We start from the raw sequence: 57,671 nt of genomic DNA, 5'->3' as shown, positions 1-57,671 counted from the left end.
TAGTTTGGTTGATTTGCGAAACGGTAGTGGTTTCTGCAAAAGTTGGACTTGCGGCTACTGCGCCAATAACACTTAGCAAGCCAAGGCTACCAGCCAAATTCAAAGATACTTTTTTCATATTCCACTCCTCACGAGAGTAAATTTCGGTTTGATGCATTTCTGATATGTATGTATTCCGTCGGGATGACATATGAACTGACTTCTAATGAAACATTAGGTCAATCTATGGGAGTAGATTTATTCAAATTACTCTTTCATGACTACGGATACTGATAAGTTAGCTACATACATAAAATCATACATGTATCATAGCATACACGTATTTGATGTTCAGTCACCCAGTTAGGTCATTTCGCATCCTGAAATTCTTTTAAATTAACAGCTAAAATACTTTTTATAATTGTTTTATGTCTTCTATCGATCAGAACCTAAATTTACCCAATATCGCCCAGCAATTAGAGAGTGAAAATTCTCGCGATCGCCTTCGTGCCTTAGTGTCTCTACGCGATTTATCTCCTGAGGATGCTGTGCCTTTAATCTTAAAAGTGATTGATGACGATAACTTACAAATTCGTTCAATGGCAATATTTGCTTTAGGACTAAAACATACAGAAGATTGTTTTCCTGTGTTATCAAAAATTCTTGAAACAGAAGATGATTACGGGATTCGTGCTGACGCGGCAGGAGCCTTGGGTTATTTACAAGATAATCGTGCAGTTGAACCATTACTAAGAGCCTTCTATGAAGATACGGAATGGCTAGTGCGCTTTAGTGCGGCAGTCTCTTTAGGGAATTTAGGTGATGTACGTGCTTACGATGCCTTGATTCAAGCCTTGGATAGTGAAGAAACGATGTTACATCAGGCAGCAATCTCGGCTTTGGGAGAGGTTGGTGATTTGCGCTGTGTAGATAAGATCTTAAAATTTGCCCAGTCTGATGATTGGTTAACCAGACAACGTTTAGCTGAGGCTTTAGGACATCTCAAGTGCGATAAGAGTTTGTCAGCTTTAAACTATCTCGTTAAAGATCCCCATCCTCAAGTGGTAACAGCCGCAAGATATGCGCTTGATGCATATGAGACCAATACGTAATATCAGGATCAAGATAATGACAATAGTTTTAGCTGGTGATATTGGCGGGACTAAGACACTTTTACGTCTAGCAAAATCTGATGGGACAGAATGGCGATCGCTCTATGAACAGCGCTTTGCTAGCGCTAACTATGCCAGTTTCTCAGATGTTTTACGCGAATTTCTTACTCAGGCAAAGCAGCATTTAGGTGATCTGCCAACTTTGTCGGCGGCTTGTTTTGGGATTGCGGGACCAGTGCGCGATCGCCAATCGCAATTAACTAATTTAGGCTGGTCGTTTGATAGTGATTGCCTTGCTGAGGAATTTAATATTCCCAAGGTCAGCTTGATTAATGATTTTGTTGCGGTTGGTTATGGAGTTTTAGGGTTGCAGCCCCATGATTTGCATACTTTACAAGATGGGAATGTGGTAGAACGATCTCCAATTGGAGTCATTGGGGCAGGCACGGGATTAGGTGAGGCATATTTAGGATGGAATGGAGATCGCTATGAGGTCTATGCCACTGAGGGTGGACATACTGATTTTGCGCCGAGAAACGAGTTAGAAATTGAATTATTAAAACATCTACAAAAGCGTCACGAACGCGTATCTGTAGAACGGGTAGTCTCAGGAATGGGGATTGTGGCAATTTATCAATTTCTGCGCGATCGCCAAGCTGCACCTGAGTCTTCAGATATTGCCGAAAAGGTGCGTCAATGGGAATCGGGAGATGTGGAGTCAGGAGCCGCCGCCGCGATCGCTAATGCTGCTTTAGCAAATTGTGGAATCAATAGTGAAACTAATGTCGATCATCTCGCCACAAAGACAATGCAAATGTTTGTGGAAGCCTATGCTGCCGAGGTTGGGAATTTAGCTTTAAAGTTAATTCCGAATGGCGGCTTATACATCGCAGGAGGCATTGCTCCCAAAATCTTACCCTTACTTCAGGATGGCACATTTCTGCGGATACTCAAAAGTAAGGGCAGAGTTAGTCCTGTATTAGAGGATATTCCCATTCACATTGTGCTGAATCCTGAAGTGGGGCTAATTGGCGCAATGCTTTATGGAGCTAGCCTGTGAATATCCCAAGTTTGATCATCCTTATGGGTATATAAAAAGCGATCGTGCAAGCGGTTAGTGCATCCTTGCCAAAATTCAAAGCTATTCGGAACTACGCGATATCCTCCCCAGAAATCAGGCAAGGGAATTTCCCCATCCATAAATTTCTGTTTAATCTGTTCAAATTGCATCAGTAGAAGTTGTCGAGAAGAAATAATAGAGCTTTGTTGAGAAGTCCATGCTCCTAGCTGGCTACCGCGAGGACGAGAGCTAAAGTATTGTAAGGATTCGGTAGTGCTTACCTTCTCAGCAGTTCCTGTGATATGAACTTGACGCTGTAGCGGTAGCCAAGTAAACAGAATTGAAACCTTGTGATTATTCTCAATCTGTTTCGCCTTACGACTTTCATAGTTAGTAAAAAATACTAATCCCTTCTCATCAAAATATTTTAGTAATACTGTCCGCATAAATGGTTGACCATCGGCATTAACAGTTGATAGCGTCATGGCATTAGGTTCTAGCAACTCAGCATTACATGCCTGCTGAAACCATTTTTCAAACTGCTTAAAGGGATCATCATGTAGATCTTTGCGTCTTAGTTCCCCCTTTTTATAATCTTCTCTTAGCGCATGGATATCCATTTTCTAAACTCTATAGGAACGACTGATTTTAATCTCAGTATATATTGCTTTTCAAGTAAGAGAGGTACAACTGGTCGTCTTTTCGCCGCAAGTGGCAGATTCACTAGGCTGAGAAATGCTACATAGCGATCGCTTCTTGAATTATTCCAAAAGATGAAATGAGATGGTATTTTGCTAGTCATTGAAATTGCTGATTCTTCTCTTAATCATGATCGCAATATTAAAAGCTCACTTTATGCAGAAGTGGGAATTGAGAACTAATGGCTATTTAATATAGTAGATAGACTTATCGTAATGCCCAAGGTAAGAGGGATTCAATTTAACAAGGAACCGATTTTTTGTAGTGTGGCTTCGCTGCACTACAAAAAATCGGTTCCTTGTTTTCAACTATATCCAAAGAAAATATGTTCTTGCCCATCAAGCGATCGCCTTGCCAGCATTTACTAATACGAGCATAGAATTGAGCAAGATTTTATCTATGGATATGTAAAAGTCAAGCTTAGTAAGGATTTTGAGTTTTCATTTTGCCGTAAGCAAAATGAAAATCTTTATATCTGTAGCTTTTTGTTAAGCAGTGTGAAAAACCACGATAAGATCTTAATTAGTTGAACCAAATTATTTAGCAATCCTGATCGCATGATTTTCCCTGAGTATTCTGACTTTATTAAGCTTGCTGAGCAGGGCAACTTTGTACCTGTATATATGGAACTGGTAGCGGATCTGGATACCCCTGTGTCGGCTTGGTATCGTGTCTGTCAAGGTCAACCCTATAGCTTTTTGTTAGAGTCAGTCGAAGGTGGCGAGAGAATTGGGCGTTATAGTTTATTAGGTTGCGATCCCCTATGGGTATTAGAAGCAAGGGGCGATCGCACAACGCAGACATTTCGTGATGGCAATGTCAAAGAATTTATTGGTAATCCCTTTCAGCATTTGAGTGAATGCCTTGCACCGATTCAGCCTGTGCATTTGCCACAGTTGCCACCGAGTCTGGGGGGACTATTTGGCTATTGGGGCTATGAATTAATTAATTGGATCGAACCGAAAGTACCTGTGTTTCCCTGTCAGGAGGGAGATACCCCTGATGGTGTATGGATGCAGGTGGATAGTCTGTTGGTATTTGATCAGGTCAAGCGCAAGATCTGGGCGATCGCCTATGCCGACTTGAGTAATGGCAATGATCCTGAAGCTGCCTATAAATCCGCTAGCGATCGCTTGACGATATTAGTGGATAAATTGCGATCGCCCCTAGATCGGCAGAAGACCGCGATCAAATGGACAAATCCTCGATTACAGCCGCCTGTGAACTTTACGAGCAATGTCACCCGTGAAAAATTCTGTAAGGGAGTTGAACAGGGTAAAGAGCATATCAAGGCTGGTGATATCTTCCAAGTAGTCCTCTCGCAACGTTTGACGACAGAATTTAAAGGTGAGCCATTCAGTCTGTATCGTTCCTTGCGCGTAGTTAATCCTTCGCCCTATATGGCATTCTTTAACTTTAAGGATTGGCAGCTCATTGGATCTAGCCCTGAAATCATGGTGAAGGCAGAAGTAATTAATGGGGTATCAAAGACTGTACTCCGCCCGATCGCAGGTACAAGACCTAGAGGCGCAAACTCCCTAGAGGATGCAGAACTTGCCAAGGATTTACTTGCCGATCCTAAGGAAGTTGCTGAGCATGTCATGCTTGTGGACTTAGGCAGAAATGATCTGGGTCGCGTTTGCAAAAGTGGTACGGTCAAAGTCGATGAGCTAATGTCCATTGAGCTTTATTCCCATGTCATGCATATCGTCAGCAATGTCGTCGGAGAAATTCGCCCCGAAAAAAATGCTTGGGACTTACTGCAAGCCTGTTTCCCTGCGGGTACGGTTAGCGGTGCGCCTAAGATTCGTGCGATGGATATTATCCATAACTTAGAAGGCGATCGCCGAGGTACTTATGCAGGAGCCTATGGTTACTATGATTTTGAAGGACAGTTAAATACTGCCATTACCATTCGCACGATGGTAGTCAAGGATGGCAAGGCAAGCGTACAGGCTGGTGCTGGTGTGGTTGCTGATTCCGATCCTGAGAAGGAATATCAAGAAACCTTAAACAAGGCAAAGGGAATGCTGGAGTCATTACGCTGCTTAGGTTAATGAAATCAGAGTTTTGCCTTGGCAAAACTCTGATTTCATTAATTTTTAGGATAATGTGAGTTTGGGATAGTTTGAAACGGTCTTGGATAGAGGGTTTGGTATACAAACCCTTTCTATCCAAGACCAAAAGTAAAAGACTTGCTACGCAAGTCTTTTACTTTTGGGATTTTAAAATTTGCCAGCTTAACCCAAACTAACGTTACTTCATATAGCAATGTAAGTTTTGCTTAGGATATAAACCCAAATAAGTGAAGGCGGCACGAAGTGCCGCCTTCACTTATTTGGGTTTTGACTGGACATTATGCATATTGCAACTATTGTGGGAGATATAAGGTTATAAATATCTTTTTCATAAGGATTAGGATTTATGGACTCCCACCAAATAGCCCTATATCAGAGAATTCAGGAGTTCTCCTTAGACGAACCTGAATCTCAATTATCTTTTAGCAAGCGCTTAGCCAGAGACAATGGCTGGTCATTGAGTTATGCCCAAAGGGTGATCGCTGAATATAAAAAGTTTGCGTTTCTCGCAGTTGTAGCGGGGCATCCCGTCACACCCTCTGACCAAGTTGATCAAGTTTGGCATTTGCATCTGAGCTATACGCGATCGTACTGGCAGGAGTTTTGTCCCCATATTTTACAAACCCCTCTCCATCACAATCCAACCCGTGGCGGCTTAGCAGAAGGCGTAAAATTTGAGGATTGGTATAGCAAGACCTTAGCTAGCTATCAACAATTTTTTGGGATACCACCCCGTGATATCTGGTCTACCCCAAAAGATCGATTTAGCAAAGATCTGCATTTTGTCCGCATTAATACACAACAGAATTGGGTGATCCCCAAGTTGTCTCTACCCCATTTCCCAAAATTACAGCCAAAACAGCTAATTACCTTCTCTCTTTTATGCATTACCTCGATCGCTGTTGTCAGTTGTCAATCAGGCTCTAACAATGCCAATCCATTAAATTACAATGGTTCGGAATTTTTATCTTTCTACTTTCAACTATCAATATTGGTAATTCTCTTAGCCTGTGGTCTTCGCTATTATCTACGGCTACCTAGTGAGAGTCCTATGCAACCACCTAAAAATCTTGATGCTTATGAAGTCGCCTATCTGGTTGATGGCAATAAACGGGTTTTTGATACTGCGATCGCTAGTCTTTTTCAGAAAGGCTATATCACCATAGAATCCAAACTCCGTAGGATATATTGGACAGGCTCAATCGAGAAATTATCCCATCCAATCGAAAAGGCAGTTGCAGAAATGCTGCAATCCTATACCTACATTGACAGCATTCCTAAATCAAAGTTATCTGCAACCCAAGCAATTCGCGATCGCCTACAAAATTGGGATCTGCTCGTCAAGCCACAACAAGCATTTATCGCCAAAATCTACCCAGCAATTTTAATCGCTTGCTTATTAGGATTGGGAATTGCTAAGATTTTAGTAGGACTCTCCCGTGGTAAGCCTGTTGGTATTTTGATTGCAATGTGTGTGATTGTTGCAATCATTGGGCTAATTTTTAGTCAGAAAGCAGTTCATCGTAGTCGTTATGGCGATCGCTTTCTCAGTAATCTGCGTAACCGTATACCTAATAAGGTCTTTAGCCTTAATGATGTTCAACTCCCTCTCATCGTTGCACTTTTGAGTATCGTAATTTTGCCAAATGATGCATTTGCTGACTTAAAAAGCCTGCTGACACCAGTATCTAGTAGTAGTAGTGGTGATGGTAGTAGTGACGGCGGCGGTGGCGATGGAGGAGGTGGCGGCTGTGGCGGCGGCGGTTGTGGTGGTTGTGGCGGCTGTGGTGGTTAGCCCAATCAATAATTTTAGTAACTTACAGATAATGTTCTGACGATGGAAAAAATTTGGGCACAAATAGAAAATTGGTTCAGAGCTAATGCTCCGCAGGTTCTTGAATCATTGCAGATAGGTGCTTCTGATACTGAAATAGCAGAATTAGAAGAATTCCTTGCCATTCAGCTACCTGAAGATGTCAAGGCTTTGTATCGGATTCATAATGGGCAATCCGATTATACTTACAGTTTCTTTGATGGAAGAGAGTTTCTCTCTCTTCATAGAATTAAAGATGAATGGCAAATCTGGAAAGAGCTTCTAGATAATGGCACTTTTCAAGATAGCAATGGACAGGATCAAGGCTGCGATCCCGACTTAGGCATTCGTAATCTCTGGTGGAGTGACAAGTGGATTCCACTAACCTATGATGGTTGCGGTAATCATGATTGCCTAGATTTAGCTCCTGACGCATCAGGGACTTTAGGGCAGATCATCACAATGTGGCATGATGATAGCGAAAGAAAGATCGTTGCACCTAGTTTTCGGGCATGGCTACAAAATTACGCCGAAGGTTTAGCCTCAGGAAAGTTTATTTTTTCAGAGGAATATGGAGGGGTTATCGAAGCTGCCACTATCCAATCATCACCCAATACATCCCATCTGGCGCAATGAAACCAACGGAAGGTTCCCCGAACTCGTTAGGGACTACAGCACTCACGTTATAAGCATTACTACTAAGAAGGCGATCGCGAAAAGCGTAAATGTCATCCACTTTATAGGTGAATAGACTGATACCTAAAGAACCAGGTTGAGAGAACTCGCGTTTGTCCACAGTAGGATAGAGCGGTGTATAGACCTGAAATACTCCTGCGATCGCCCCTGTTGCCGCGAAAGACGAATAGCAAAATTCTTGTCCATCTTCCAACATCAAAATTTGGCGAGTTGCCGTATTTTGGTATCCCGATCTTTTACCATTTACCAATGTTTCTAAGCCAAATACTTCTCCATAGAAAGTAGCGATCGCATGATCGGAAGTAACAAAGCTAGAATGTGTGCCCTCACTAACTGCCAAGGGTGACTCTAGAGGAATTGTGCCATAGCCTGCACGGGTGTAGTTATAGCGCTGGAAAAAGGCTTGTCTGGTTTCTGCACCAATGACAAACATTTCTCGAACACCAGTAAACCGATTATAAAGTCCAGTCCCTTGATGACCAATGCCTTCAATGCCGCGAACAGGGTCAGTAAAAATCCAGTTACCTCCATTAGCATTTTCATCAACAAAAGCATCTGCGATCGTATAAATGTCTTGTACCAACGAAGCAAACCAACGACTACCAACAACCATTGGTAAGGTATTTGCTAGTCCTTGATTGCGGGGATTCTCCCAGCCCATTATCCGTAATAAACCATGCGTAGATGAGTTGCCATTTTGCAGTCGAATTGATTGGAGATTTGAAGCATGACCATAAAGTAGCTCGGTATGCTCTGCATTCAATTGACCTCGCTGCACTTCACGATAGCCAAACTCTGCCCAATACTTTAGGGTTCCTTCTAGATCTCTTGTCCCAATGCAATTTTCAAAAATTCCGCTAATCATGCTTGCATTCTTGCAGCGCCTTGTGCTGATATAGGTTAAGGATAGATTTTTCGCATTACCATAACAATATTTTAGTCTAGACTTTTGGGAGCATCTCACTTTGGTGCAGTCGCAATTTTACCAAGAGCCTAGAACAAGGGGCTTAAGCCCCTTGCCTGTATCCCATGTTCCAATCAAAAAAATTCAACTTAGAGTTTAAGATAGCAATGCAATATGTTTTAATCATTCACGAAGTCGCAGATTATCCAGCTTGGAAAAAAGTTTTTGATGCTGCTGCCAAAATTCGCAAGGAAGCTGGCGAACGCTCCTATCAAGTTCTCAAATATGAGCATGAACCTAACAAAATTGTCCATTTCTCAGCATGGACTGCGATCGCTGATGCAAAGAGATTTTTTGAATCACCTGAGTTAGTCAAGATCAGAGCAGAAGCAGGTGTCAAATCGCCTGATTTTATTTATCTAGAACAACTTGAATCTGGCATTCTCTAACTTCCTAAAAGGAACCAAATTTTTGATAGTACGGATTCACTGGACTACAAAAAATTTGTACCTAAGTATAAGTAACTTGAAACCCCAGATTACCATGCCGTTCGCTATGCGAACGGCATGGTAATCTGGGGTTGGTTTTACAACTATGCTGAGATACTTAGTTAACTTCTTGATTTATTTCTTGAAGGGCTAATTTAGGAAATAGAATCACGAAGAAGCCCATCCATGCAGATATAGGAATTGCCACGATAATTGTGAGCCAAACTATTTTAAACAATAGCCAACTACCAGTAATAATTGAAAACCCAGTTAAAATAATTGACCAAGGCTGACACCAGAAAGGCTTATGATTCCAAACACTATCAGTTTTTTCTAAAGTCATTTTTTGAGTTCCTATCTGTAAAGAGGTCGTGCTAGTTACGACCTCTTTACATTTTACATGCGTTCTAAAACACGAATACCAAGTAGATTTAAACCAAGCTTAAGGGTCTTGGCGGTAATGTCGCAGAGACTCAAGCGGGAGATACGTTCAGATTCTTCAGCTTGTAGCACAGGGCATTGCTCAAAGAATTGATTGAACTTTTGGCTGAGTTCAAAGAGATATTGGCAAAGACGATTAGGATAGAGTTCTTCCGCCACTGCATCGATCGCTTCCGCAAATTGCAACAAATGCTTAGCCAAGACAATCTCTGGCTCTTGCGTGAGCTTGACTGCGTCCACATTTAAACTAGCAAAATCGATCTCGCCTTTGCGTCCAATGCCCTGCACTCGCACATAGGCATAGAGCATATAGGGAGCCGTGTTGCCTTGCAGAGCCAACATCTTATCGAAGCTGAAAATATAGTTGCTGGTGCGATTTTGGGAGAGATCGGCATACTTGACTGCACCGAGCCCAACGGCTTCAGCGACATCCTGCTTAAACTCCTCTGAGGCATCAGGATTGCGGCTTTCGATGTCGGCACGGGCGCGAGTAATTGCTTCTTCGAGCAGACTCTTGAGGGCAACGGTATCTCCCGATCGCGTTTTAAACTTTTTGCCATCATCACCCATCACCAAACCAAAGGGAACATGGGTAGTCTGCACCGTTTCAGGAATCCAATTGGCACGTTTAGCGACTTGGAAGACTTGGGCAAAATGTCCCGATTGACCGATATCGGTAACGTAAATAATGCGCGTGGCTTTGTCCTCACGAATGCGATAACGCAGGGCTGCGAGGTCAGTAGTGGCGTAGTTATAGCCGCCATCGGATTTCTGGACGATCAGGGGTAAAGGCTGACCATCTTTATTGGTAAATCCTTCTAAGAACACACATAATGCACCTTGATCTTCTTGCAATAATCCAGTTTCACGCAGATCAGTAATTACATCTGAGAGAAAGGGATTGTAAAAAGATTCGCCACGTTCAGTAACTTGGATATTCAGGGCATCATAAATCTTTTGGAACTCGCGGCGAGACTGCTCGCAAAGTAATTGCCATGCCAGTTTTGCCGATGGTTCACCTGCTTGTAACTCCACAACGGCATTCCGCGAAGTTTCCTTGAAGGCTTCATCTTCATCAAAGCGTTTTTTGGCGGCGCGATAGAGTTCTACTAAGTCACCGATCGCGATCGCATCAGCTTTCGTCAACGCATCGGGATAGACCTCACGCAGGTATGTAATCAACATCCCAAATTGGGTTCCCCAATCACCGACATGGTTAAGACGGAGAACTTCATGCCCCTGAAATTCTAAAATCCGCGCAATACTGTCACCGATAATCGTCGATCGCAAATGTCCGACATGCATTTCCTTAGCAATATTTGGGCTAGAGAAATCGACAATTACACGCTCAGGTTGATCAACTTTAGCGATCGCTAAGCGATCGCTTTTTTGCATTTTTGCTAATTGGTTTTCTAAGTAACTAAGTTTTAGCTTTAGGTTAATAAAGCCTGCCCCCGCGATCGTAGGTGGTTCAAATATTTCATTTATCGATGTGTCGGCTAGTAAATTTTCAATAATTTTTGCAGCTACATCTTGCGGCTTTTGTTTTAGCTTCTTGGTCAATCCCAGAGCCGCATTACATTGATAATCCCCAAATTTTGCATCCTTAGAAGGGGCAACAGCAGGATCATGGTTGGTATATTCTTCACCAAAGGCAGAGGCGATCGCCTTAGAGAAGCGAATTTTCAGATCGGATAAAACAGAAGTGGTCATGGGTTAATAATTGCTTTGAGCATAGGTCGATCAATATAACGTTTTTCCAGTACCTGATGTAATACCAACGTTAAAAATGGCTTAGCCATTTTTAGGGAACCATCAATCTACTTTGGGGTTCTGAGTTAATAGATAAGTAATAAGGATGAAATGTAGGATGCCGTTAGTGCAACGTAACGCATCTATTACGCAGCAATGATGGGTTACGCGATCGCTAACCCATCCTACGTTTAATTACCTAATGCCAACGAGCAAGCGCAGAAATTATATGAAAAGTTTTAGGTTTCCAACGGTCAAGAAAAATTTGCCGCAGCTATGTTTAGGATTTGGGGCGGCGGCGATCACGCAACTATCGCTATTTGCCAATCCGAGTTTTGCCAATCCTCGTCAAATTACTTTTAGCGTTTATCCCTCCGATTCAGGCGCAGCATTCCCCATCTGCCCCAGCGAATTTAGCCTCACCGAAACCCCACGGCCCTATTACGAAGGTGGCTATACCATCGATGGATCAGCCTCGCTGGGCTGGTTTGCGAAACAATTTAAGATTGAAACTAGCGATCGCTTTAGTGTGACTTGGGCAGCTAAGCTCCAGACTAAGTATCACAACTGCATTGCCACAGCCAAGATCACCAAAATCAATGCTGAACCATTTCGGGAGCATTCCTATTTACGAGCACGCTTTATGGACGGCAAGGTCTATCTGATTTTGGATATGACGGGGATGCGTGATGCCAATTCCCTAACAGCAGTAATTTTGAAAAAAGATGTTAAAAACGGCAATCCCATCTGGACTTGGGGCGGTACAGACTGATCAGAGAATTAGAAATTTGATCAGAAATAGGATTAGAAATTTGCCTAAGGCAAATTTCTAATCCTATAGCCCCGCTACCGCACGTTCGAGATTTGCCCGCGCTTGGTTATAACCAATAATTGCTTGCACACGGTTAACATCGGCACGGGTGAAGTCGGACTCAGCCGTAAGTACCTCAAGCTGTGTACCCACACCTGCATCCAGACGCAAACGTGCTAAGCGCAGGGCTTCTTCAGCCTGTTTGACAGCTTTTGTGGCGGTGTCAATTTGTTGGAAGCGCGATCGCTGGTTGATATATGCCGACTCCACATCAAAACGGGCTTGACGGGCTGCCTGCTCAAATTTACTTTCGGCAGTAGCTTGATCAGCTTTAAATTGGTCAACTTGGGCAGCCGTTTTGCCACCATCATAAAGATTCCAGTTTAAGGTTGCGCCGATCTGATAGCCAGTACCAAGCCCTCCACCAGCCGTAAATTCGGAAGCCGTATTGAAGTTAGCAAATACACCGACCTGCGGACCTAATTTGGCTAGGGCAGCATTGGCATTACTCCGAGCCACCTCTCTTTGTAATTTCTGGGTATCTAGTTCAGCACGATTTCTTACTGCGAGTAGGATCGATTCTTCTAAAGGCATCTTCCACTCAGCTACGGGGGCGATTTTATCCGCAGCCGTAATTTCTACCGTAGGTGGGTAGTTAAGCTGACGCGCTAGCTCCCGTCTTGCCACTAGTTGAGATGCTTCAGCATTAAGCAAATCCTGCTTAGCATTCGCAAGGGATACTTCCGATTGGAGGACATCAAATTTTGTACCTACACCTGCACGTTCTCTGGCTTGAGTATCTTTTAAGCTTTTTTCAGCATTTTTAACAGCTTGACGCTGAATGCGGATCGTTTCATCGGCATTTTGGAGGTTGTAGTATGCCGTAACAATATTGAGGCGCACTGTTTGTCGAGCTTGATTAAGGTTTGACTCGGCAATGCGGAGGTTATTCTCGGCGGCGGCGATCGTCGCGTCATTTACACCAGAGTCAAATAGAGTGTAGTTAATTCCCACTGTACCCGTGAGGGGATTACTGATGGTATTACGTGGTGGTAATGGAGCTGGTAAGGGATTATTGATATTACTCAGCCGAGTTTGTGCCGAATCGTTATAACTATATTGAACTGTTCCTGATACTGTTGGCGATCGCCCTGCTTCAGCACCTTGTAATGCTGCGCGAGCCTTATCTACAGCAATTCTGGCTTGAATCCAATCCGAGTTAGTCTTTTCTGCTAAATCAAGGACTTCTTCGAGGGTAACGGGCTTAGTGATTTCTAGCTTGACTTGACTAGGCGTAGTGGGAACAACTAACGTTTGCTCTGGGTCTAGTTGTCCGGGGGTAGATACGGATGCACTAGGCAAAACTCTTGCAGGTTCTGTGGAACTGATGAGTTGAGGCTGCGATCGCTTAATATCTTCTACCACTGTTGGGGTGATGGGAGATTTGGTAGTCTCTGGGGTAGTGGCTTCAGAAGCGGCAGCCACTTTTACTTGTAATGGTGTAAATTCTTGAGCATTGGCTGTCCAAGCTGGAATCAGAAGCGATAAACTCGCACCAAGCGTCAACCAACTGGAAGAAATTCGCATAATCTTAGTTTACAACTCCTCAGATTTAAACAGCAGCCAAAATAACTTACTTAGGGCATATTCTGATAGTGCATGGATCACAATCATCATCCAATTGGGTTAAAGATCTGAAAGTATGCCCTTAATGTATTAGAAATTGTTAGAGATTGTAGTATAAGACCAGATATGCAGAATTGGTTAATGAATTTCCACTAAATTTTTAAATAAAAACTGTGGCGCACGCGAAGCGTGCGCCACAGTTTTTTGTTCAACTCTCGCTTCGTGTTGCTCCTGACAGTTGAGCGATATATTTAGGCGATATATTTAAATGTAATACAGCGCTTTTCAATCTTTTTTCCGCCTTCGGCGGAAAAAAGATTGAAAAGCGCTGTATAGCCAAAAAATTTATAGACTGCCCATACAATGAAAATTCTTACATCGGAAACTGCGACCCAATTTTGGCGAGGAGATGCCCTTGCGATCGCTGTTTTTGCAAAACCCAAAGATCCTAATGAGAAAACTGCTCAAGCAGAGGGGCAAGTAGTTAAAACCTTAGAACTATCCGAAACACTCAAACAGTTAGACATAAAGGTTTTAGCTTGTACCTTAACTGATTTGATTGCAGAGGGAGAGTTTACGGGAGAAAGTGGGACATCGGTTAGCGGTCGTGTAGGCATTGACTATGCGGTGCGTAAGGTAATTTTGATCGGCTTAGGTGATCCTGCGAAGGCAAATGCGGATGAATGGCGCAAAGCTGCTGCTACAGCCGTCAAATGGGCAAATAAGGAAAAAGCCCCCAGTTTAGCGATCGCTTTTCCTGAATATAACCAAGATGTCAGTGCGACAACTCAGGCGATCGCCGAAGGATTGTTACTGGCGGCGCACCAAGATAAGCGCTTTAAGTCCAAAAACAATCAACCTTGGCGCGTCGAACAGGTGGAGATTGTGGAAACGAAACCTGAAATCGCCGATCCTGCGATCGCCAAAGCACAGCAGATCGTTGATGGTGTAATATTGGCGCGGGAACTCGTATCGGCTCCTGCCAATATCGTGACCCCAATTACATTGGCGGAAACTGCCGTAGCGATCGCCTCTGAATCCGAGCATTTCACTGCCAAAATCCTCGAACAAGCTGAATGTGAAGCTCTGGGCATGGGCGCATTTCTCGGTGTGGCTAGAGCTTCGGATATTCCGCCCAAATTTATTCACCTCACCTACAGCAACGGTACACCGAAGCGCAAATTAGCGATCGTCGGTAAGGGCTTAACCTTTGACTCTGGTGGTTTGAATCTGAAAACGGGCATCGGTAGCAGCATTGAACTGATGAAAACCGATATGGGAGGTTCCGCCGCCGCATTAGGTGCAGCGAAAGTGATAGCCCATCTGCAACCCACCGATATCGAAGTCCATTTCATCGTCGCTACTTGCGAAAATATGGTCAATGGTAGCGCCATGCGTCCGGGGGATATCCTCACAGCTTCCAATGGCAAAACCATCGAGGTGAATAATACCGATGCGGAAGGTCGCTTGACCCTTGCCGATGCGCTGGTCTATGCCGATAAGTTAGGTGTTGATGCGATCGTCGATCTTGCCACACTCACAGGTGCTTGTGTGGTTGCCCTTGGGGAAGACATTGCAGGTATGTGGTCGATTGATGATGACTTTGCCGAGGCGATCGCTAAAGCTGCTAAGGATGCAGGTGAGAAGTTCTGGAGGATGCCCCTCGAAAATCCCTACTTCGATCAGTTGAAGTCGGTGGTGGCAGATTTCAAAAATACAGGTTCTCGCGCAGGTGGTGCGATTACGGGTGCTTTGTTCTTGAAGCAATTTGTGGAAAAGACTAAGGCATGGGCGCACCTTGATGTGGCGGGGCCAGTCTGGACTGAACGTGAGTCGGGTTATAACAATGCTGGTGGTACTGGTTTTGCAGTCCGCACTTTGGTGAATTTAATTATCAATTAATTGATTTGGTGAGGGCTTTGCCCACACCGAATCTAAAGCACAGCAAAGATTTTTTGTGGCGCGGCTTCGCCGCGCCACAAAAAATCTAGTTCTTTATTAAGTCGCAGAACTATTAAGTAAAAATTAGATTAAGTAAAAATAAAAAAAGGCTTGCTTAGCAAGCCTTTTTTGTTTAATTAGTGAATAATGTAGCAATCCAAAATCTAGGTCACAAGGCGATGAGCGATGATTCTAAGCTGACATCAGCAAATATTTCTCCAGAGAATGAGGATTTATTGCAAGAGCTTTCGATGACTCTAGATATGTACGAAGGTGAGTTTAAGCTCCTACTGGCGCGATGCAACTATCAGGATTTGCGCGATCGCCTAATTACTCGCCTCAAGGAAATTCATCCCCAACCGATTTATGAAATAAAGTTGCCGCGATCGCAAAAGGATTTATATAACTACATCATTGCTCAGGTGCGATCGGAGACTCCCAAAGTATTGACGATCATGGGGCTAGATGAACTAGAGGATTTGCACGCCGCACTTTTAGACATTAATCTCAATCGTGAGATGTTTCGCAATCATTGTCCCTATCCAATTGTCTGGTGGATTTCTGATAGTACCCATAAGCGGATTATTCGGACTGCACCAGACTTTGAGAGTTGGACGACAACACTGGAGTTTCCTATTGATACCGATGAGTTACTAACTTCTCTACATGATGGTAGTGAGGCTCTATTTAGTCACGTACTTGCGCCTAGTGAGATTCCTTTTTTCAAAAAGTTAGGACAAATTCATCAGCTCGGTTCGATTCAATGTGCGGAATTAGAAACGGCTCTTAAAGAAATTAGCGATCGCGGATTAAATCTTGAGCCAAGACTGCAAGCAAATCTTAACTTTATTCGCGGGTTAGACACACTGCCGCCTAATAATTCACCCGCTAAGGCTCTGGAATATTTGCAAGCGAGTTTTAACTATTGGCAAGAAGTTAAAGATATTGAGCGCTGTGGTCTATTAATCAATCAAATTGGTCAAGTAAATTACACAATTGCTGATGCTGAAAAATATCGTACTCCAAATTGGGAATTGGCGAGAGCAGGCTTTCAATCTGCCATTGAATTTTTTGAAAAGATAAACCGTTCCGATTTTGTAGCCAATATCATTATTCGCCTTTTCGTTACTGCCTATCGTATGTCTGATTGGGATGCTGTTGAGGCAATTGTCCAAAAAGCATTACCTTTACATCAAGAGTTTCACGAACCTTATCATCTCTCATTAGACTATCGATATTTAGCGGAGGTCGCACTTCAAAAACAAGAATGGAGAACTGCCAGAAATTACGGAAAAATGGCACTGTCTTTTTTGGATCAAGCTCCTCAAGATTATCAAAAATGGCGCAATTTATATCTATTTACTATTGCTCAAGCAGAAATCCAACTCAACCATAATCAAGAGGGATTAAAACTACTTCTGGAAGCAAAGGAGTTAGGAGATACTGGACATCCACATGTTTATATCCAGCTTTTAAATGAATTGCGATCGCTTTACACAAAACAAAAGCAATATCTCGAAGCCTATGTCACGAAGCAGGAACAGTATGCTGTTGAGCAGCAATATGGATATCGGGCGTTTATCGGTGCGGGGCGATTGCAGGGTAAGAAGTCGGTTGGTAAATCGCAAACCGATGTGGCGACAGAAATCGAGGCTTCGGGACGGAAGCATGATCTCGATGAGTTGATTACGCGCATTGCTAAGCCTAGTTATAAGCTGATTGTGCTTTATGGCAAGTCAGGTGTGGGTAAGAGTTCGCTGGTAAATGCGGGATTGATTCCACAGTTGCAGCATACATCGTTTGAGGGTAGGGATGTTTGTGCGATCGCCTTGCGGGTATATACGAATTGGGAAGAGGAGTTGGAGAAGGCTTTAAAGACCCGCACCCCCCAACCCTCTCTCCCATTGGAAAAAGCCCTCACCCCCCAGCCCCCTCTCCCAATGGGAGAGGGGGAGTCGGATTCTCTCTTGCTCCCCTCGCCTTCTGGGAGAGAGGCTGGGGGCTTAGGCTCAGCTCAGACGAACGGTGAGGGCATCATCTCAAAACTGCGGGAAAAAGAATCACAAAACCTACGAATAGTTTTGATTTTCGATCAGTTTGAGGAGTTCTTTTTTGTTTATTACAATCAACCGACTGAGCGGCGGCGCTTTTTTGAATTTATTGGAAGTTTGCTAAATGATTCGCAAAATCTATCTTCGTTGAAGGTGGTTTTGTCGTTGCGGGAGGACTATCTGCATTATTTATTGGAATGTAATCAGATTGAGAGCATGGCAGCGATCGACCAAGACATTCTCAGTAAGAATGTGCTGTATCGGGTAGGAAATCTCAAGGTAGAGGCGGCTAAGGCTTTGATTCAAACACTTACGGAGAAGTCACGTTTTTATTTGGAGCCTGAGTTGATTGGGGCGATCGCAGATGATCTCAAGGATGAGCTAGGTGAGGTGCGTCCAATTGAGCTTCAGGTGATCGGGGCGCAGTTGCAACAGGAGGGAATTAAGACTCTTGCTAACTATCGCCTGTTGGGTGCGAATCCAAAGGCGATCTTGGTAGAGCGTTATTTGAATGATGTGATTGTGGATTGTGGGGAAGAGAATGAGCGCTTGGCGAAGTTTTTGCTGTTTATGATGACGGATGAGCGCGGAACTCGTCCGTTAAAGACTCGCGTGGAGTTAGAGAAGGATTTGCATGATTTGCTGACGGAGATGCAAGGGGATACTTCAGCGTTGGATTTGGTGTTGGAGATTTTTGTGCGATCGGGTTTGGTGGTGTTAATCCCTGAGTCACCTTTGGATAGGTATCAGTTAGTGCATGACTATCTTGCGGAATTTATCCGTGCGTCGCAAGCGCCTGAGATGGCGAAGTTGCAGCAGGAGTTGGCAGAGACTAGGGAGACTTTGAGGGAAACTGTGGATCGGTTGAGTGTGGCGGTGAAGGAGGAAGAGGCGGCGAAGTTTAAGGCTAGGGGACGGAGTCGGCTGGCTTTTGGGGTGGGGATTGTGGCGAGTGTGATGGCAGTTGGCGCAGTACTGACGGGATTCTTTGCTTGGAAAAGTAGTGTTGATGCACAATTTGTTTCTGATAGTTACAAGATGATATCTCTGGTGAATAATGGGCTGCAACTTGAGGCTCTCATTGAGGCGGTAGATACAGCAGATCGGTTGCAAAAAAGTCAGATCGTCTCCTCTGATGTCAAAATGCGTGTCGCTGCCTCAATGCAAGAAGTTATCTATGCGACGCAAGAAAAGAATCGATTGATTGGGCATAGTAGTTATGTCTATAGTGTTGCCTTTTCTCCCGATGGTAAGCAACTAGCTACTGCTAGCGAGGACAATACTGTAAAGCTATGGAGCATTGATGGGAAAGAAATCCAAACCCTCAAGGGGTATAGCAGCCGTGTCTATAGTGTTGTATTCTCTCCCGACGGCAAGCAACTTGCCACTGCTAGCGAGGATACTACTGTAAAACTATGGAGCATTGATGGCAAGGAAATTCAAACTTTCAAAGGGCATAGTGATGGCATCAATAGCGTTGTCTTCTCTCCCGATGGTAAGCAACTTGCCACTGCTAGCGAGGATAAGACTGTAAAACTATGGAGCATTGATGGGAAAGAAATCCAAACCCTCAAGGGGCATAACAGTCCTGTCCGTAGCGTTGTCTTCTCTCCCGATGGTAAGCAACTTGCCACTGCTAGCGAGGATACTACTGTAAAACTATGGAGCATTGATGGGAAAGAAATCCAAACCCTCAAGGGGCATAGCAGCCCTGTCTTTAGCGTTGTCTTCTCTCCCGATAGTAAGCAACTTGCCACTGCTAGCTATGATAAGACTGTAAAACTATGGAGCATTGATGGGAAAGAAATCCAAACCCTCAAGGGGCATAGCAGCCCTGTCTTTAGCGTTGTCTTCTCTCCCAATGGAAAGCAACTTGCCACTGCTAGCGAGGACAATACTGTAAAGCTATGGAGCATTGATGGCAAGGAACTTCAAACTCTCAAAGGGCATGGTAGTGGTGTCTCTAGTACCGCCTTCTCTCCTGATGGTAAGCAACTTGCCACTGCTAGTTATGATAATACTGTAAAGCTATGGAACGTTGATGGCAAAGAAATTCCAACTCTCAAGGGGCATAGCATTGGTTTCAATAGTGGTGTCAATAGCGTCGCCTTCTCTCCCGATGGTAAGCAACTTGCCACTGCTAGCTTTGACAAAACTGTAAAACTATGGAGCATTGATGGCAAGGAACTTCAAACTCTCAAAGGGCATGGTGATAATGTCAATAGCGTCGCTTTCTCTCCCGATGGTAAGCAACTTGCCACTGCTAGCTTTGACAAAACTGTAAAACTATGGAGCATTGATGGCAAGGAACTTCAAACTCTCAAAGGACATAATAGTATCGTCAATAGCGTCGCTTTCTCTCCCGATGGTAAGCAACTTGCCACTGCTAGCTTTGACAAAACTGTAAAACTATGGAGCATTGATGGCAAGGAACTTCAAACTCTCAAAGGACATAATAGTATCGTCAATAGCGTCGCTTTCTCTCCCGATGGTAAGCAACTTGCTACTGCTAGCTTTGACAATACTGTAAAACTATGGAGCATTGATGGCAAGGAACTTCAAACTCTCAAAGGACATAATAGTATCGTCAATAGCGTCGCTTTCTCTCCCGATGGTAAGCAACTTGCTACTGCTAGCAATGACAAAACTGTAAAACTATGGAGCATTGATGGCAAGGAACTCCAAACGCTCAAGGGTCATGGTAGTGGTGTCTATAGCGTCGTTTTTTCTCCTGACAGTAAGTATTTAGCGACTTCTAGCGGAGATAATACCGTAAAGCTATGGAATATTGATGGCAAGGAACTCCAAACGCTCAAGGGGCATAGTGGTGGTGTGAATAGCGTCACCTTCTCTCCCGATGGTAAGCAACTTGCTACTGCTAGCGAGGATAATACTGTAAAGCTATGGAGTATTGATATTGATAGATTGAAGGGACTAGCTTGTAATTGGCTCCAAGAATATATCATCAATCAACCAGATCTAAAGCAAAAGCTAGCAACTTGCCGCGATCCCCAAACTCTCAAAGCTGCGACTCCTGCCCTAGTTGCTGAAGCCAGAACTAAAGGGATGAATGGTCAACCTGAAGTTGCTCTGTCATTATTTCAAGAATCTAAGAAGCTTGATAATAGTCTTGATTTCAATCCCGAACTAGAAGTTGCACCTTACTTTATTACCAAAGGGAAGAAGTTAGCGCAAAAGGGGGAAATCAAAGATGCTGTAGTTGCCTATAAACAAGCCCTGAAAAATGCTCCCATCCTCAAAATTTCAGCCGATTCATGGCTTACCCTTTGCTGGTATGGAGCTATATACAACTCTGCAAGTCAAGTAATATTTGCTTGCGATAACGCCATTAATCTTGAGCCAAACAATCTCAATATTCTTCGCAGTAGAGCCATAGCTAGAACAATTACCAACAATAAAAAAGGTGCGATTGAAGATTTAAGAAAATATATATATCAACAGCAAAGTGACCAACCTAAATCTTTCTTATTACTTTCTAAAATCTTCAAAAATGGAGACGAGCAAGTTTGGTTAGATGCTCTACAACAAGGCAAAAATCCATTTACTCCCGAAAAATTATCAGAATGGAGAAAGCAGGCGAAAGAACAATTAGAACAGGAAAACAAATCTGGATAGATGTATGTAAATGCCCAGATCCCCGACTTTTTTTTCGCCATCAAAAGTGACTTTCAGGTTCACCAAAAAAGTCGGAGATCTTCATCTCTACCAACAAGATTCAGTATCGCGATCAGCAGCATAGCTAAGAATAGCTAAGACAAGCAAAAATATCTTCTTGAGTAAGGTAAGGAAAATCTTCAAGAACCTCCTGATAGGTCATACCAGACGCAAGATAGGACAAAACATCATAAACAGTAATTCGCATTCCTCTAATACAAGGCTTGCCACTACGTTTACCAGATTCAATAGTAATGCGATCGCGATAATTCATTGATTTTAAATCGCAACTTCTGCTGATACAGAATTTTAGCTACTTGTATATTAACCTAAGCTCGATATTTTTGTAGCGATCGCTGCTCAATATCCATAAAAAAGCGATCGCTCTATTTCATTGGAGTTTAGACTATCATAAGCTCATATCAGCCTAGCTTCTTGGAAACATAGCAATGAGTCACAAAGCGATCGAGTTACCAGCATCCTGTTACTTCTCAGACTATTTCAAACTCAACTATTACCCCAAAGACCTTTTGGCATACTTTGGTTATAAATGGCAGGTTGCTAAGCTCACCTTACCTAAAACCTCACAAATAATTACTTCTCTAACTGATTTGCAACATCGGATAGAACGTAACTTACTGAGAATTGCCTTTGATAGTGAACTAGCTAGACGCGAATTTTTGATTGCTCCAGTCCTCATGGAAGTTATGGATTACATTGATACACAGCTATTTGTGTCCTATCCATTAATGGTTACTGAACAGTTAAAAGGCTCTCTAGACTACTACCTAGAAGCATCTCAACAATTATTGATTATCGAAGCAAAGGATGAGAACCTTGAGCGGGGATTTAAGCAGCTAGCAGTAGAACTAATTGCTGTGGATAAAGCAGAAGTCAGTGATTGCTCTACACTTTATGGGATTGTCTCAATCGGCAAAATCTGGCAATTTGCAAAATTAGATCGTCAATCTAAGCAGATGACTCAAGATGTCAGTTTGTATCGAGTACCTGAAGATCTCGCTGATTTAGTAACAAGCTTGATTGGAATTTTAGAGGAAAAAGAAATATAAAACGAAATCTTGTGTCAAGCCAAAGAGAATGAAGAGTTAGGAAAAGTTTTGCAATGATAGATGCTCAGCGATCGCCAAACTTTGCTTACTAAATGAGAGGCTAATAAGCGATCACGAACTTATGCTAGATGCAGATATATAAAATATGATCAAATTAAATAATTAGGTCAGGACAAGCAACCTAATAAATGCTCAGATCTCTGACTTTTTCTTTACCATCAAAAGTGGGTTTCAAGTCCACAAAAAAAGTCGGGGATCTTAATCTCTGAACTTCAGTTTGCGAGCTAATCTCTCTCATTTAATACTTGACTTTTCCCATTAAGTAACGCGAGTTCGGGATAATTTGAAACGGGCTTGAGAGAGGGAGTGCTACGCAAACTCTCTCTCTCAAGCCCCAAAACTAAAAGCCTTGCTACGCAAGGCTTTTAGTTTTGGGGCTTTAAAGTTTGCCAGCTTACTTCGATTCAGTGAAGTCAGCGTCAATCACATTGTCATCGCCACTTGCCGCATCACGGGTTCCATCTTCAGGAGCCGCACCAGTTGGAGCTTCCGCACCACCTTGTTGATAGACAGAAGAGCTAAGAGCATAGAGCGCTTGCTTCAACTCTTCAGCCTGAGCAGAGATCGCTTCGTGATCGTCTTTAGCAATTGATTCGCGGAGAGTCTTGACCAAACCTTCGATCTTAGTCTTGTCAGCATCAGGAACCTTATCGCCAAGATCCTTGATTTGCTTCTCAGCTTGGTAGGCAAGGGAGTCAGCTTGATTCTTCGCTTCAATGCGATCGCGCTTCTCTTTATCAGCCGCAGAGTTACGCTCAGCTTCGTTGACCATACGTTCCACTTCATCCTTAGGTAAGGTGGAAGCACCAGAGATCGAGATGGTTTGCACCTTACCAGTTCCCTTGTCCTTCGCAGTTACGGAGAGCAGACCGTTAGCATCGATATCGAAGGTAACTTCGATTTGAGGTACGCCACGAGGAGCGGGAGGAATACCATCAAGACGGAAGGTTCCGAGACTCTTGTTGTCGTTAGCCATTTCACGCTCACCTTGGAGAACGTGAATTTCTACATTGCTTTGTCCATCAACCGCAGTGGAGAATACTTCGGACTTCTTGGTAGGAACAGTGGTATTTCTAGGAATAATCTTGGTCATTACGCCGCCCAAGGTTTCGACACCGAGGGAGAGAGGAGTAACGTCGAGCAAGAGAATGTCCTTAACTTCACCAGCAAGTACACCCGCTTGAACTGCTGCACCGATCGCCACAACTTCATCGGGGTTAACGCTTTGGTTAGGGTCTTTGCCAAGAATCTTCTTAACAACTTCTTGTACCGCAGGAATACGGGTGGAACCACCAACGAGAACTACTTCATCAATCTTCGACTTGTCGATCTTGGCATCACGGATCGCTTGCTCAACGGGAATGCGGCAGCGATCGATCAGATCAGAGCAAAGCTCTTCAAACTTGGCGCGAGTCAAGGTGGTATCTAAGTGCTTAGGACCATCTTGAGTTGCGGTGATGAAAGGCAAGTTGATTTCAGTTTGAGTAACGCTCGAAAGCTCAATCTTTGCCTTTTCCGCAGCTTCAGTCAAACGCTGTAAAGCTTGCTTGTCCTTGCGGAGGTCAATGCCTTCGGCGGATTGGAACTGATTGGCGAGGAAGTCTACGATCTTCTTGTCGAAGTCATCACCACCGAGGTGAGTGTCGCCACTGGTGGACATTACTTCAAATACACCGTCACCAACTTCGAGGATCGATACGTCGAATGTACCGCCACCAAGGTCAAATACGAGGATGGTTTCGTTAGTTTTGCTATCCAAGCCGTAAGCCAATGCTGCGGCGGTTGGCTCGTTAATAATACGGAGAACTTCAACACCTGCAATCTTGCCAGCATCCTTAGTGGCTTGACGCTGAGAGTCGTTGAAATATGCAGGAACGGTGATAACGGCTTGGGTGACGGTTTCGCCTAAATATTTGCTAGCATCGTCAACTAGTTTGCGGAGTACTTGAGCCGAAATTTCTTCTGGTGCAAATTGCTTGCTAGCGGCAGGTGCGTCAATTTTGACGTTTTCGCCGACCTTCATTACTTTGTAAGCGACTTGCTTAGATTCGCCGCTAACTTCGTCATAACGTCTGCCGATAAAGCGCTTTACTGAATAAAAGGTGTTTTCAGTGTTCATGACGGCTTGGCGCTTAGCAATTTGTCCAACCAAGCGATCGCCATTCTTTGCGTAAGCAACTACCGAGGGTGTGGTACGGAAGCCTTCGGCGTTTGCAATCACCGTTGGCTTGCCCCCTTCCATGACGGCGACGACTGAGTTTGTCGTACCTAAGTCGATTCCAACTACTTTAGCCATAAGGCTTCCAACTCCTAATCTTTACTTCTTAAGTTAACTTTTGTGTTAATCCTTTAATCTCATACCAGATTAACTACTTTTCCCGATTAGCACATCAGGGGGACTCTACCTAATTCTGTAGGGTTTACCGTACTCTATAGCGCTTTGCGCTCAAGCCCAAACCCAGAAGTTTTGTGAAAGTGTTGCAAAGCAACACTTTCACAAAACTTCTGGTAGTTCATTTAATCTAATTAATAAGAAACCAGTTTTTTGATGGTGCGGCGAAGCCGCACCATCAAAAAACTGGTTTCTTATGTTACTGCGAAGCCCTTAACTTGTTTGCAAATTCTGCATTGCCCTTTGCGCGTAGTAGCGCATCTCTTCCGCCCTGCGCCATAGCTCCTGCCCAGTATGCAAATGGTGATCATCAAAATTTAGGGTGAAATAATTTAACTCTTCGATGCCGTCACTAATGGCATTGAGGCAATGATAAAGATAGCTGGCGATGCCTGCGGCGGAGGCAGGATTGGGAACTGCCCTAAAGAAAATCTGAGCTTTAGCATAGGAGCCGCGACATTCATCGATGTAGTCCTCAAAGTCTTCCATCAGTCCATCATCATAGGGATCATCGGCAAGCGCATCAATCTGTTCATCAAGACTGTCGATGATCCCTTCTAGGAGATCAAGAATTGGTTCATAGACTTGTTTGCACCAGCGATCGATTTTTTGATCTTCATTGAGATGGGTTTCGCGCTTGGTGGGCGATCGCTTAACTCCTTGAGAGCTACTATGCGGACTATGCTTAATCCCTAAACTGCGATCGTAATGGGCGCGAGCTTGAGGGTTGCTGAGGACTTCGTAGGCGAGATTGATCGAGGCAATATCATCATGATTGTCCAGATGGTGATTGCAATCGGGGTGAAATTCTTTGACTAGTCCACGATAAGCACTCTTGACCTCAGCAGGATTCGCGTTATAGCTAATTCGCAGAGTTTTGTAGTGATTTACCTGTTGGGTATTTGTGGTGCGATCGCTTGTCCTAGCCATATCCGTATGATCAAATCTATGTTTAAGCTAACTATTTATGTTTTCATGCCAAATTTTTAGAATCTCGATATAGAGTTTACCAGTCTAGCGAAGTACAGGTTTGTTTCCCCGCCGAAGGCGGGGAAACAAACCTGTACTTCGCTTTTCTAAGTAGCCAAAAACTTGTCTATTAAGCATTTTGTAGGGATATTTCATTAGCGTCAACCACTTGACAAGCAAAAACAAGGCTAATTTTAGTCTAGGCTCTCACTTCCAAATAATTGAGCCGCCTGCTACGCAGGCGGCTCAATTATTTGATTTCTAATATTGCTAAAGCGATCGCACTTCTGTTATTATGCTTTAGCGCTAAATTTGCTGGTGTAGCTCAGTTGGTAGAGCAACTGATTTGTAATCAGTAGGTCACGAGTTCGAGTCTCGTCCCCAGCTTAGGTTTCATAAAAAAGCACTGCGATGCAGTGCTTTTTTATGTGTCAATTAGGCAAAGATGCCACAGGCTTTTTGATAATACTGTTGGCGATCTTCTAAGCCGTTATCACCACCATTCACGCGCAAAGTTACCTGCTCTACGGTTGCGCCACTATCACATAGCGCATTCATCTGATTGTTGTCCCACCAAAAACCTGCACTCGTAAATGGATATTTAGCCGCAACATAGCTCACCCCATCCATGACTTTGGGATCAGCGATCGCATTGCTAAAAGCCTGATAATTAGCGCGTCCCGTTAGCTGAATTACACCAGCCCCTTTATACTTTGGCCCATCCCCAGCATTGACATTGCCCAAATCATCACGACCTTCATAATCAGAACCATCGGCAAGTTCTTCTGTATATTGCAAACCTCCCGATTCGTGGGCAATTTGACTAAGGAAATGCCGAAGTCTTGGGGCGGTAGTAATCTTGTAGCGAACTAAACAGGAATTCAGGTCTTGCAATTGGGGATCAGTGATTGTATTCCCAAACAGAGCTTCCGCTTGCTGCTTACTGACAATTTGAGCAGGAGTTAATCCATCCCAATGGGGAGGATATACATAATAAACTCCGCTATTTGCTGCCAATGTCACTTTCAGATGTCCATTATCCGCAGATTCAAATTTATCAAATCCATAGGTTTTACCTACGGGAACATCGATAGTTTCGTTAGGTTTTGTGAGTTCTGAGGAATTTACTGGACGTACTTTTAATTTGGTCGCAACCTTAGCCTTCATCGTTCCCATTGCATTTTCGCCTCAATGACTAGATGCAATAATTATCAACTTTTAGCCATATTTTTGTAAATCAAGCCGCATTATTCGTGATTTTTGGAAATATTTTGCAACTTTGACAAAACCAAAAAACAGAAGAGAGTTACGGCGCTTCGTGTCGCAACTCTCTTCTGTTTTTTGGTTTTGTCATAACATAACTGGCTACTGAATATATAGCAGTCCTAAATCATTTGTAGATTTTTAGGTTTGTGGAAGCGCACCCCAAAGGGGTGCGCTTCCACAAACCTTTTAGGATTGCTATATATGAATGCCTTATAATTAGGAGGCTATTTGGCAATTTTATAGATTGATTCAGGAATTTTGTAGTGGTTACTCGACAACAAATCGGGGTGATTGGTGGTGGTCAACTGGCTTGGATGATGGCGATCGCTGCCAAAAATCTAGGGCTACATCTCGCAGTACAGGCATCCAGCCCTGATGAATCGGCAGTACCTATAGCTGATCGCGTGATTTATGGCAAAGTTGCCGATGCAATCGCTACTGCTCAGCTTGCGGAACATTGTCAAGTAATCACCTTTGAGAATGAATTTGTTGATCTCGTCGCTTTACAGGAATTGCTAGATCATCAAGGCGATCGCCAATTATTGTTTTTACCAAAATTAGAAACCTTAGCAATTTCCGTTGATAAGCTGAACCAACGCCAACATTTTCGCGATCACCATATTCCCACACCTGAATTTTATAGTGTAGAAACAGAAACGGAACTTTTAGACGCAGCGACAAAACTAAATTATCCCTTAGTACTCAAAGCGAGAAGACATGGTTATGACGGCAAAGGTACTTGGGTAATTGCCAATGAAATAGAACTGCAATCTGCTTGGGAAAGTATGCACAAAGCCCCTGCGATCGCCGAAAAATTCATTCCCTTTGAAAGTGAACTGGCGGTCATAGCTGCTCGCTCGGAATCTGGCGCAATTTCTATTTATCCTGTAGTCGAAACTCTGCAAACCAATCAAGTTTGTCGCCGTACAGTTGCGCCTGCTCGGATTGCACCAAGCATTCGGGAACAGGTGGAAACTATCGCTACCCAAATTGTGACGACTCTGGATGCGATCGGCGTATTTGGGATCGAGTTCTTTTTAACCGCAACAGGCGAAATCAGTGTGAATGAAATCGCCCCCCGCACGCACAATTCAGGACATTACACGATTGAAGGCTGTCGTACTTCCCAATTTGAGCAGTTACTCCGTGTAGTTAGTGGAATGGATTTAGGCGATGTCGCCATGGTTGCGAACGTTGCGTTGATGGTCAATCTTTTAGGATATGAAAAGGCGACTTGGACAAGTTCAGAGAAATCTATTGAGAATTCTCGCTATGCAGAGAAGCTCAAGGTGATCGCCAATTTCCCAAATACTCACATTCATTGGTACAACAAAACTAGTTCTTCGGTTGGGCGCAAACTCGGTCATGTCACAATTTTGGCAGAGCGTCATGATCTTGCCATTGATCTTAGCGATCGCATTGAAAGCATCTGGTACGGTAATTAAAACCCCAAAGAGAGTTATGGCGCTACGCACCGCAACTCTCTTTGGAGTTTGGGTAGCGATATTTCTAATTTGAGGGATCAAGCCAAAATGCTGATATAGAAAGCATTTCAAATAAGCACTTTAGCTGATGAAAACCCTTTTCGCTTCGTGGGAACTTATAGATGCGTCTCAATTGTTTCATTGAACAAGAGTTAGCGGGAAATGGATTTACTGACGTTGCCATTACCCGCTATTTTTTTGTAAAACTGCTCCCTGCGGGAGCAGTTTTATAGCAATTCCCAAAAACGAGTTTACTGGGGTTTGAGGAGATGTAGTGTGGGCTTTGCCCGCACTACATCTCCTCAATGCGTAAGTCCTAATCATTAAGGGTTTTCAAAACTAAAAATGGCGTAGCCATTTTTAGTTTTGGGATTACGAAGTTTGGCTAGCGTGATAGGAACTCCGCACCAAGGCTCCCGATCGCACATGGGTAAATCCAATTTGCCGAGCGATCGCCCCTAATTGGTCAAACTCCTCAGGAGTCCAATATTTCTGGACAGGCAAATGCTCAAGGGATGGGCGCAGATACTGCCCAATGGTGAGGGAACTGCAACCCACTGCATATAAATCCTGCATTGCCTCGGTTAGCTCCTCCACCGTTTCCCCGTGTCCCACCATCAAGCCCGACTTGGTAACAATGCGGGGATCAAGTTCTTTGACTATTTGTAACACCGAGAGCGATCGCTCATATTTTGCACCACGTCGCACTTTACCCTGCAAACGTCGCACTGTCTCGATATTGTGGTTATAGCAAACAGGCTCAGCCGCAACCACCGTTTCGATGCAATGGCGATCGCCCCGAAAGTCGGGCGTTAATACTTCGATCTTCGCATTTGGGCGCGATCGGCGAATTGATTGCATGGCTTCTACAAAGCAACTAGCGCCCTGATCCGCTAAATCATCCCGTGCCACTGAAGTTAATACCACATAATCTAAATCTAATAATTCCACCGCTTCGGCAACCTTATTAGCTTCCTCAGGATCAAGGGGCATGGGCTGGTGTCCCTTATCAACTTGGCAAAAGCCACAGGCACGGGTACAGGTTGGTCCCATTAACAAAAAAGTTGCCGTCTTCTGGGAATAGCACTCCGCCCGATTGGGACAGCGACCCTCCTCACAAATGGTATGAATCCCGCGTTGTTTAATAATTTTCTGAACTTCGGAGATTTCGCTAGCATTACCAATTTTTGGGCGCAACCAACTGGGTAAACGTAACTCTTCTTTCGCGGGCATATGGTTTGAATTTTACAAAGTAGTCATAAATTTGGCAGAAAAAGTCAGATAAAACCTGATAAAGCCCTTTACAGATGTGACTCTATTGACTAGCATATTGCACTGACACATTTATCGTCAGTCCAGCACGAGGACTACTAGAGAATTTTGGAGGGATCGTGTTCGATCTATTAACCAATATTCTAATTTGGATTATTGCAATCCCAGTCTTTATTATTCTGTTTAGAGCCATTCCCAAAGATTGGTTTCGCATCTTTGGACTGGTGATATTTACAGCATTAGTTGTTATTATTTTCGCAAGTTTCAGATTTGTTGAAGATCCAGTTCCCAAAATTGTTGTTGAGTTTCTATCCTTCCCTTTTACATTAACTGGAATCATCTTACTATTACTATTTTTCAATTTTTGGTTAAGGCTAAAAGATTTAAAGATCAAAAGTGGTGACAAGGTTGATAACAAAGGCGCTGCGGATAAGGTCGCTATTGTCACAAAGGAAATATTAATCGTTCTAATTCTATTTGCAGTATCTACAAATAATGCGACATCAGAACTATTTACTTGTTACTTAGAGCAGCAAGGTGCTAATGCGATCGAACAGTCTTATCGTCGTCCAGTACGCAATTTATCAGAACAGGAACTCTTAGATTTTAGGCGGGGTGTTTACGATCTTATTGTTGTACTTGCTGAAAATCCTCCCTATGAACCACGTCTTCAAGAAGCAATCAGACTATGGAATGCGGCTAATCCACAACAAAAGCCCTATATTCTTCTGAGTGGTGGCAGACATACAACTCATCCTCCAACTAAAGGATATCCCTGCCTTACTGCGCCAGAATCTCCACCAATTCGGACAAAGGAAAATGTCAGAAATGAGATCGCTAGTCGCGCTGAAGTAACTAACATTGGGTTGCGTTACGATCCTCGTTATGAAGGCTATTTTACGAATCCTGCTAGTCCTAGTGACGCTCTTCCTCAAGTTGATTTAACTGAAGCTGATCGAATGTGTGCGGTCTTGACGAATTTACCCAATTTTTCAGGTATTCGTCCTTTTATTATTATTGAGCCATCGGGATTGACGATACGGAGTAGCGGTGATGAAATTGCTAAACTTATCAAAACCTTAGAAAAAAATAAATTATTACGAGAAGACCAGCGTAACAGTAGAAGGATGTTACTCATCACTTCTCCCATTGAAGCAACCCGAGCATTTTTATCTTTTAGGAATCAAGAGCTTAATGCTTCTCTAACTACTGCTGGATATCCTTCAGATAGTCATACAGATTTAGCCAAACAATGCCCTTGGCCGATTGGTAAACAGTTTCAGATCCAATATCGATATTTTCTGTTTAATGCCACATCTTTTGTGCGATCGGAACGCGCATGGACAGAACTCAAAGAACTAATTTTTTACACATTAAGATTCTGGCTACGCCCCCCCTTAACTGACGAGAGTCCTTACTATCCTAAGCCAGCAGTCGAAACCACTCCTGCCCCCAAATGAAACCCATAAAAAAGCCCTTGCTTCGCAAGGGCTTTTTTATGGGTTTGTTTATTTTACTTAGCTGCGCCTTGTGCTTCTAGAAGCTGTTGCTTGAGACGCTCAAGATCGGAAGCCCAACGTGGATCGGGTTGATGTGCTTCAGTCGAACTACTAGAGCTAGAAGATGAACTTCCAGTGGATTTTTTATTGTTGTTACGTTTTTTGCGTTTGGCGGCAGCCTTAACTGGTGCGGCAACTGCGGTAGATGAAGATTCAGCCTCTGATTTTACAGAGTCATTAGATCCTTCCTCGTCAGAGCCGTCTTCTCCCTTACCTTTAGTGCGAGGAAGAGCTTTTTCCAGTTTTAACACAGCACCGTTGAAGTCATAACCATTAAATTTTTCAATGACTGTATCGGCAACTTCATCAGATCCGACGGTCACAAATCCAAAACCACGGCATTTGCCAGTTTTGCGATCAGTTATAACTTTCAAAGATACTGAATCACCTGATTCATTGAAAATTTTTTCTAGAGCTTGGCGATCTAATTCTGCTGGCAGGTTGCCAACATAAAGGCGGATGGACATGATAATAGAAAACCTCTACGCTATGAAATCTTCAGCAGGTGACTAGAGCAGCCGCTACAAAAAACTTGTTTAAAAAACTTGTTTGCTACTTGCTAGCTTAAATTGGAGCTATTGATTACGTGCTACCTGCGATCAATTTAATTTAATGTTTAAAGTGGCACTCTTGCGCCATGTAACAACATAACATACAAAATGCTCATCTTCCAAACGAAATGTAATGAAAGTATCAAAACTTGATCACTTTACATTAATTTTATAGCTACCTTATTCCTAGATATCAGCCTTGGCGATCGCAATCTAGATGAGAATAAATAGTGGTATATGTCTTACCCTATCTTGGTTTTAGCTATTTTAGGAAGAAGACAGAAGAATTTTTAAAGTCGTAGTTCTTTGCGTCCGTTTTGGACAATTTTGATCATGTCAATTAGTTGTGATTCAAGATTGCCTAACACACGATCGCTATATTCATCTGCCCCACGCTGCATGTCTTGGACTTCACTAGTCACACGCTGATGCAGGCTATCGAGATCCTTTTGGGCTTGGCGACGCATTTGGTTGACCTCGTTGAGGGTTTGCGATCGCATTTGCTCACATTCTTCTTGGATCTCGCGGCGGATTTGATTTGCCTCTTGTTCAGCTTGGCGGATAATCAATGATTCTTCGAGGAGTTGACTAGCGCGTAACTCGGCAGACTTGATTAAATCTTCTGCATATTGTTGTGCTTCAGCGATTAAATCTTGCTTGTAAAGGAGGATCTCTTCTGCCTTAGCGATCGATTCGGGCACTGATAACCTGACGCGATCGATTTGCTGACACAACTTTTCTTCGTCGATCACCGTATGACCCATCACACGGGGACCGCTTTCTAGCACCATTTCTTCAAGATGGTCTAACTCTTTGTGCAAGCTCATATAGTAATCAGCTCTCTGTACAGGTGCAATCGAGCCGTTGTAATTACCATTATTAGATTTGGTACTAGCAGTTGAATTTTCTGTCAGCATCGGATTTAGTTAAGGGAAAGTTCAATGCTTCGATATTCTAAGGATATAAGTCAAGCTAGCGTGGTTCGCTAGTAGACAAACCTAGAAAGTTTAATGAACATTGTAAATGAATTTTTGAGAAAGCCGCCACTGAATGCAGTTTTTTTGATGAGATGAGCCTTGCCCATCTCATCAAACCCAGTCTAGGCAGGGATTTGTGACAATACAGTGCGAGCTGCGGTGAGAGTTGCCTCAATATCAGCATCAGTATGGGCAAGGGAGGTAAAACCAGCCTCAAACTGTGATGGAGCAAGGTAAACACCATGCTCTAGCATGGCGCGATGGAATTTGGCAAACTTGGCAGTATCGCTAGTTTTGGCATCTTCGTAGCTATATACCTTTTGATTGGTAAAGAACATACAGAACATCGCACCAACAATGTTACCCGTAGCAGCATGTCCAGTTTCATGGGCGATCGCTAACATGCCATCAGCTAGCTTTTTAGTGATCTGCTCTAGATATTCATAGGAACCAGCACGCTTGAGGATTTCCATCGTCTTGATGCCTGCGGTCATCGCCAAAGGATTTCCCGACAATGTACCTGCCTGATACATGGGACCCGCAGGCGCAACGAGGGACATAATCTCTTTGCGACCACCATATGCGCCTACAGGTAAACCGCCGCCGATGACTTTGCCCATTGTGGTCAAGTCGGGTGTAATGCCAAAACGAGCCTGTGCACCGCCATAGGAAAGACGGAAGCCTGTCATTACTTCATCAAATACTAACAATGCGCCATTGGCATGACAGAGATCCTTTAAGCCTTGCAGGAATCCGTCCTTAGGTACTATACAGCCAGCATTACCGACTACTGGCTCGATGATCACACCAGAAATTTGATCGGGATTTTCGACGAATAACTGTTTGACCGCTTCAAGGTCATTGTAGGGAGCTGTAAGAGTATTGGCGGTTGTGGATTTAGGAACCCCAGGGGAATCAGGTAAACCGAGGGTTGCGACACCCGAACCTGCCTTGACAAGAAACATATCAGCGTGACCGTGATAGCAACCTTCAAACTTGATGATTTTGTCGCGACCTGTAAAGGCTCTCATCAAGCGCAAGACGGACATACAGGCTTCAGTACCAGAGTTCACAAAGCGTACCATTTCCACACTAGGTACGGCTTCGATCACCATTTCGGCGAGGATATTTTCGAGGACGCAGGGCGCACCAAAGCTTGTGCCTTTTTCTAATGCTTTATGTAGTGCTTCGATGACTTCGGGGTGTGAATGCCCAACGATCGCAGGTCCCCATGAGCCAACATAGTCAATATACTTATTGCCGTCGATGTCCCATGCATATGCACCATTGACGCGATCGAAGACGATGGGTTCACCACCAACGGATTTAAAGGCTCGGACGGGGGAACTCACACCACCAGGCATTAGTTCTTTAGCTTTGGCAAAAATTTCTTGAGATGCCGTTGTTTTAAAAGTAGATAAATTCGCAGTCATTTTTTAACGAAGATTTTTTTTAGATTTTGTAACTCTTTCTCAACTCAATTTAACTTAGCAACGATGCAAGCGTCACGCAAATAGCATAAAAGTTGCAACTGTTTTTAGTTTTGCCTTGAATTTTGCTCTGAGTTTTGCTGGAGATTGTCCAAGGCGATCGATCCCATAGCTCTAAAGGCGCTAAAAAATCTTTTGTATACTTTTTGCAAACAAAATGTGGTGGATAAGTATTAATACCGAACATTTTTATAAAAAAATAATGATTTATAGCTGATTAAAAGTACTTTTATCGCAATAATACTTAAAATTTTTGTATTTCTGAAAAACCATTCGACGTTTCGTATATGATGCAAATAGATAGGGGTGAATCGTGTTAACGAGATTTATAAAGTTCATATTCTTCATAAACCTGCAAAGGTAGTCGTTAGCATATAAGCAAGCACCTATCCCAGCTTAAAATAATTAAAAATTGTTCGATCCAATGAGAATTCTCCTTGTAGAAGATGATGCCAACTTAGCTGACACTTTAGCCGAAGTGTTAACAGGTCAGCATTGTGTTGTAGATATTGCTAGAGATGGGGAAGAAGGCTGGGAGAAATCTCAAGCTGATGATTACAACCTCATTTTGCTAGATGTCATGTTGCCCAAGTTAGATGGCATTAACCTATGTCGTCGTCTGCGTGCCCATGGCAACAATATCCCGATTTTGATGGTCACAGCTCTTGATATGAGTTCTGACAAGGTTCAGGGTCTAGACGCTGGTGCTGACGATTATCTCGTCAAACCCATCGATCCACCTGAGTTAATGGCTCGTATCCGTGCGTTGTCACGTCGTGCTCAGGTTGCAGAACCCACTGTTTTACGTTGGGGGGAATTGCAGCTTGATCCAGGAATGCATGAGGTTTCCTATACAGGTCAATCTGTGCATTTAACACCTAAGGAGTACAACATCCTAGAGTTGTTGCTACATCATGGTCGTCAAGTATTGAAACGGATCACAATTGTCGAGCATGTCTGGTCGCTGACTGATCCACCTAGAGAAGATACGATCAATGCCACGATTAAGAGTCTGCGGAACAAGTTGAAGGGTGCAGGTGCTCCCCACAACTTGATCGAGACAATTCATGGTGTTGGCTATCGCTTAAGTCAACTTTCATAAAAAAGGGAGTGCAATGCACTCCCTTTTTTTATGCAATACCAAATTCTTGTCAGGCTAATTTGATACGAAAAGCAAGCTTTTTGTATCAAATTAGGTGCAATTAAATATAAAACCCCAACCGTAGAGCACGCGCAGCGTGCTCTACGGTTGGGGTTTCAATTATGCCTAGCTACTTATCAAATTAAGTCAAATTCTTGTAAGGCGGGTAAAAAATTACTGTTTTCGTGATCGGATGTGCTGAGCTTAATCAGGGCAAATCTTTGTAGGGGGGTGAGATTTTGCCACTGCGATAGGTCGATCGCTACTTTTAATTCCTCTGCGTGTTGCAAAACGCTGATCGGGATAAATTCACTTTGCAACCATGCAGGATTTTCCTCAATGGGTAAATCGCTAGGATATATCTGGAACTGTTGACAAACCAGCGATCGCAAATTGTCACGATAGTTTTGAATTTCTTCGACAGTAGTACAGGGCAGGTCAATTAATTTCTGGCGATCGCCTGTTGAAAAACTGAGCCAATGCTGAAGTTTTAGTTTGATGCCACAGGTATCAAGTTTGTAGCGTACTTGCATCGGGATACATCTCAAGGAGGCTACAAAATCTGCTTCAAACTGAAAAAATTGGAGCATAGGTTAATGATGAGATAGTTTGTTGAGTTCTAATTGTTTCTCCATATTCTCGCAAGTCTTGGGCAATAATTCCTAAATGTAGAAGCGTACCCCTTCGGGGTACGCTTCTACATTTAGATCACTTGTCAGCATGTACCCCCAACAGCAACGCCTTGGGATCACCTTGAGCCTTGTAGGTGGCATACAGTAAATAGGGGCATCCGAACATAAATCCCAAAGATGTAAACATCAAACCGAATAGAAATCCTTTAGCGGTAAATCCCTCACGCCATATCACCCAAATCAAGAACAGGCACAGAGCAATTAAAAGATCTGTATTGAACTGCGATCGCCAGTCAAGCTTTAGGAGATCACCAAAATAGACGGCAGGGAAGTTGATTCCCATGGTGACGATGACATAAATTGATACGGCATAAATAAGCAATGTAGAAACAGATAGAAAGCTTCGTAGTAATGTCATGTTATTGCTCCTGCAAGACAGATAGAAGAATGACTTCAAGTGCTGATTGCCAGTATCATGTCAAAGGGAGATAATCAAAGCAATTACCTCACAGGTAATCAAACTCATTTTTTGAGGAGCCTTACCATGCAGCAAGGGCATCTTAAGCAGAAGCCAACAACCTTTGGCGCGATCCTTAAACAATGGCGCGATCGCCGTAGCTTCAGTCAGCTAGAACTAGCCCTAACCAGTCAAGTTTCCCAACGTCACATCAGTTTTTTGGAATCGGGACGTGCGAAACCTAGTCAGGAAATGATTTTGCAATTGGCAACTGTTTTAGAAATTCCTTTTAGACATCAAAATTTAATGCTGAGTGCGGCGGGATTTGCCCCTATTCATACCGAAACCGATCTGTCAGCTCCTGAAATGGCATCGGTTTGTAAGGCGATCAATTGTATGCTGAGTCAGCAAGAACCCTATCCAGCGATCGTAATCGATCGCTACTGGAACTTACTCTTAGCGAATCAAGGGGCTAACCGATTCCTGAATATACTCATCGCTCCTGAGAAGTTGCAAACTTTGTTTTGTGTGAATGGAAAAATCAATTTGATGCGTTTTGCGTTCGATCCGCAGGGGCTACGTCCGTTTATTGTGAATTGGGAGGAGTTGGCTGGACATTTACTGCAAAGAGTGTATCGTGAGGCGAATTCATCGATTGAGAGTGAACAATCGACTCTGTTATTTGATGAGCTAATGCATTATCCTGATGCAGCCGAACTTTGGAAAACTTCAACTAAATCGCCACAAAATGATTTGATTTTGACAACTCACTTCAAGCGAAATAATTTAGATCTGCGGTTCTTCTCAACGATCGCAACGCTCGGCACTCCCTATGACATCACGCTTCAGGAGATAAGAATTGAGTGTCTATTCCCCGCAGATGAGGAGACTGAACGCAACTGGAGTCTTGTTTAAATTGATCTCCAAATTCGATCTTGATTGCGATCGCTGTTGTTGTTGGTTGGGTACGATCGCAAAAGATAAAGTTTAGCAATGTACTGTAAAAGAGATATAATTTAGCTCTATGCAAAGGCAAACGATTAGTACAATCCTGAGAAATGCTTCTGTTTTTGACATCAAGAACTGGAGAGAAGTGTCATTGAGTAATCAATCAAGTAATCAGAATTTACCTGACTCAGAGAGTGTTCGTCGCTTATTTGAGATGATTAAGTTACAGAAGATAGGTGATTATCTTTTGGTGGGTGGTATTGCGATGCTTAATTATATTGAGGGACGCAATACGGAAGATATCGATCTAGTATTTGATGAGGGGCAAATTTCTAGGGTAGATGGACTGGAAGTAATCAGTAAAGATCAAGATTTTTGTCGCGCTCAATTTGAGAACATTCAGATTGATTTGTTATTGACTAACAACAAGGTATTTAAGTATGTGTTGAAACATTGTAGTTCTAGAACTTCCTATGCTGATGCTACGGATATTGCGATCGCTTCTCCTATGGGCTTAATTATCCTCAAACTCTATGCCCTGCCTTCTTTATATCGTCAAGGACAGTTCGATCGCGCAACTTTGTATGAGTCAGATATTACCCAATTGCTTAGAAAATATCCCGTTACTATTACGGAAGTGTTAAAACCGCTCAAGCCTCCAGTTCTGTTAGGTTCTGATTTAGAAGAAGTGAAGAATATTTTTCTAGATATTCAATCTCGGATTAACAAAGAACGCGATCGCTTTTCTAAATTTCAGTAGTTGCTGTCCAGTATAATTCCCCACTAATAAATTGCGGTTATAAATTTTGCTAAATCACATCAAAAAGCCTTGTAATAACAGAAGGATTATCGCGATCGCAATGTTCGCTGTCGTATTTTATTTCGCTCCAGTAGTAAAGGCAAATACGGCTCTGAGTGAATTTTGGTTTAGAGTGGGATAGTTCTCAAATATTTGTTGTTCTGTCCAACCTGCGGACAATAAGCCCAAAATAAATTCGACGGAAAGCCTTGTGCCTTTGATGACTGGCTTGCCAACTAAAATATCTGGATCGGAGTGAATATAAGTTTCCCAGTTCATGTAATTGCTCCCTAAGTGCTAAATTGTTTGCGATTTGCTTTGATCCAGTTTTGGCTTAGTTCTGTGTTGGGATCGATCGCTCGCTTGACAAGGTTAATTTTAGAGTCTGGAAAGGTTTTTGGTGTCATGTTTTTGGGCAGCTAAACACCTGAATTTATTATACTTCAGCTAAATAGCGATAAATATCATCATCCATTTTTTCCTTTTTCCTTTTTAATTTTTCCTTGATAAGATCGCCTGTTGATAGTTTTGCCGCGCTTCTCCATATTCTCGCAATCCATCAAATTTTAAGTTGATTCTAACTTTGCTTAACTTCTTCAAGAGTTATGCCTAAAACCTGAGAAATCTCTTCTATCAGTCTCTCATCCTTTGTGGTTTGATAGAGACGAGCAAAATTAGGTAGAACATAGGTTTGAATACCGTATTCATCCTTAAATTCATGCCGAATACGCAAAGCTTGTAAGAAATTGTTTTTTGCTTCTGGAAACTCTTCTAAATCTTCCGCAACGCGACCTAAACCTTCATAGGTACTGGCTTGGGAGTAGCGATCGCCAAATTCGATTTTGATCGCAAGAGCCTGTTGATAGTTTTGCCGCGCTTCTTCATATTCTCCCAAGTCTTGGGCTATCATTCCCAACTGGTGGTATGTACTGGCTTGGGAGTAGCGATCGTCAAATTCAATAAAGATCGCGAGAGCCTGTTGATAGTTTTGTTGCGCTTCTCCATATTCTCGCAATTCTTGGGCAACTATTCCTAGCTGGTGGTAGGCAGTTGCTTGTTTGTAGCGATCGTTAAATTCATCAAAGATTGAAATGGCTTGTTTGTAATTTAGTTTGGCTTCTTCATATTCTCTCAAGTTTAAGGCAACCGCGCCTAAATTCCCGTATGTGCCAGCTTGGGAGTAGCGATCTCCAAATTCGATTTTGATCGCCAAAGCCTGTTGATAGTTTTGCCACGCTTCTCCATATTCTCGCAAGTCTTGGGCTAATTTTCCCAACTGGTGGTATGTGCCAGCTTGGGAGTAGCGATCTCCAAATTCGATTTTGATCGCCAAAGCCTGTTGATAGTTTTGCCGCGCTTCTCCATATTCTCGCAATTCTTGGGCTACTCTTCCCAACTGATGGTATGTGTTGGCAAGTGCGAGTCCTCTTTCACGATTATCAAAATCTTTCAATCTTTTATACAGACTTAAAACTACTTGATAGGATTCTTTTGCTTGTCCATATTCTTGTAATTCCACGTAGCAGTAAGACAATCTTTCTCTTGCCATTACAAATTCAATACCTATTTCGCCTTTGCGAATTTCTAGCGGATAGGCTTCTTGTTCTTGAACTACAAATTTTGATAGTTTAAGGCGGCTTTGGATGTCATTAATAACTTTGAAGTATTCAGCCAAACAGAAGAAAATATTAATACTTTCTTGATTAGCCAAACAAGTTTGTAGCGCATTGTAGAGATTTTCGTATTCCAATCGACAGAAAAAGATCCCCATCTGGCGTTTTTGTGGATCTTTTGATTCCATTAACTGACTGTAGGATTCTGCCAAACCTTGATAGTGAATCTTAAAACCCTCTTGCAGCGCCTTGCAGGTCGCTTCATCTAAACTCGCTAACTTAGTTTTCAGGAAATAGGGGAAAATCGGTTGAATCGTCAGCAGTCGATTTGACCCATCCATTCCTTCCAATAAGCCCCAATTAATCGCCTCCTGAATCGCCGCGTCAAAATTCGCAAAATCGTAATCCTGAAATGGTTCTAGCTTTTGTAATTGCTTCGCATAATTCGGTAAATCACTACGATCGATAAAACTGCTAAACGGAGCCAGACAAATCAATAATCTTTGAGCATCGGGCGACAAATTACTGTGGGAATATTCCACACACTTCAAAATACTCTTGGTTTTGTCCTCACTCCCACTATCCAAATCAAAATCCGCCGCCTGCAACGCATCCAAAACCTGCGAAGGCGATTGACTTTTCAGATTTGGCAACACCACCTCCAGCGCCAACGGATACCCCGCCAACACCTTCATTAACCTTGTAAACTCTGGATCGGCTTCGATCGCCTTCACCCTCTGCGGTACATGACGCGCCAAAATCCTTTGCGCCAACAGCGTCCGCGCCTCTTGGTCTAGCCCCCGCAACCCATACACATTTTGCTGAAAAGTCGCCGCCTTTAACCAATCCTCACCACAGCGCGACCCAAAAATCACCCGCGTCTTGCCCCCCGCTAACTTCTTCAGGAAATCGCGTAACTTCACCTGTTCCGCTTGCGGCAAAGTATTCGGAATCGCCAAAGGTTCCCCCGTCACCGACTCCAAATTATCCAAGATCAACACATGACCCGCACCCCGCAACAGCGCCACCAACTTCGGCACTTGCGCCGCCTGACTCATCGCCTGAAACCTGCCCATCTCAAAGCGGTCATACAGCCTCTGTCCCAACTCAAACAAAATCTGCTCAAGCGTCCAAGCCCTCTCATCGTAACCAAAATAGAAAATCTGCTCCCCTTTCTCACCATCCGCAAAATGCGTCTTCTCCCACCATTCCCGCAAAAAATTTAACAGCGTCGTCTTACCAGTACCGCCCATCCCCTGCAACAGCAGCATATTGTGCCGCGCCAACGCTTTCTCAATCCTGAGAATATCCAAATCCCGCCCCACAAAATCATACTCAGGCAGCACAAACTCAAACGCCCGACCCAACGACTCAAAATAAGCCTCCTCTTCTCGCGCCGTAAACTCCCGCAAATTCAAATTCACCTGCTGCGTGCCATACACCACAGGCAACAACCAATCTTCTAACGGAATCACATAGTCATAATAAGCTTGCCGTTCCTTTTGGTTAAACAACTCGCGCCGCCCCAACCGCACCGCATCTTCCAATAGCTTCCGATTGAAAATCTGCTCATACACCGCCTTCATCATCACTGTCGCCGCCGTCACCGTGACGCTATAGCCCATCGCCACCACCATCTGCATACCCGCCGTCATCAACCGACTACCAAGACTCGTCTCGCGATAGTCCGCCCCCTGATCCGCCGCCGCCTCAGATCCCAACTGTTTCCCCGACTGACAAGCATTCAGCATACAGACAGGAATCCGCTTCCCCGTCAGCAACGCCGCCAACTCCGTCGCCTCCACCAAATCCTCTTCCCCATCCACATCACTCTCCAACACCACAAACGCCTTTACCCCCTGATAGGGCGCAAGCGGATTTCTGCCATAACGTGGCTTAAAGGTCAAATTCCCACCCAGCATCACCCGCTCACAGGTTGTGTATGGCAGCAAAGCCCCATGACAATCAAAATGAATCATGTGATAATGCCCCGCCCCCTTCTCCTCCAAATGATTCGACAGAGCCTCAAAGGTCGCAGGACGCAGCAAATCGATCTTTACTGGCAACTGACTATTGGCGATCGCCTCAATCAAAGGACGCGACACCACCCGATAAGCCACATCCTCCTTAAAAGGTCGCGCTGTCACCATCAACAAATTCAAAGTCGGCGAAGGATTCACCCCAGCCATCACAGGCGTTGGCAGCGTACTTTTCCTTACCATCACACAGTCCACCGCCAAAGGTCGCGGCAAATCGCGATCGCGCAACGCCTCCCAATGCAAAGCCTGAAACTCTGGATTACTCCCCTCAATCTCAAACCGCAACGACCCCAAATCATCTCGCAATCGTGAATAGTCCGCAAAAGCACGGCGATCGCTAAACACTTGGTCAAACAAACTCTCCCCATAGTCCCTAATGCTAGCCGCCACCTGCTCAGCCCTAGTCGTATCCAACATCGGATATTGCAACCACTGCTCGAAATACCACTCCCACTTCGCCTCATCCGATGCCGATATTAAGGGAGTATTAATCGCGATCGCATAATTCCGCCCCTCAATACTCAGAGTCGCCGCAAAGCCCGAATCCGTCTGTTGTCCTTCACGAATGGTAATGACAGGCATCGCACAAATCCCACTATAAAAAATAGTTATTCAAGCCTAGTGCTAATAATAATTCAGTCGCAGGCAAATCGACTTGACGCTAAAGCATCCGATCTAATGTGTTCTCAACCTTCCTGACTGCTCTTTCAACTTTTTGGAGTTCTTTCGTTAGAGCGTCTATATCTGATGGATCAAACAATGCTTTATCTGCCAAAGCTATACTTGCCTTAACTAAACTAAATACTGGACTGTTAATGGCTGGTTGTCCATCCCCACCCTTTAGCTTTTTTGACAATGATTTAAGCTGTTCAATCTCATTAGTCCAAATATTTTCTTGTTCTACTTCTACAAAAGCCTTGCTCTCGATCTTTACCCTTGTTTTTTCTAAGGTCGTAATAATTTTATTATTTTGTTTTGCCTGCATATAAGTTTCTGACAAAGATCGCTTAATACCGCCACCAAAAGAAACTTGATAAACCTGCATTAGTCCATCGTAAACAATTCTCCCTTGAAATGGCAGAAGTATCGTTTTTACATATATTGGCAAGTAATTGCTGGGGAATAAATGATCAAATGCATCATGCAACCCTAGAACACCATAGACATTATTATCACCAACAAATATCGCATGATTTTTCAGATATCGCTCTATATAGAAATCACCCTTTATAAAGTTTTTCCATTGTTTTATTATGGATAGATGATTGTCATTAAGTCTATCTGGATTACTAGCAATATATTTATCTATTAGTTCTGGCTGCTCATAGATCTTTTCTCTTACAACTTGTTTATCTTTTTGCGGTAATGCAGCATACTCTTTGCGGTTTTTTATCTTTGTAAGAATCTTTAATTCTGTATTGATAAAAAACTGTAATGACCACATTAAATCGAAGAATAACTCAGCCTTTTCCGTTATTAACTTCATCAGATTTTGTCTCTCAAGATGCAAGGTGCTTGTAGTTGTTATATTATAAATGCTACAGAATCGCTAAACCGAAAAATTTCTCAACACCCATCCTACTATCGAATCCATTGATGGAAGTGAATTAAATTATCTCGATATCCGTCACATTAACTGATAATTTCATTGTACCAAGCCGTACTGAAAACTCACCAGAGCTATTGGGAGCGGTGAGAACTTGAGCGATTTTGCCAAATTTGGGAATCCGAACGCGATCACCTACTTTCACCTTTACCTCGATTTTCTCTTCATGGATTACGGGCATATGACGCTTCGTTAATTCCTCAATTCTCTGCTCAGTGCGTTGCACATCCGCAGCGACTTGTTCGCCTAGTTGTTCTCCTTTTTGCAATTTGCGAATCACTCGACCGACTTCCTTTTGAGCTTGCGCGATCGCAGCTTGGACTTCCTTCTCTTGACGCTCACGTAATTCCTTTTCCTGCGATCGCATTTTTTCCGCACGATCCAGAATTTCTCGATGCAAGCGTTCAGTTTCCGCTAATAAATGCGCGGCTGCCTGTGTTTTTTGCGTTTGTTCGCGACGCTGTGCTTCGAGTTCGGCGATCACTTCATTCATTTCTGCCGAACCAATGCCCACACGCACTTGAGCGGCTTCGAGAATATCCTGTGGCAAACCTAAGCGCCCTGCGATCGCCAAAGCATTCGAGCGTCCGGGAATCCCCCATAGCAAATGATAGGTCGGTGCAAGGGAGGCATCATCAAATTCCACAGAAGCATTCTCAAATTTGGGATTTTGATATTTCAGGGCTTTGAGTTCGCCAAAGTGAGTAGTGGCAATACTGAGGCGCGTATGTTCTCCCAGATATTCCAATAGTGCTGTAGCGATCGCACTGCCTTCGGAGGGGTCAGTCCCTGCGCCAACTTCATCGAGTAGTACTAGGGATTGTGGGGAAATCGCATCAAGAATGCGACCGATGCGGCGAATGTGTCCCGAAAAGGTCGAGAGATTTTGTTGGAGTGATTGCTCATCACCAATATCCGCAAGGACAAGATCAAACCAAGGCAATTCCACAGGTTCCTTCGCAGGAATATACATGCCTGCCTTTGCCATTAATGCGGCTAAGCCAAAGGTTTTTAAAGTTGCCGTTTTACCACCTGTATTTGGTCCCGTAATTACAACTACGGAAATCTGTGGGGATACCAATACATCCACAGGTACAACTTCGCGTCCCTCTTCGTTGCGTTGTTGCCAAACTAATAGAGGATGTCGTAGCTGACGGAGCACGATCGCTTCATGATCAGTAAAGTGGGGTGGATTTGCGCCTAACCAATAGGCATACCTTGCCCTTGCTACTGCCAAATCAATCTTGGTGACGATAATCAGTAATTTCTGCAAATCCTCAGCGATCGCCGTTACCTTGGCACTCAAATTCTCCAAAATAATTTCGATTTGGGCCTGCTCCATTTTCAGGAGTTGCCGCAAGCGATTATTAGACTGCACGATCGAATTCGGCTCGACAAATAATGTCATACCTGTGCTGGAAGTATCATGAATTACCCCCGGAATGCGATCGCGTTGGGGCGATTTGACCGAAAGCACATAACGATCGTTGCGTTGGGTAATGATCTGCTCCTGCAAAGAGCTAGCATTGCGCTGCATGATATTTTGCAACTTGGTCAAAATTTGATCGCGCACGGAGGTTAACTCATCACGGATTTCCCCCAAACGTACCGAAGCCCGATCTAAAACATTGCCCCCTTCATCGATGCAGCGATAAATTTCCTGCTCCACATCAGGATAAGTCCGCAATTCGCTAGCTAAAATCTGCAAATTTGGACAGTAATCCGCATTGTCTAACTGTCGGCGCAAATTTCGCGCCCCTGCCAAAGTCGTGGCGATCGCCCATAGCTCACCTGCGGACAAAATCCCCTGTTTCTCCGCCCGTAATACCGCCTCAGTAATATTCTGAATCCCATCTAAAGACACCCCAGCATTGCGTTCCTCAAGGGAATATGCCTCTTTAGTTTGAGTCAATAGCTCTAATGTCTGATCATAGCGATCGGGTATCGGCAAATGTACCGCCGCGATCGCCCCCAGCTTCGTCGTTGTAAATGTTGATAAATGCTGACATAGCCGATTCCACTCCAACAGTTCTAACGTCTCAGCCTGCATGACACCTCAAAATAGTCTTTTCTTCATCAAAGGGAGTCAGCAAAGCTGACTCCCTTTGATCTTACTTTTCTATTGTGCCAAAAATTTGAAAACAAGGGGCTTAAGCCCCTTGTCTACATAAAATGTCTACATAAAAAAAGAGGCGCAAAGCACCTCTTTTTGCAACTATAGGCGAGAAGCCAATCTCTCGAAATCCGCTTGAGTGCGCGATAGCATTCTGCTACGGCTATCCTGAGTGCGATCGCTGCTCAAATTCGGGACGAGGTTACGGGCTTGCAAAGCCATATGTAATTGCAAATGTGCGACGTATTCGCTGAGATCACCTTGTTGCAGTTCTACAGATTTGTTGCTAGTCACCACGTTACCTCTCATAAACTATGTGAATGTAAACTAAATTTAAACTTTTAAAGATGATGCTGAATTTATTTGATTTAAATCAAGTCTTTTCTATGACTTTCGATATAGAACTTATCATACTAGGGTTAATGCCCTCGATGGTTGGATACGAAGCGTAATCTTTTGATGTAATACTTTACATTAGTTAAAAATACCTAGCGCTTAGGCGATCAAAATTAAATAAACCCCAAAGTAATTTGCAAAGTCCGTCTCATCCTAAGAATGGCGGATATTAAAACCATTTACATTAGAAGCCTGTGCATTAAGGTATCCTAGGTATTGACTTAGCTTGATCAAACAAGGTAGTTGCCAGCAGGTTTTACCAGCTATTTTTTTTGATAAGATTTTTGTCAGGGTTTTCGCAATTTATTCGCAATTCATCCTCTATTTATTTCATTTAATATTCTGAATTATGCTCAAACGTGCTGTCTCTACCTTGCTTGTGGTGTTTGCCCTCTTGCTGACCAGTTGTGCTAGTACACCTACAAGTGGCTTAGTTCCATTTGCAGATAGTAAGGACGGCTATCGATTTCTATACCCCAATGGTTGGACAGAAACAAAAGGAAATTCGGCGATCGATATTTTGTTCCATGACATCATCGAACCTTCAGAAAATGTATCTATTGCCATTAGCAAACTAGAAACCGTGAAATCACTAGAGGAAATTGGCGAGCCTGAAGCAATTGGTTTACGCGTGCAGCAGAGAGTCGTTGCCCCACAAGGTTCAGGGCGGCAAGCACAACTTCTAAATGCTGAGCAAAGAGAAGTAGGCGATCGCAGCTATTACACCTTTGAATATGCGGTTAAACGTTTACAGGGTGAACCTCGCCATGATCTTGTAACCGTATCGACCAATCGCGGTAATCTCTATACTCTCAGTATTTCTAGCTCAGAAAGACGCTGGGAAAAAGTCAAGGATTTATTTGCCAGAGTTGCGAAATCCTTTGCAATTGATGAATAAATTATTTAGGAATTACTTTAGAAACTAAATTTTATACACTTACATTGTTGACATGAGCCAATAATGTAAGTGTCTTGTAAGCCTGACACATCAATATGCCTCAAATTCTCATCATTGATGACGATCCAACCATCAGACTGACCCTTCAGAAGTTTCTCAAGGGACAGGGCTATGAAGTAGCTATGGCAAAAGATGGCGAGGAAGGCTTAGCTAAGGCGAAAGAATTACATCCATCTCTGATTATTTGTGATTGGATGATGCCAGTCATGGATGGTCTGGAGGTATGTAATCGGATCAAGAGTAATGTTGAATTATCTAATATTTACCTGATTTTACTGACCGCACGGGATCAAGAGGGAGACTTGGTTCGTGGTTTGGAAATGGGGGCAGACGATTTCTTAAGTAAACCGCCAAGAATTAATGAATTACGGGCAAGGGTCAGGGCTGGACTAAGGCTCTATCAAGCCACCCAAGAACTCCAAAGGCAAAAGCAAGTAATCGAGCAAGAATTATTTCAGGCTTCACAATATGTGCGATCGCTTTTACCTGAACCACTTGAAGGGGACATCGCAATTCAATCTAGCTTTTTGCCATCAACGCAGCTTGGTGGTGATAGTTTCGACTATTTCTGGCTCGATAGCGATCATCTAGCATTTTATTTACTAGATGTTTCAGGACATGGGGTTGGTTCGGCGTTACTGTCAGTTTCTGTCTTAAATCTGATGCGTACCCGCAGTTTGAGGCATAGTCGCACCTCCCAAAACACTACAAATTTCTATAGTCCTAGCGAAGTCTTAGCTGACCTCAATAATACATTTCAGATGTCTGTACATAATGATATGTATTTCACTATTTGGTATGGCGTGTATGACAAGCAAACACATCAACTAGTGTATTCAAGCGCTGGGCATCCACCATCGGTGCTGATTTCTAGCGAAGAAATGCCGAAAATCAAGCTATTAAAAACCTCTGGTTTGCCCATTGGAATGATGCCTGATATTAGCTATCAGGAGCAGGTTTGTGAAATTGATACCAATAGCAGACTATACCTATTTAGCGATGGTGTTTATGAGTTACCACAGGAAGATGGAAGTATTTGGGGATTTAATGCGTTAATCGATACTTTTATCCGCATTCCCAGCGATCGCTCATCAAGAATTGAATACATCTTATCTTGCGTCAAGGAAGCCGCTAATAATCGCCCCTTTGAGGATGATTTGTCCCTATTAGAAGTTGAATTTAATCTATAGTCAGCGCAAATCCCTAAATAATAAAAGAGGACGCAAAGCGTCCTCTTTTATTATTTAGTTTTCGTAATTACGTCTTGCTTTATTTGCCTCAGAGCGCAGAGCATCAAGACGCTTTTCGATTAATGTCCGCGATCGCCCCTTAGACGCATCACTAAGCATAATTTTTAATGCACTGCCTAGACTCTTGTAAGCCGCAGGCAAAGGATAGCCATTACGCACGGCTAAGCGAATTGCACCTTGGTCAGCCTCAATTAAATTGCGAATATCTTTTTTGCTTGTACCTTTGCGCCAGAGTTGAAAACCTGCAACACCGCAAATACCCAGAGCCAGCACAAATAGCAAACCATTTTGTACCCATAACTCGCCAACTGCACCACCAAGTCCGATCGCTAGGGCTGCAACCTCCCAACCATCCTTGGGCACTGCGTCATTCTGGATACGAGCAACCTCATGCCAATATAGGAGATTGCGCTGATCTTCAGCCAGCCGTTCCCAGCGCACCATATCGACCAAAATTACTACCTCATCGCCGCCAGCTTCTTCACAGGCGATCAGTGGAGGGCGGACACCATCGGCATTCAGGACTTTTACCCATGCTTGTAGCTCAGGGGGGAGCAGATCTTGCAGGCGACGAATCTCAGTTCTAGCAAAGGTATTTCGGAGGGAAGAAGTTGGAGATGGCATGAATCTTCGTCAAAGTTCAGAGTTTTGAAGGACTTGTCACTAAATCTAGATCTTAGTATAAGTTTTAACGACTTGTACTTTTGTTATTTCAAATAAATATAAAACCTAAAAGCCTGTGGTGCACGCTGCGCGTGCACCACAGGCTTTTAGGTTTTATATTTAGGGGCACAAAATCTAAAAATATTCATGGATTGGCATCTCTACAGAGTCGATCCACGGCTTTTAACATGGTTGGCAAGTGGTGATTGCCATGTATTTTTTGGATATATAGCAGTTCTAAATAAGTTAAAAGAGGCTTCGACTCCGCTCAGCCATCTATATACGTTGGCTGAGCGGAGTCGAAGCCCTATTTTTTATTTGAATTATCTATAACCTCTTGCCTCAACTTCATCGATACCGATCGCTGTGACATACAAAGGACGATTACTGTCATTTCTCAAGACCTCAACTTCTAGTGGGATATCTTTAAAACGGCTTTTTGCCCTTGGGAACTTCCTAGTCTGCTAGCACAACTATAATAAAGTCTGTATTTCGTGGAGATTTCGGTGAAGCGTAATTTTATGCTCTCTTTTTTGAGTCGTGGCTTAGCTACAGCGATCGCAGTAGTGATGCTCGGTAACTTACCCCTATTTTCGCAATCATTTCTACAACTAGGGGGAGGTCAAGCACAGGCTGCTCAACCTGATCTAGTTGCTAAGACATTAAAGCGATCGCCTGCCTCATCAAATAACTCATTGACAGGTGACGTTGTTAAAACAGTCTTAGATAATGGACTAACGGTATTAACTAAGGAAGTCAATACGGCTCCTGTAGTCAGTGTCCAAGTTTGGTATCGCGTGGGTTCCCAAAACGAAAAACGCGGCATTACAGGTATTTCCCACCAACTTGAACATTTGATGTTTAAAGGTACAAAAGACCGTCCGATCCAGTTTGGACGCTTATTTAGTGCCTTGGGTAGTAATTCCAATGCTTTTACTAGCTATGACATGACCGCCTATTTCGGCACAACTGGCAGCGATAAACTGGAAGCCATGCTGCAACTAGAAGCCGATCGCATGGTTAACACGGTCGCAGGTGACAAGGAACTCAAAAGTGAACGCACCGTAGTTTTGTCAGAGCTAGATGGCGGAAATAACAACCCCGGTACTAGACTATATCGGCAAGTAATGCTCGCGGCTTATCCCGATAGCTCCTATGGATGGCCAGTCATTGGCTACCGTCCTGAAGTGGAAAACTATACGGTTGAAGATATTCAAAATTATTACCGTACTTTTTATCGTCCCGATAATGCCACCTTGGTCATCGTGGGTAATTTCGAGACACAAGCTACGCTCAAAAAAGTGAAGGAAATCTTCGGTGCAATTAAGGCTCCACCCAAACCCCAAGACATCCTCTCCCCTGAAGCCCAAAAGCAAAAACCTCAGCCGCCAGAGCCAAGATCTAGCAAGGAAGTAATTCGCCTCAAGGAACCAGGAAGTGTGCCCTTCTTGCAGTCGCTTTATCCGAATTTACCTAATGTCGATAGCCCTGATGTTGCGGCAGTTGATGTATTAGACAATATTCTGACTTCGGGTAGAAGTTCGCGATTCTATCAAGCTTTAGTAGAGACAGGTTTAGCCAGTAGTGTTAGCGGCAGTTCATCAACTCAGATTGGCACTGGTTGGTATTTGGTAAGTGCCACCCCAACCACAGGTAAATCCCTCGAAGATCTCGATCGCCTCATCCTTGAAGAGATCGAGAAAGTCCAAACTCAGCCCATTGCCCCAGAGGAACTGGAACGCGCCAAAGTCAGTATGCGGGCGACCTATATCCTGAGTAATCGCGATATTGGTTCACAGGCAAGTCAGATCGCTTACAACCAGACCATTGCCAAGGATTATCGCTATAGCGATCGCTATTTAGATGCAGTTGAGAAGGTCACAATTGCCGATGTACAGCGTGTCGCGAAGCAATATCTCCAAAGCGATCGCCGTGTGGTTGGATATTTTGAGCCATCGGTGATCACGGAGGGTGCAGGGACAACGCCTAGCAATTCCCATTCATCGGAAGCCTTTAAACCTAGCTCTCCCGTCGATCCTGCGGAAGTTGCTAAGTATTTGCCAGAGAGTGCTTTGATTGCCAAGGCAGGAACCCCAACTGCGGTACAGCCCGATAAATTTACCCTAGCGAATGGATTGAAGGTGCTACTATTGCGCGATCGCAGTACCCCCAGTGTCACCCTCGTTGGCGAAATCAAGGCAGGGGCAGGATTTGACTCCATTAAGAAGGCTGGCTTAGCTGGTATTACTGCTCAAAATCTCACAAATGGCACAACTTCTAAAGATGCGCTTACTCTTGCCTCTCGCTTAGAAAATCTCGGCGCAAGATTAGGATTTTCGGCAGGACGTGAAAGTGTTGGCGTTTCGGGAATTGCGATGGCAAAGGATTTACCGATTGTGATCGATCAATTAGCCGATCTCTTGCAAAATGCCACATTCCCTGAGAAAGAATTTGATCTGAACCTTCAGCGCAATTTATTATCCTTTAAATCCGAACTCGATAGCCCCGGTTCCCTAGCAAGGCGGATCTTCCAATCAACGCTCTATCCCAAAGGTCATCCCTTTAATGCGATGAAAACGGAAGAATCACTGAAATCTTTAAAGCGAGAAGATTTAGCGAAGTTCTATAAAACCTATTATCGTCCTGATAATACGATTCTCACTTTGACGGGAGATTTTGATCCAGCCGTAGTTAAGCAGTTGCTTGAAGAGAAACTTGGCAATTGGAAAGCTAATGGCAAAGCTCCTAAGTTTCAATATCCTAAAGTAGAGCAGATTGCCAAAACCACAGAGAAACAAGAATCTCTCGCTGGTAAGACCCAAGCCGTTACGATCATGGGACATCCCAGTATTTCCCGTTCTGACCCTCAGTACTATCCTGCATTGGTGTTAAACCAAGTCCTCGGCGGTGATACCCTAGCAAGTCGTCTCGGTACAGAAATTCGCGATCGCCTTGGTTTGACCTATGGCATCTATAGCTATTTCCAAGCGGGTAGACCACCACAGGGCGCATTTATCGTGCAGATGCAAACTAGTGGCAAGGATACACAAAAGGCGATCGCTGCCACGGTAGCACTTCTCAAGGATGTGCGGAATAAGGGCATCACCCAAGCGGAATTTGATGTTGCCAAAAAGAGCTTGATTAATAATTTCTCCACGGAATTTGCTGATCCTGATAGCATTGCCGAATCTCTCCTCAGCGATGAAATCTACGGCTTACCAGTGGGTGATTTTTACAAGTATCCACAACGCATCCAGTCCGTAACCCTAGAACAGGTTAATCGCGCTGCTAAGGAGTTATTACAACCCGACAATCTCCTGATTGTGTCTGTAGTACCTAAATAGGAATTATTTCCCCGCCGAAGGCGGGGAAATAATCCTCTGTACTTCACTAAATTAATAGGAATTATTGCTCCGCCTTCAGCGAGGAAATAATTCTCTGTACTTCACTAATAAGGGACTTGCTATTAATTAAAGTACCTGTGGCTTCGACTCCGCTCAGCCAACGTTAGCTGAGCGAAGTCGAAGCAACGGTAGCTGAGCGAAGTCGAAGCTAACTTTGGTAGGACATTTTTTATCCGCAAGAGCCTAAGTAGTGCATTAAAAAAGGGTGATTTCGCTAAGCGAAATCACCCTTTTTTAATGAATAATATATTTTTGCCATTCGTCATGATTACCTGACCTCAAATATTTCGTTACCTCAAAATGCAAACCACTATGGGGGCGGCGCGGTTGTTTTTTGAGTGGCATCCCTGCCTCCTTGGGCGTGCGATTGCCTTTTTTGACATTACACCGTACACAGGCCGTAATAATATTGTCCCAGCTATCACCACCACCACGCGATCGCGGCAAAACATGATCGAGGGTGAGGTCATCCCCCGTATGCCCACAGTACTGACAGGAATGGGCATCACGATGGAGGATATTACGACGGGTAAGCGGGATTTCTTTATAGGGAATACTGACATATTGCAGCATTCGGATCACGGTGGGCAGTGGCATCCCTGGATAGACCATCTTGCCATTATGTTCGACTTGTTCTGCTTTACCTTTTATGACCAACACAATTGCACGCTGCCAATTGGTAATGTTCAGCGGCTCATAGGATGCGTTTAGTACAAGGACTTTTGCCATTACTATCCAGCGAACTCACAAAAGATGCTAGCACAGCTAACCAAAAATCTACACACATCTTGGGTAACTACAACAAAAATCAGAATTTCCCTTGGTTATAGGGCTTAAATAACTTAAACGGCTAAGTAGCTCAGCATCAAACCCAAATTATTGTTGTGCCCGCATAGCGGGCACAACAATAATTTGGGTTTTAGGTTTACTTATGCCTAACTACTTAGAAAACAAACTAAAAACTTTAGTTTTCAGCTCAAAGCTGAAGTCAACTCAATTAGACTAGGAAATCCTTTGCACCACTCCATGTAATCAATTTAATGCGATTCGGCTGTTTTTTTGACTGGGAGTAAACTATTAACTAGTGGCGCAAAAACCGTTAATCCGTTAGGGATACAGACTACTTCAACGGGAGTTGTACCAATAATCTCACCATCTACTACCACTTTTTGCGGTGGAATTGCCGTAACCTTGATTTTGTTAGTTCGGAAACAGACTAAGACTTCATTTTCGATGGGGGTTTTGACTAATGCAGACGCAAATAGCTTGCCGATGACATCGATCGCTAATAGGCGATCGGAAAGATTGAGGCTCTCATTTTTGGAAATGGCGATCGTCACATCAAGTAACCCATCGTTAGGAATCACCTCTCCCCAACCTTGTGCCAGCACTGAAGTTGGAGGCGCAGCATTGGCAATAGTCATCGCTCCACATTGAAACTGAGTGACCGATCCATCAATTTCCACTTCAACGGTAAAGAGCTTCTGTTCTAAAAGTTGTTGCGCCCCTGCAAGGAAATAGGCAAAGGCTCCTAAGAGATTTTTCATGTCTCGATCAGCGCGTTCCACGGTTTCCGCTTCAAAGCCAATACCAGCTAGCAAAATCATCGGCAAGTCATTACAACGGGCAGCATCGACAATACAGGTATTGCCTGTGAGGATATTTTCGCAAGCTGCCTTTAACCCCGTTGGAATCCCCAATGCTACGGAGAAAGCATTAGCAGTACCTCTAGGAATAATCCCAAGGGGAATGCCTGTGCCAATTAAAGCATTGGCTACTGCGGAAACCGTCCCATCGCCACCAGAAGCAATAATAAAATCGGTGTCAGAAGCTGTGGAGTTCCCCTCTTGAATTGTCGCGATCGCAGTTTTGGCTTGATCGGTAGGGTTCAGATTGGGCTTTGTGAAAATAATTTTTAATTGCACATGGGGTTCCAAAATTTGGCGAATCATGGCGAGATCCGCGTCAGGATTGCCCTGTCCTGCAATGGGGTTAAAAATCAGATGGGCAATACGACTTTTGCCTAGTGATTGCAGCACGATATTTGCGGTGGCAAGGTTCGTCGCCAGAGGGACATTATAGATTTTGCATATTCGCAATAAATTTAGAAGATTGGAGCCGAGGAGTGGAGCATGATCGGGATCGAATAGCCAGATGACACAGGCAACTTCCCCTGCAATTACACGAGCAGCAATTTCAATATCACCACCATCCCGTTGCGATCGCACTAGCTCGAAAGGTAGACCTGTGGCGGATTGAATTTGCTTACCAGTATTTGCAGTCGCAAGGGAATTATAGCGAGACAAAGTTACGTGGTACTTTTGCGCCAGTGCGACCATATCTGCTTTTTGGGTGTCATGGGCGATAAAAGCAATAGAGATTGGCATGGTACTGTTTTTTGATTTTGCTTCGTACAGGAATCTACAAAGATGCGTCCGATACTATTCTCCATCAGATTTCCATGCGATCGCTTTTGGGGTTTCAGGATCGGGTAACTTGTGCGTAATCACAGCCGCAGCTAAAACCATGATTGCGGATACCCATAGGCAGCCAATCAATCCATAAAATTCATAAATCAAACCCGATAGAACCGTGCCTGCTAAGCGTCCTCCCGAATTTGCCATGTAATAGAAGCCCACATTTAGAGCGACTTTATCATCATCGGTAAAGGCGAGAACTAAATAAGAATGCACAGACGAGTTAAAGGCAAAGACGACACCAAAAATCAGTAAGCCAACCATGATTACTAGGTTTGCGGGGAGATTTAATTGCAGAGCGATCGCAATGATCGCAGGAACCGCAATGAGGGATGTTGTCCAGAATCGTACAGTTTGCGATCGTGGCGGCTGACCAGAACCAAATCGCTTAATTAATGTCGGTGCGAGGGATTGAATAATGCCATAGCCAATTACCCAACAAGCTAAGAAGCCACCAACCTGATAAAACGACCAACCTAAAACACTTCGCAAAAATACAGGCAGTCCCACGACAAACCACACATCTCTAGAACCAAAGAGAAAGAATCTTGCTGCTGATAGGAGATTAATTTCAGGGCTTTTAGAAAAGAGTTGTTTGAACTTAACTTTTGCTTTGATTTTGCCCATGCCCTTTGGTAAGAATAAACCTGTAAACAGCAGCAGGAATAAACCTCCCGCCATAATCCATAGGGAATTCACAAAACCACATAGTCCTAATAAAGCACTACCGACAAAAAAGCCTACACCTTTAAGAGCATTCTTAGAACCTGTGAGAATCGCCACCCATTTAAACAAAGCCGATTGAGCATCCTGCGGCACGACTAAACGAATCGCACTTTTGGTACTCATTTTGGTCAAGTCTTTAGCAATTCCTGAAAAAGCCTGTGCAATCATCACATAGAGAACCGCTAGCCACTGCGCCCATTCAGGATTCAGAAAGGATAACAGTACTAAGGAGAAAATCTGTAATCCAATTCCTGTATAGAGTGTAACTTTCAGCCCTAATTGTGAGCCAATCCATCCACCGAAGAAGTTAGTAATAACTCCAAAGACTTCATAGAATAGAAATAGAGAGGCAATTTGAATCGGGGTATAGCCAATGTTATTAAAATAGAGTAATACCAACAGTCGCAGAGCGCCATCGGTAATCGTAAATCCCCAATAGGTGAGGGTGACAAGAACATAGTTCTTGAAGTTTGCTTGGGATGCAGTAGAAGGGGGCATGATAAATCTCTCAAAGTTTAGATGATTTGCCCTCACCCCTAGCCCCTCTCCCGCAGGAGAGGGGAACAAGAAAGAAATATGCGTTCTTTGCTCTCTCTTTCTCATTGAAAGAAGAAAAAGCAAAAAATATCTTCTTCGCTCCCCCTCTCCTGCGGGAGAGGGGGCTGGGGGGTGAGGGTCTTAGAACGAAGCCACTTTTCTCGCTAATTCCGCCATGCGACAGGAATAGCCCCATTCGTTGTCATACCAAGCAAGAATCTTTACCTGAGTGCGATCGACAACCATTGTCGAGAGGGCATCAATAATCGACGATCGCGAATCGTCTTTGTAATCAATAGAAACTAAGGGACGTTCTTCATAACCTAAAACCCCCTTCAACTCACATTCGGCGGCTGTTTTTAATAGTTGATTGACTTCCTCAATTGTGGTTTCTCTTTCCACTTCAAACACACAATCCGTAAGCGAAGCATTCAGCAAAGGCACACGCACGGCTAATCCATTTAACTTGCCCTTGAGTTCAGGATAGATGAGAGCGATCGCAGTTGCCGATCCCGTTGTAGTGGGAATTAGGGACAAAGCCGAAGCCCTAGCACGACGCAAATCTTTGTGCGGTGCATCGACAAGGGTTTGAGTATTTGTATTGTCGTGAATCGTGGTAATCACACCATGCTTAATTCCTAATCCTTCATGGATGACTTTCACTACAGGCGCGAGACAATTGGTAGTGCAAGATGCTGCTGTTAATAGATGATGCTTTTCAGGATCGTAGAGATGATCGTTAATTCCCATGACGATATTTAGGGCTTCCTCCTTCACTGGAGCCGCGACGATGACTTTCTTTACACCTTTGGTGAAATAGGGATTTAGGGTTTCGGGGGTGCGGAATTTGCCAGAACATTCCAATACGATATCAACGCCTAAGTCTTGCCAGTTGACTAGTTCAGGTTTGGCATATTCGCTAAAGCTGAGGGGTTTACGATCAATTTGGATGCGATCACCGATTACTTGTACATCTTGTTGCCAGCGTCCATGTACCGAGTCAAATTTGAGTAAATGTGCAGCAGCTTCTGCGCCGCCATTGATTTCGTTAATATGCACAAATTCTAATTCAGGAAACTCCCAAGCAGCTCGCAGAGCCAATCTGCCAATTCTGCCAAAGCCATTAATACCAACGCGCACAGCCATAGATTATCTAAAGGTTAAGTATGCTTTAAATATTGATTAAGATAAATATTTATAATAGTCAATATATTTATTCTGGCTATAATAATGGAAATCTGTCAACACCAAAAGTTGAATTAAGATTAGTCATCGTTTGGATGTTAAGCCAACTTAGAAATAGGCGATCGCTATAACAGCGTCATTGGAATCACAAACTAAAACTGCTTTGGAATTGACGGATAAAGCTTAGTTGATTTGTTGCGAATGATAGTTTGCTGAATCGGAGTCTGGACTAGCTGTTTCGAGAATATTAATGGCTGCAATGGCTCGTTTTAGTTGAAGCTGATATTCTGCCATGTGGCGCTTGAGGCGATCAATTGGTTGTTTGTAAGGAGTAAGAATGATTTTACTTTCTTGCATAATTGCTGTTGTGTTCTTTGATTAACTCTAATGGGTACTCAGGTTCATCTTCTCCATAGCACTGTTCTAAGTTTTGCAAAGCGAAGGCTTCTAAATTATCTTCTTGTTGAGATATGACAGTATCAATGGTGATGGAGTTGATGATTTGTTGCCA

46 protein-coding genes and 1 tRNA gene (2 of these 47 running past the window's edge) are annotated in these 57,671 nt (G+C 43.6%); 19 read left to right on the top strand and 28 right to left on the bottom strand.

The genetic code is table 11. The features are described from left to right. Positions 1 to 118: the 5' portion of an iron uptake porin gene (locus tag HC246_RS14605; RefSeq protein ID WP_169364014.1), read on the bottom strand. 1,514 nt of this gene lie to the left of the window's left edge; only the first 118 of its 1,632 coding nucleotides appear in the window; it begins with the start codon at positions 116 to 118; the stop codon falls past the left edge of the window. Positions 119 to 407: 289 nt separating this feature from the next. On the opposite strand from HC246_RS14605, the gene HC246_RS14600 reads away from it, so the two are divergent. Both HC246_RS14600 and HC246_RS14595 read left to right on the top strand, forming a co-directional pair. After that, entirely contained in the window at positions 408 to 1,091 is a 684-nt protein-coding gene (locus HC246_RS14600) for a HEAT repeat domain-containing protein (RefSeq protein ID WP_169364013.1), read from the top strand. 16 nt (positions 1,092 to 1,107) lie between these two features. Further along, positions 1,108 to 2,151, top strand: coding sequence for a glucokinase (locus HC246_RS14595; RefSeq protein WP_169364012.1), 1,044 nt, complete (start codon positions 1,108 to 1,110; stop codon positions 2,149 to 2,151). Here HC246_RS14595 and pdxH read toward each other — a convergent pair. Further along, positions 2,133 to 2,771 (bottom strand): pyridoxamine 5'-phosphate oxidase, encoded by a 639-nt coding sequence (gene pdxH / locus HC246_RS14590; RefSeq protein ID WP_169364011.1) that lies wholly within the window; start codon positions 2,769 to 2,771, stop codon positions 2,133 to 2,135. The two genes, HC246_RS14595 and pdxH, sit on opposite strands and share 19 nt — an antisense overlap. A 636-nt stretch (positions 2,772 to 3,407) precedes the next feature. Here pdxH and trpE point away from each other — a divergent pair. The 3 genes from trpE to HC246_RS14575 all read left to right on the top strand — a co-directional run bounded on the left by trpE (position 3,408) and on the right by HC246_RS14575 (position 7,377). Then, on the top strand, positions 3,408 to 4,907 hold the full coding sequence (gene trpE / locus HC246_RS14585) for an anthranilate synthase component I (RefSeq protein ID WP_169364010.1): 1,500 nt from the start codon (positions 3,408 to 3,410) through the stop codon (positions 4,905 to 4,907). Between the two features lie 367 nt (positions 4,908 to 5,274). Next, entirely contained in the window at positions 5,275 to 6,723 is a 1,449-nt protein-coding gene (locus tag HC246_RS14580) for a TIGR04222 domain-containing membrane protein (protein ID WP_169364009.1), read from the top strand. 42 nt (positions 6,724 to 6,765) lie between these two features. Beyond that, positions 6,766 to 7,377 carry an SMI1/KNR4 family protein gene (locus tag HC246_RS14575; protein WP_169364008.1) on the top strand — a complete coding sequence of 204 codons (612 nt, stop codon included), beginning with the start codon at positions 6,766 to 6,768 and terminating at the stop codon, positions 7,375 to 7,377. Here HC246_RS14575 and HC246_RS14570 read toward each other — a convergent pair. Continuing rightward, complete coding sequence (locus HC246_RS14570; RefSeq protein WP_169364007.1) at positions 7,337 to 8,302, bottom strand: hypothetical protein; 966 nt, start codon at positions 8,300 to 8,302, stop codon at positions 7,337 to 7,339. The two genes, HC246_RS14575 and HC246_RS14570, sit on opposite strands and share 41 nt — an antisense overlap. A 206-nt stretch (positions 8,303 to 8,508) precedes the next feature. On the opposite strand from HC246_RS14570, the gene HC246_RS14565 reads away from it, so the two are divergent. Beyond that, a complete protein-coding gene (locus HC246_RS14565; protein ID WP_169364006.1) occupies positions 8,509 to 8,790 on the top strand; it encodes an antibiotic biosynthesis monooxygenase in 282 nt (93 codons plus the stop codon). A gap of 157 nt (positions 8,791 to 8,947) precedes the next feature. On the opposite strand, the gene HC246_RS14560 is transcribed toward HC246_RS14565, so the two are convergent. Continuing rightward, positions 8,948 to 9,172: a DUF6737 family protein gene (locus HC246_RS14560; protein WP_169364005.1), complete on the bottom strand. Its 225-nt coding sequence runs from the start codon at positions 9,170 to 9,172 to the stop codon at positions 8,948 to 8,950. A gap of 53 nt (positions 9,173 to 9,225) precedes the next feature. Then, positions 9,226 to 10,983 carry an arginine--tRNA ligase gene (gene argS / locus HC246_RS14555; protein WP_169364004.1) on the bottom strand — a complete coding sequence of 586 codons (1,758 nt, stop codon included), beginning with the start codon at positions 10,981 to 10,983 and terminating at the stop codon, positions 9,226 to 9,228. Positions 10,984 to 11,251: 268 nt separating this feature from the next. Here argS and HC246_RS14550 point away from each other — a divergent pair, with 268 nt between their 5' ends. After that, positions 11,252 to 11,794, top strand: a complete 543-nt coding sequence (locus HC246_RS14550) for a hypothetical protein (RefSeq protein WP_169364003.1) — start codon at positions 11,252 to 11,254, stop codon at positions 11,792 to 11,794. Positions 11,795 to 11,857: 63 nt separating this feature from the next. On the opposite strand, the gene HC246_RS14545 is transcribed toward HC246_RS14550, so the two are convergent. After that, positions 11,858 to 13,420, bottom strand: a complete 1,563-nt coding sequence (locus HC246_RS14545) for a TolC family protein (RefSeq protein ID WP_169364002.1) — start codon at positions 13,418 to 13,420, stop codon at positions 11,858 to 11,860. Positions 13,421 to 13,822: 402 nt separating this feature from the next. Between HC246_RS14545 and HC246_RS14540 the strand changes: the two genes are divergently transcribed. Further along, positions 13,823 to 15,361 carry a leucyl aminopeptidase gene (locus HC246_RS14540; protein ID WP_169364001.1) on the top strand — a complete coding sequence of 513 codons (1,539 nt, stop codon included), beginning with the start codon at positions 13,823 to 13,825 and terminating at the stop codon, positions 15,359 to 15,361. A 218-nt stretch (positions 15,362 to 15,579) separates the two neighbouring features. Continuing rightward, positions 15,580 to 21,087 (top strand): WD40 domain-containing protein, encoded by a 5,508-nt coding sequence (locus HC246_RS14535; protein ID WP_169364000.1) that lies wholly within the window; start codon positions 15,580 to 15,582, stop codon positions 21,085 to 21,087. 124 nt (positions 21,088 to 21,211) lie between these two features. Here the strand turns inward: HC246_RS14535 and HC246_RS14530 are convergent, their stop codons facing one another. Next, on the bottom strand, positions 21,212 to 21,400 hold the full coding sequence (locus HC246_RS14530) for a DUF433 domain-containing protein (protein WP_169363999.1): 189 nt from the start codon (positions 21,398 to 21,400) through the stop codon (positions 21,212 to 21,214). Between the two features lie 175 nt (positions 21,401 to 21,575). On the opposite strand from HC246_RS14530, the gene HC246_RS14525 reads away from it, so the two are divergent. Then, complete coding sequence (locus tag HC246_RS14525; RefSeq protein ID WP_169363998.1) at positions 21,576 to 22,196, top strand: hypothetical protein; 621 nt, start codon at positions 21,576 to 21,578, stop codon at positions 22,194 to 22,196. Between the two features lie 454 nt (positions 22,197 to 22,650). Here the strand turns inward: HC246_RS14525 and dnaK are convergent, their stop codons facing one another. Together dnaK and HC246_RS14515 are read right to left on the bottom strand one after the other, a co-directional pair. Further along, on the bottom strand, positions 22,651 to 24,552 hold the full coding sequence (gene dnaK, locus HC246_RS14520) for a molecular chaperone DnaK (RefSeq protein ID WP_169363997.1): 1,902 nt from the start codon (positions 24,550 to 24,552) through the stop codon (positions 22,651 to 22,653). A 309-nt stretch (positions 24,553 to 24,861) separates the two neighbouring features. Next, the gene (locus HC246_RS14515) at positions 24,862 to 25,578 is read right to left on the bottom strand and encodes a J domain-containing protein (protein WP_169363996.1); all 717 of its coding nucleotides are present in this window, start codon (positions 25,576 to 25,578) and stop codon (positions 24,862 to 24,864) included. A gap of 353 nt (positions 25,579 to 25,931) precedes the next feature. Between HC246_RS14515 and HC246_RS14510 the strand changes: the two genes are divergently transcribed. Beyond that, positions 25,932 to 26,004: transfer RNA gene (locus HC246_RS14510), tRNA-Thr, on the top strand. 48 nt (positions 26,005 to 26,052) lie between these two features. On the opposite strand, the gene HC246_RS25540 is transcribed toward HC246_RS14510, so the two are convergent. Continuing rightward, positions 26,053 to 26,793 (bottom strand): glycoside hydrolase family 19 protein, encoded by a 741-nt coding sequence (locus tag HC246_RS25540; protein ID WP_211167714.1) that lies wholly within the window; start codon positions 26,791 to 26,793, stop codon positions 26,053 to 26,055. Positions 26,794 to 27,146: 353 nt separating this feature from the next. On the opposite strand from HC246_RS25540, the gene HC246_RS14500 reads away from it, so the two are divergent. Further along, positions 27,147 to 28,328: a 5-(carboxyamino)imidazole ribonucleotide synthase gene (locus HC246_RS14500; RefSeq protein ID WP_169363995.1), complete on the top strand. Its 1,182-nt coding sequence runs from the start codon at positions 27,147 to 27,149 to the stop codon at positions 28,326 to 28,328. Between the two features lie 411 nt (positions 28,329 to 28,739). Here HC246_RS14500 and lipA read toward each other — a convergent pair whose 3' ends face one another. Further along, positions 28,740 to 29,600 carry a lipoyl synthase gene (gene lipA / locus HC246_RS14495; protein ID WP_169363994.1) on the bottom strand — a complete coding sequence of 287 codons (861 nt, stop codon included), beginning with the start codon at positions 29,598 to 29,600 and terminating at the stop codon, positions 28,740 to 28,742. Between the two features lie 158 nt (positions 29,601 to 29,758). Between lipA and HC246_RS14490 the strand changes: the two genes are divergently transcribed. Continuing rightward, positions 29,759 to 31,099 (top strand): YdcF family protein, encoded by a 1,341-nt coding sequence (locus tag HC246_RS14490; protein ID WP_169363993.1) that lies wholly within the window; start codon positions 29,759 to 29,761, stop codon positions 31,097 to 31,099. A 53-nt stretch (positions 31,100 to 31,152) separates the two neighbouring features. On the opposite strand, the gene HC246_RS14485 is transcribed toward HC246_RS14490, so the two are convergent. The 3 genes from HC246_RS14485 to hemL all read right to left on the bottom strand — a co-directional run bounded on the left by HC246_RS14485 (position 31,153) and on the right by hemL (position 34,159). Then, positions 31,153 to 31,665 carry an RNA recognition motif domain-containing protein gene (locus HC246_RS14485; RefSeq protein ID WP_169363992.1) on the bottom strand — a complete coding sequence of 171 codons (513 nt, stop codon included), beginning with the start codon at positions 31,663 to 31,665 and terminating at the stop codon, positions 31,153 to 31,155. A gap of 374 nt (positions 31,666 to 32,039) precedes the next feature. Next, positions 32,040 to 32,666, bottom strand: a complete 627-nt coding sequence (locus tag HC246_RS14480) for an ATP synthase subunit B family protein (protein ID WP_126388674.1) — start codon at positions 32,664 to 32,666, stop codon at positions 32,040 to 32,042. Between the two features lie 182 nt (positions 32,667 to 32,848). Continuing rightward, the gene (gene hemL, locus HC246_RS14475; RefSeq protein ID WP_169363991.1) at positions 32,849 to 34,159 is read right to left on the bottom strand and encodes a glutamate-1-semialdehyde 2,1-aminomutase; all 1,311 of its coding nucleotides are present in this window, start codon (positions 34,157 to 34,159) and stop codon (positions 32,849 to 32,851) included. 481 nt (positions 34,160 to 34,640) lie between these two features. Here hemL and HC246_RS14470 point away from each other — a divergent pair, with 481 nt between their 5' ends. Then, positions 34,641 to 35,318, top strand: a complete 678-nt coding sequence (locus HC246_RS14470; RefSeq protein WP_169363990.1) for a response regulator transcription factor — start codon at positions 34,641 to 34,643, stop codon at positions 35,316 to 35,318. A gap of 176 nt (positions 35,319 to 35,494) precedes the next feature. Here HC246_RS14470 and HC246_RS14465 read toward each other — a convergent pair whose 3' ends face one another. Together HC246_RS14465 and HC246_RS14460 are read right to left on the bottom strand one after the other, a co-directional pair. After that, entirely contained in the window at positions 35,495 to 35,947 is a 453-nt protein-coding gene (locus tag HC246_RS14465) for a nitrate reductase associated protein (protein WP_169363989.1), read from the bottom strand. Between the two features lie 118 nt (positions 35,948 to 36,065). Beyond that, on the bottom strand, positions 36,066 to 36,407 hold the full coding sequence (locus HC246_RS14460) for a hypothetical protein (protein ID WP_169363988.1): 342 nt from the start codon (positions 36,405 to 36,407) through the stop codon (positions 36,066 to 36,068). 126 nt (positions 36,408 to 36,533) lie between these two features. Here HC246_RS14460 and HC246_RS14455 point away from each other — a divergent pair, with 126 nt between their 5' ends. Next, positions 36,534 to 37,361 (top strand): helix-turn-helix domain-containing protein, encoded by an 828-nt coding sequence (locus tag HC246_RS14455; RefSeq protein WP_169363987.1) that lies wholly within the window; start codon positions 36,534 to 36,536, stop codon positions 37,359 to 37,361. A 109-nt stretch (positions 37,362 to 37,470) separates the two neighbouring features. Further along, entirely contained in the window at positions 37,471 to 38,154 is a 684-nt protein-coding gene (locus tag HC246_RS14450; RefSeq protein WP_169363986.1) for a hypothetical protein, read from the top strand. Positions 38,155 to 38,271: 117 nt separating this feature from the next. Here the strand turns inward: HC246_RS14450 and HC246_RS14445 are convergent, their stop codons facing one another. The 5 genes from HC246_RS14445 to HC246_RS14425 all read right to left on the bottom strand — a co-directional run bounded on the left by HC246_RS14445 (position 38,272) and on the right by HC246_RS14425 (position 45,873). After that, positions 38,272 to 38,472: a DUF433 domain-containing protein gene (locus tag HC246_RS14445; RefSeq protein ID WP_169363985.1), complete on the bottom strand. Its 201-nt coding sequence runs from the start codon at positions 38,470 to 38,472 to the stop codon at positions 38,272 to 38,274. A gap of 298 nt (positions 38,473 to 38,770) precedes the next feature. After that, positions 38,771 to 42,427: a tetratricopeptide repeat protein gene (locus HC246_RS14440; RefSeq protein WP_169363984.1), complete on the bottom strand. Its 3,657-nt coding sequence runs from the start codon at positions 42,425 to 42,427 to the stop codon at positions 38,771 to 38,773. A 79-nt stretch (positions 42,428 to 42,506) separates the two neighbouring features. Next, positions 42,507 to 43,331, bottom strand: coding sequence for a hypothetical protein (locus HC246_RS14435; RefSeq protein WP_169363983.1), 825 nt, complete (start codon positions 43,329 to 43,331; stop codon positions 42,507 to 42,509). A 121-nt stretch (positions 43,332 to 43,452) separates the two neighbouring features. Beyond that, the gene (locus tag HC246_RS14430) at positions 43,453 to 45,501 is read right to left on the bottom strand and encodes an endonuclease MutS2 (RefSeq protein WP_169363982.1); all 2,049 of its coding nucleotides are present in this window, start codon (positions 45,499 to 45,501) and stop codon (positions 43,453 to 43,455) included. A 165-nt stretch (positions 45,502 to 45,666) separates the two neighbouring features. Then, positions 45,667 to 45,873, bottom strand: a complete 207-nt coding sequence (locus HC246_RS14425) for a hypothetical protein (RefSeq protein WP_169363981.1) — start codon at positions 45,871 to 45,873, stop codon at positions 45,667 to 45,669. Between the two features lie 436 nt (positions 45,874 to 46,309). On the opposite strand from HC246_RS14425, the gene psbP reads away from it, so the two are divergent. Together psbP and HC246_RS14415 are read left to right on the top strand one after the other, a co-directional pair. Next, positions 46,310 to 46,858: a photosystem II reaction center PsbP gene (gene psbP, locus HC246_RS14420; protein ID WP_169363980.1), complete on the top strand. Its 549-nt coding sequence runs from the start codon at positions 46,310 to 46,312 to the stop codon at positions 46,856 to 46,858. Between the two features lie 95 nt (positions 46,859 to 46,953). After that, positions 46,954 to 48,108, top strand: a complete 1,155-nt coding sequence (locus HC246_RS14415; RefSeq protein WP_169363979.1) for a SpoIIE family protein phosphatase — start codon at positions 46,954 to 46,956, stop codon at positions 48,106 to 48,108. A gap of 54 nt (positions 48,109 to 48,162) precedes the next feature. Here the strand turns inward: HC246_RS14415 and HC246_RS14410 are convergent, their stop codons facing one another. Next, positions 48,163 to 48,792: a DUF3318 domain-containing protein gene (locus HC246_RS14410; RefSeq protein ID WP_169363978.1), complete on the bottom strand. Its 630-nt coding sequence runs from the start codon at positions 48,790 to 48,792 to the stop codon at positions 48,163 to 48,165. Positions 48,793 to 49,352: 560 nt separating this feature from the next. Here HC246_RS14410 and HC246_RS14405 point away from each other — a divergent pair. Then, entirely contained in the window at positions 49,353 to 52,175 is a 2,823-nt protein-coding gene (locus HC246_RS14405; protein ID WP_169364606.1) for a M16 family metallopeptidase, read from the top strand. A gap of 294 nt (positions 52,176 to 52,469) precedes the next feature. Here HC246_RS14405 and HC246_RS14400 read toward each other — a convergent pair whose 3' ends face one another. From HC246_RS14400 to HC246_RS14375, 6 genes are all read right to left on the bottom strand, one after another. After that, entirely contained in the window at positions 52,470 to 52,964 is a 495-nt protein-coding gene (locus tag HC246_RS14400; protein ID WP_169363977.1) for an HNH endonuclease, read from the bottom strand. 308 nt (positions 52,965 to 53,272) lie between these two features. Then, positions 53,273 to 54,622 (bottom strand): methylglyoxal synthase, encoded by a 1,350-nt coding sequence (locus HC246_RS14395; RefSeq protein WP_169363976.1) that lies wholly within the window; start codon positions 54,620 to 54,622, stop codon positions 53,273 to 53,275. Between the two features lie 54 nt (positions 54,623 to 54,676). After that, positions 54,677 to 55,936, bottom strand: coding sequence for an organoarsenical effux MFS transporter ArsJ (gene arsJ / locus HC246_RS14390; RefSeq protein WP_169363975.1), 1,260 nt, complete (start codon positions 55,934 to 55,936; stop codon positions 54,677 to 54,679). Between the two features lie 180 nt (positions 55,937 to 56,116). Next, positions 56,117 to 57,121 carry an ArsJ-associated glyceraldehyde-3-phosphate dehydrogenase gene (locus HC246_RS14385; RefSeq protein ID WP_169363974.1) on the bottom strand — a complete coding sequence of 335 codons (1,005 nt, stop codon included), beginning with the start codon at positions 57,119 to 57,121 and terminating at the stop codon, positions 56,117 to 56,119. A 222-nt stretch (positions 57,122 to 57,343) separates the two neighbouring features. Further along, on the bottom strand, positions 57,344 to 57,517 hold the full coding sequence (locus HC246_RS14380; RefSeq protein ID WP_169363973.1) for a hypothetical protein: 174 nt from the start codon (positions 57,515 to 57,517) through the stop codon (positions 57,344 to 57,346). Further along, a protein-coding gene (locus HC246_RS14375; RefSeq protein WP_169363972.1) for a hypothetical protein crosses the window boundary here: on the bottom strand, positions 57,504 to 57,671 show its 3' portion. The gene runs 99 nt beyond the window's last position; only the last 168 of its 267 coding nucleotides appear in the window; its start codon lies off the right edge, out of view; the stop codon is at positions 57,504 to 57,506. The genes HC246_RS14380 and HC246_RS14375 overlap by 14 nt, the downstream gene beginning before the upstream one ends.

Source organism: Pseudanabaena yagii GIHE-NHR1 (genome assembly GCF_012863495.1).
Lineage (GTDB): Bacteria > Cyanobacteriota > Cyanobacteriia > Pseudanabaenales > Pseudanabaenaceae > Pseudanabaena > Pseudanabaena yagii.
Note: the sequence above shows the minus strand (reverse complement) of the source record. Positions and strands in the feature narration are given on the sequence as shown.

What these genes read in the sequence shown, in the direction of transcription:
- HC246_RS14455 (WP_169363987.1), top strand. Translation starts at nt 36,534, where the DNA reads ATGCAGCAAGGGCATCTTAAGCAGAAGCCAACAACCTTTGGCGCGATC.
- argS (WP_169364004.1), bottom strand. Translation starts at nt 10,983, where the DNA reads ATGACCACTTCTGTTTTATCCGATCTGAAAATTCGCTTCTCTAAGGCG.
- HC246_RS14435 (WP_169363983.1), bottom strand. Translation starts at nt 43,331, where the DNA reads ATGAAGTTAATAACGGAAAAGGCTGAGTTATTCTTCGATTTAATGTGG.
- HC246_RS14400 (WP_169363977.1), bottom strand. Translation starts at nt 52,964, where the DNA reads ATGGCAAAAGTCCTTGTACTAAACGCATCCTATGAGCCGCTGAACATT.
- HC246_RS14470 (WP_169363990.1), top strand. Translation starts at nt 34,641, where the DNA reads ATGAGAATTCTCCTTGTAGAAGATGATGCCAACTTAGCTGACACTTTA.
- psbP (WP_169363980.1), top strand. Translation starts at nt 46,310, where the DNA reads ATGCTCAAACGTGCTGTCTCTACCTTGCTTGTGGTGTTTGCCCTCTTG.
- HC246_RS14445 (WP_169363985.1), bottom strand. Translation starts at nt 38,472, where the DNA reads ATGAACTGGGAAACTTATATTCACTCCGATCCAGATATTTTAGTTGGC.
- HC246_RS14525 (WP_169363998.1), top strand. Translation starts at nt 21,576, where the DNA reads ATGAGTCACAAAGCGATCGAGTTACCAGCATCCTGTTACTTCTCAGAC.
- HC246_RS14385 (WP_169363974.1), bottom strand. Translation starts at nt 57,121, where the DNA reads ATGGCTGTGCGCGTTGGTATTAATGGCTTTGGCAGAATTGGCAGATTG.
- hemL (WP_169363991.1), bottom strand. Translation starts at nt 34,159, where the DNA reads ATGACTGCGAATTTATCTACTTTTAAAACAACGGCATCTCAAGAAATT.
- HC246_RS14565 (WP_169364006.1), top strand. Translation starts at nt 8,509, where the DNA reads ATGCAATATGTTTTAATCATTCACGAAGTCGCAGATTATCCAGCTTGG.
- HC246_RS14480 (WP_126388674.1), bottom strand. Translation starts at nt 32,666, where the DNA reads ATGCTGACAGAAAATTCAACTGCTAGTACCAAATCTAATAATGGTAAT.
- HC246_RS14595 (WP_169364012.1), top strand. Translation starts at nt 1,108, where the DNA reads ATGACAATAGTTTTAGCTGGTGATATTGGCGGGACTAAGACACTTTTA.
- HC246_RS14515 (WP_169363996.1), bottom strand. Translation starts at nt 25,578, where the DNA reads ATGGCTAGGACAAGCGATCGCACCACAAATACCCAACAGGTAAATCAC.
- HC246_RS14575 (WP_169364008.1), top strand. Translation starts at nt 6,766, where the DNA reads ATGGAAAAAATTTGGGCACAAATAGAAAATTGGTTCAGAGCTAATGCT.
- HC246_RS14440 (WP_169363984.1), bottom strand. Translation starts at nt 42,427, where the DNA reads ATGCCTGTCATTACCATTCGTGAAGGACAACAGACGGATTCGGGCTTT.
- lipA (WP_169363994.1), bottom strand. Translation starts at nt 29,600, where the DNA reads ATGCCCGCGAAAGAAGAGTTACGTTTACCCAGTTGGTTGCGCCCAAAA.
- HC246_RS25540 (WP_211167714.1), bottom strand. Translation starts at nt 26,793, where the DNA reads ATGGGAACGATGAAGGCTAAGGTTGCGACCAAATTAAAAGTACGTCCA.
- HC246_RS14410 (WP_169363978.1), bottom strand. Translation starts at nt 48,792, where the DNA reads ATGCCATCTCCAACTTCTTCCCTCCGAAATACCTTTGCTAGAACTGAG.
- HC246_RS14550 (WP_169364003.1), top strand. Translation starts at nt 11,252, where the DNA reads ATGAAAAGTTTTAGGTTTCCAACGGTCAAGAAAAATTTGCCGCAGCTA.
- HC246_RS14430 (WP_169363982.1), bottom strand. Translation starts at nt 45,501, where the DNA reads ATGCAGGCTGAGACGTTAGAACTGTTGGAGTGGAATCGGCTATGTCAG.
- HC246_RS14415 (WP_169363979.1), top strand. Translation starts at nt 46,954, where the DNA reads ATGCCTCAAATTCTCATCATTGATGACGATCCAACCATCAGACTGACC.
- HC246_RS14540 (WP_169364001.1), top strand. Translation starts at nt 13,823, where the DNA reads ATGAAAATTCTTACATCGGAAACTGCGACCCAATTTTGGCGAGGAGAT.
- HC246_RS14465 (WP_169363989.1), bottom strand. Translation starts at nt 35,947, where the DNA reads ATGCTCCAATTTTTTCAGTTTGAAGCAGATTTTGTAGCCTCCTTGAGA.
- HC246_RS14570 (WP_169364007.1), bottom strand. Translation starts at nt 8,302, where the DNA reads ATGATTAGCGGAATTTTTGAAAATTGCATTGGGACAAGAGATCTAGAA.
- HC246_RS14560 (WP_169364005.1), bottom strand. Translation starts at nt 9,172, where the DNA reads ATGACTTTAGAAAAAACTGATAGTGTTTGGAATCATAAGCCTTTCTGG.
- HC246_RS14545 (WP_169364002.1), bottom strand. Translation starts at nt 13,420, where the DNA reads ATGCGAATTTCTTCCAGTTGGTTGACGCTTGGTGCGAGTTTATCGCTT.
- pdxH (WP_169364011.1), bottom strand. Translation starts at nt 2,771, where the DNA reads ATGGATATCCATGCGCTAAGAGAAGATTATAAAAAGGGGGAACTAAGA.
- HC246_RS14450 (WP_169363986.1), top strand. Translation starts at nt 37,471, where the DNA reads ATGCAAAGGCAAACGATTAGTACAATCCTGAGAAATGCTTCTGTTTTT.
- HC246_RS14600 (WP_169364013.1), top strand. Translation starts at nt 408, where the DNA reads ATGTCTTCTATCGATCAGAACCTAAATTTACCCAATATCGCCCAGCAA.
- HC246_RS14460 (WP_169363988.1), bottom strand. Translation starts at nt 36,407, where the DNA reads ATGACATTACTACGAAGCTTTCTATCTGTTTCTACATTGCTTATTTAT.
- HC246_RS14535 (WP_169364000.1), top strand. Translation starts at nt 15,580, where the DNA reads ATGAGCGATGATTCTAAGCTGACATCAGCAAATATTTCTCCAGAGAAT.
- HC246_RS14580 (WP_169364009.1), top strand. Translation starts at nt 5,275, where the DNA reads ATGGACTCCCACCAAATAGCCCTATATCAGAGAATTCAGGAGTTCTCC.
- trpE (WP_169364010.1), top strand. Translation starts at nt 3,408, where the DNA reads ATGATTTTCCCTGAGTATTCTGACTTTATTAAGCTTGCTGAGCAGGGC.
- dnaK (WP_169363997.1), bottom strand. Translation starts at nt 24,552, where the DNA reads ATGGCTAAAGTAGTTGGAATCGACTTAGGTACGACAAACTCAGTCGTC.
- HC246_RS14405 (WP_169364606.1), top strand. Translation starts at nt 49,353, where the DNA reads ATGCTCTCTTTTTTGAGTCGTGGCTTAGCTACAGCGATCGCAGTAGTG.
- HC246_RS14530 (WP_169363999.1), bottom strand. Translation starts at nt 21,400, where the DNA reads ATGAATTATCGCGATCGCATTACTATTGAATCTGGTAAACGTAGTGGC.
- HC246_RS14395 (WP_169363976.1), bottom strand. Translation starts at nt 54,622, where the DNA reads ATGCCAATCTCTATTGCTTTTATCGCCCATGACACCCAAAAAGCAGAT.
- arsJ (WP_169363975.1), bottom strand. Translation starts at nt 55,936, where the DNA reads ATGCCCCCTTCTACTGCATCCCAAGCAAACTTCAAGAACTATGTTCTT.
- HC246_RS14380 (WP_169363973.1), bottom strand. Translation starts at nt 57,517, where the DNA reads ATGCAAGAAAGTAAAATCATTCTTACTCCTTACAAACAACCAATTGAT.
- HC246_RS14425 (WP_169363981.1), bottom strand. Translation starts at nt 45,873, where the DNA reads ATGAGAGGTAACGTGGTGACTAGCAACAAATCTGTAGAACTGCAACAA.
- HC246_RS14485 (WP_169363992.1), bottom strand. Translation starts at nt 31,665, where the DNA reads ATGTCCATCCGCCTTTATGTTGGCAACCTGCCAGCAGAATTAGATCGC.